49 protein-coding genes and 1 tRNA gene are annotated in these 56,807 nt (G+C 64.3%); 24 read left to right on the forward strand and 26 right to left on the reverse strand.

Annotated features, from left to right (window positions below; genetic code table 11):
- The 3 genes from ACK41V_RS03775 to ACK41V_RS03785 form a co-directional block, all read left to right on the forward strand.
- The coding region (locus tag ACK41V_RS03775; RefSeq protein ID WP_409778309.1) for a F0F1 ATP synthase subunit gamma at positions 1 to 133 on the forward strand (133 nt) is incomplete at its 5' end.
- Positions 134 to 168: 35 nt separating this feature from the next.
- Positions 169 to 1,599, forward strand: a complete 1,431-nt coding sequence (gene atpD / locus ACK41V_RS03780) for a F0F1 ATP synthase subunit beta (protein WP_409778028.1) — start codon at positions 169 to 171, stop codon at positions 1,597 to 1,599.
- A gap of 81 nt (positions 1,600 to 1,680) precedes the next feature.
- Positions 1,681 to 2,097, forward strand: coding sequence for a F0F1 ATP synthase subunit epsilon (locus ACK41V_RS03785; RefSeq protein ID WP_409778031.1), 417 nt, complete (start codon positions 1,681 to 1,683; stop codon positions 2,095 to 2,097).
- A 115-nt stretch (positions 2,098 to 2,212) separates the two neighbouring features.
- Here ACK41V_RS03785 and ACK41V_RS03790 read toward each other — a convergent pair whose 3' ends face one another.
- The 3 genes from ACK41V_RS03790 to ACK41V_RS03800 form a co-directional block, all read right to left on the reverse strand.
- Positions 2,213 to 2,989, reverse strand: a complete 777-nt coding sequence (locus ACK41V_RS03790) for a hypothetical protein (RefSeq protein WP_409778033.1) — start codon at positions 2,987 to 2,989, stop codon at positions 2,213 to 2,215.
- Positions 2,990 to 3,208: 219 nt separating this feature from the next.
- Positions 3,209 to 3,502, reverse strand: a complete 294-nt coding sequence (locus tag ACK41V_RS03795) for a DUF4148 domain-containing protein (RefSeq protein ID WP_409778036.1) — start codon at positions 3,500 to 3,502, stop codon at positions 3,209 to 3,211.
- 68 nt (positions 3,503 to 3,570) lie between these two features.
- Positions 3,571 to 3,864 (reverse strand): DUF4148 domain-containing protein, encoded by a 294-nt coding sequence (locus tag ACK41V_RS03800; RefSeq protein ID WP_409778039.1) that lies wholly within the window; start codon positions 3,862 to 3,864, stop codon positions 3,571 to 3,573.
- Between the two features lie 559 nt (positions 3,865 to 4,423).
- Between ACK41V_RS03800 and ACK41V_RS03805 the strand changes: the two genes are divergently transcribed.
- The 4 genes from ACK41V_RS03805 (at position 4,424) to ACK41V_RS03820 (ending at position 11,862) form a co-directional block, all read left to right on the forward strand.
- Positions 4,424 to 5,734: an HD-GYP domain-containing protein gene (locus ACK41V_RS03805; RefSeq protein ID WP_409778042.1), complete on the forward strand. Its 1,311-nt coding sequence runs from the start codon at positions 4,424 to 4,426 to the stop codon at positions 5,732 to 5,734.
- A 294-nt stretch (positions 5,735 to 6,028) separates the two neighbouring features.
- Entirely contained in the window at positions 6,029 to 6,919 is an 891-nt protein-coding gene (gene imuA / locus ACK41V_RS03810; RefSeq protein ID WP_409778045.1) for a translesion DNA synthesis-associated protein ImuA, read from the forward strand.
- Complete coding sequence (locus ACK41V_RS03815; protein WP_409778048.1) at positions 6,882 to 8,492, forward strand: DNA polymerase Y family protein; 1,611 nt, start codon at positions 6,882 to 6,884, stop codon at positions 8,490 to 8,492. The genes imuA and ACK41V_RS03815 overlap by 38 nt, the downstream gene beginning before the upstream one ends.
- 58 nt (positions 8,493 to 8,550) lie before the next feature.
- Complete coding sequence (locus tag ACK41V_RS03820; RefSeq protein WP_409778312.1) at positions 8,551 to 11,862, forward strand: error-prone DNA polymerase; 3,312 nt, start codon at positions 8,551 to 8,553, stop codon at positions 11,860 to 11,862.
- Between the two features lie 202 nt (positions 11,863 to 12,064).
- On the opposite strand, the gene ACK41V_RS03825 is transcribed toward ACK41V_RS03820, so the two are convergent.
- Positions 12,065 to 12,580, reverse strand: coding sequence for a M23 family metallopeptidase (locus ACK41V_RS03825; RefSeq protein ID WP_409778050.1), 516 nt, complete (start codon positions 12,578 to 12,580; stop codon positions 12,065 to 12,067).
- Positions 12,581 to 12,752: 172 nt separating this feature from the next.
- A complete protein-coding gene (locus ACK41V_RS03830; RefSeq protein WP_409778315.1) occupies positions 12,753 to 15,008 on the reverse strand; it encodes an AsmA family protein in 2,256 nt (751 codons plus the stop codon).
- 573 nt (positions 15,009 to 15,581) lie between these two features.
- Here ACK41V_RS03830 and ACK41V_RS03835 point away from each other — a divergent pair.
- From ACK41V_RS03835 to ACK41V_RS03850, 4 genes are all read left to right on the forward strand, one after another.
- Positions 15,582 to 16,493 (forward strand): pseudouridine synthase, encoded by a 912-nt coding sequence (locus tag ACK41V_RS03835; protein ID WP_409778053.1) that lies wholly within the window; start codon positions 15,582 to 15,584, stop codon positions 16,491 to 16,493.
- A gap of 151 nt (positions 16,494 to 16,644) precedes the next feature.
- Positions 16,645 to 18,687 (forward strand): Cache 3/Cache 2 fusion domain-containing protein, encoded by a 2,043-nt coding sequence (locus ACK41V_RS03840; RefSeq protein WP_409778055.1) that lies wholly within the window; start codon positions 16,645 to 16,647, stop codon positions 18,685 to 18,687.
- Positions 18,688 to 18,755: 68 nt separating this feature from the next.
- Positions 18,756 to 18,829 (forward strand) — tRNA-Gly (locus ACK41V_RS03845).
- 202 nt (positions 18,830 to 19,031) lie between these two features.
- Positions 19,032 to 20,186, forward strand: coding sequence for an ROK family protein (locus ACK41V_RS03850; RefSeq protein ID WP_409778058.1), 1,155 nt, complete (start codon positions 19,032 to 19,034; stop codon positions 20,184 to 20,186).
- Between the two features lie 10 nt (positions 20,187 to 20,196).
- On the opposite strand, the gene ACK41V_RS03855 is transcribed toward ACK41V_RS03850, so the two are convergent.
- From ACK41V_RS03855 to ACK41V_RS03905, 11 genes are all read right to left on the reverse strand, one after another.
- Positions 20,197 to 20,556 carry a hypothetical protein gene (locus ACK41V_RS03855; RefSeq protein WP_409778061.1) on the reverse strand — a complete coding sequence of 120 codons (360 nt, stop codon included), beginning with the start codon at positions 20,554 to 20,556 and terminating at the stop codon, positions 20,197 to 20,199.
- Positions 20,557 to 20,576: 20 nt separating this feature from the next.
- Complete coding sequence (locus ACK41V_RS03860; protein ID WP_409778064.1) at positions 20,577 to 22,067, reverse strand: NAD-dependent succinate-semialdehyde dehydrogenase; 1,491 nt, start codon at positions 22,065 to 22,067, stop codon at positions 20,577 to 20,579.
- Positions 22,068 to 22,407: 340 nt separating this feature from the next.
- Positions 22,408 to 23,082 (reverse strand): GntR family transcriptional regulator, encoded by a 675-nt coding sequence (locus ACK41V_RS03865; protein ID WP_409778067.1) that lies wholly within the window; start codon positions 23,080 to 23,082, stop codon positions 22,408 to 22,410.
- Positions 23,083 to 23,264: 182 nt separating this feature from the next.
- A complete protein-coding gene (locus tag ACK41V_RS03870) occupies positions 23,265 to 24,266 on the reverse strand; it encodes a TRAP transporter substrate-binding protein (RefSeq protein WP_409778070.1) in 1,002 nt (333 codons plus the stop codon).
- Positions 24,267 to 24,359: 93 nt separating this feature from the next.
- The gene (locus ACK41V_RS03875) at positions 24,360 to 25,625 is read right to left on the reverse strand and encodes a TRAP transporter large permease (protein ID WP_409778072.1); all 1,266 of its coding nucleotides are present in this window, start codon (positions 25,623 to 25,625) and stop codon (positions 24,360 to 24,362) included.
- A 40-nt stretch (positions 25,626 to 25,665) separates the two neighbouring features.
- The gene (locus tag ACK41V_RS03880; protein ID WP_409778075.1) at positions 25,666 to 26,301 is read right to left on the reverse strand and encodes a TRAP transporter small permease; all 636 of its coding nucleotides are present in this window, start codon (positions 26,299 to 26,301) and stop codon (positions 25,666 to 25,668) included.
- Positions 26,302 to 26,442: 141 nt separating this feature from the next.
- Complete coding sequence (locus tag ACK41V_RS03885) at positions 26,443 to 27,774, reverse strand: FAD-dependent oxidoreductase (RefSeq protein ID WP_409778078.1); 1,332 nt, start codon at positions 27,772 to 27,774, stop codon at positions 26,443 to 26,445.
- Positions 27,771 to 28,031 carry a 2Fe-2S iron-sulfur cluster-binding protein gene (locus ACK41V_RS03890; protein WP_409778318.1) on the reverse strand — a complete coding sequence of 87 codons (261 nt, stop codon included), beginning with the start codon at positions 28,029 to 28,031 and terminating at the stop codon, positions 27,771 to 27,773. The genes ACK41V_RS03885 and ACK41V_RS03890 overlap by 4 nt, the downstream gene beginning before the upstream one ends.
- Before the next feature lie 20 nt (positions 28,032 to 28,051).
- A complete protein-coding gene (locus ACK41V_RS03895; protein WP_409778081.1) occupies positions 28,052 to 29,167 on the reverse strand; it encodes an NAD(P)/FAD-dependent oxidoreductase in 1,116 nt (371 codons plus the stop codon).
- Positions 29,168 to 29,198: 31 nt separating this feature from the next.
- A complete protein-coding gene (locus ACK41V_RS03900) occupies positions 29,199 to 30,146 on the reverse strand; it encodes a 4-hydroxyproline epimerase (protein WP_409778083.1) in 948 nt (315 codons plus the stop codon).
- A gap of 37 nt (positions 30,147 to 30,183) precedes the next feature.
- Positions 30,184 to 31,101, reverse strand: coding sequence for a dihydrodipicolinate synthase family protein (locus tag ACK41V_RS03905; RefSeq protein WP_409778086.1), 918 nt, complete (start codon positions 31,099 to 31,101; stop codon positions 30,184 to 30,186).
- 274 nt (positions 31,102 to 31,375) lie between these two features.
- Between ACK41V_RS03905 and alaS the strand changes: the two genes are divergently transcribed.
- Positions 31,376 to 34,003, forward strand: a complete 2,628-nt coding sequence (alaS, locus tag ACK41V_RS03910; protein ID WP_409778089.1) for an alanine--tRNA ligase — start codon at positions 31,376 to 31,378, stop codon at positions 34,001 to 34,003.
- A gap of 98 nt (positions 34,004 to 34,101) precedes the next feature.
- On the forward strand, positions 34,102 to 37,071 hold the full coding sequence (locus ACK41V_RS03915) for an HD domain-containing phosphohydrolase (RefSeq protein ID WP_409778092.1): 2,970 nt from the start codon (positions 34,102 to 34,104) through the stop codon (positions 37,069 to 37,071).
- Positions 37,072 to 37,146: 75 nt separating this feature from the next.
- Here ACK41V_RS03915 and ACK41V_RS03920 read toward each other — a convergent pair whose 3' ends face one another.
- From ACK41V_RS03920 to ACK41V_RS03940, 5 genes are all read right to left on the reverse strand, one after another.
- The gene (locus tag ACK41V_RS03920) at positions 37,147 to 38,196 is read right to left on the reverse strand and encodes a GGDEF domain-containing protein (RefSeq protein ID WP_409778094.1); all 1,050 of its coding nucleotides are present in this window, start codon (positions 38,194 to 38,196) and stop codon (positions 37,147 to 37,149) included.
- 39 nt (positions 38,197 to 38,235) lie between these two features.
- Positions 38,236 to 39,033, reverse strand: a complete 798-nt coding sequence (gene trmB, locus ACK41V_RS03925) for a tRNA (guanosine(46)-N7)-methyltransferase TrmB (protein WP_409778097.1) — start codon at positions 39,031 to 39,033, stop codon at positions 38,236 to 38,238.
- A complete protein-coding gene (gene gluQRS, locus ACK41V_RS03930; RefSeq protein WP_409778099.1) occupies positions 38,991 to 39,968 on the reverse strand; it encodes a tRNA glutamyl-Q(34) synthetase GluQRS in 978 nt (325 codons plus the stop codon). Before gluQRS ends, trmB begins: the two co-directional genes overlap by 43 nt.
- Entirely contained in the window at positions 39,965 to 40,969 is a 1,005-nt protein-coding gene (locus tag ACK41V_RS03935) for an NAD(P)/FAD-dependent oxidoreductase (RefSeq protein ID WP_409778321.1), read from the reverse strand. The genes gluQRS and ACK41V_RS03935 overlap by 4 nt, the downstream gene beginning before the upstream one ends.
- A gap of 229 nt (positions 40,970 to 41,198) precedes the next feature.
- Positions 41,199 to 42,137: a LysR family transcriptional regulator gene (locus ACK41V_RS03940; RefSeq protein WP_409778101.1), complete on the reverse strand. Its 939-nt coding sequence runs from the start codon at positions 42,135 to 42,137 to the stop codon at positions 41,199 to 41,201.
- Positions 42,138 to 42,242: 105 nt separating this feature from the next.
- On the opposite strand from ACK41V_RS03940, the gene ACK41V_RS03945 reads away from it, so the two are divergent.
- The 4 genes from ACK41V_RS03945 (at position 42,243) to ACK41V_RS03960 (ending at position 45,085) form a co-directional block, all read left to right on the forward strand.
- A complete protein-coding gene (locus tag ACK41V_RS03945) occupies positions 42,243 to 42,944 on the forward strand; it encodes a pirin family protein (protein ID WP_409778103.1) in 702 nt (233 codons plus the stop codon).
- A gap of 48 nt (positions 42,945 to 42,992) precedes the next feature.
- Complete coding sequence (locus ACK41V_RS03950; protein ID WP_409778105.1) at positions 42,993 to 43,406, forward strand: DoxX family protein; 414 nt, start codon at positions 42,993 to 42,995, stop codon at positions 43,404 to 43,406.
- A 116-nt stretch (positions 43,407 to 43,522) separates the two neighbouring features.
- On the forward strand, positions 43,523 to 44,077 hold the full coding sequence (locus ACK41V_RS03955; protein WP_409778108.1) for a flavodoxin family protein: 555 nt from the start codon (positions 43,523 to 43,525) through the stop codon (positions 44,075 to 44,077).
- 123 nt (positions 44,078 to 44,200) lie between these two features.
- A complete protein-coding gene (locus tag ACK41V_RS03960) occupies positions 44,201 to 45,085 on the forward strand; it encodes a pirin family protein (protein ID WP_409778111.1) in 885 nt (294 codons plus the stop codon).
- Between the two features lie 93 nt (positions 45,086 to 45,178).
- Here ACK41V_RS03960 and ACK41V_RS03965 read toward each other — a convergent pair whose 3' ends face one another.
- The 4 genes from ACK41V_RS03965 to ACK41V_RS03980 form a co-directional block, all read right to left on the reverse strand.
- Entirely contained in the window at positions 45,179 to 45,952 is a 774-nt protein-coding gene (locus ACK41V_RS03965; RefSeq protein WP_409778114.1) for a sulfurtransferase, read from the reverse strand.
- 91 nt (positions 45,953 to 46,043) lie between these two features.
- A complete protein-coding gene (locus ACK41V_RS03970; RefSeq protein WP_409778117.1) occupies positions 46,044 to 46,895 on the reverse strand; it encodes a MinD/ParA family protein in 852 nt (283 codons plus the stop codon).
- A gap of 10 nt (positions 46,896 to 46,905) precedes the next feature.
- Entirely contained in the window at positions 46,906 to 47,679 is a 774-nt protein-coding gene (locus tag ACK41V_RS03975) for a GGDEF domain-containing protein (protein WP_409778120.1), read from the reverse strand.
- A gap of 117 nt (positions 47,680 to 47,796) precedes the next feature.
- A complete protein-coding gene (locus tag ACK41V_RS03980; RefSeq protein WP_409778123.1) occupies positions 47,797 to 49,485 on the reverse strand; it encodes a SulP family inorganic anion transporter in 1,689 nt (562 codons plus the stop codon).
- A 186-nt stretch (positions 49,486 to 49,671) separates the two neighbouring features.
- Here ACK41V_RS03980 and ACK41V_RS03985 point away from each other — a divergent pair, with 186 nt between their 5' ends.
- The 4 genes from ACK41V_RS03985 (at position 49,672) to ACK41V_RS04000 (ending at position 52,719) form a co-directional block, all read left to right on the forward strand.
- On the forward strand, positions 49,672 to 50,163 hold the full coding sequence (locus tag ACK41V_RS03985; protein ID WP_409778126.1) for a BON domain-containing protein: 492 nt from the start codon (positions 49,672 to 49,674) through the stop codon (positions 50,161 to 50,163).
- Between the two features lie 72 nt (positions 50,164 to 50,235).
- Positions 50,236 to 51,474, forward strand: coding sequence for an aminotransferase class I/II-fold pyridoxal phosphate-dependent enzyme (locus tag ACK41V_RS03990; RefSeq protein ID WP_409778129.1), 1,239 nt, complete (start codon positions 50,236 to 50,238; stop codon positions 51,472 to 51,474).
- A gap of 151 nt (positions 51,475 to 51,625) precedes the next feature.
- The gene (locus ACK41V_RS03995) at positions 51,626 to 52,465 is read left to right on the forward strand and encodes a DUF2189 domain-containing protein (RefSeq protein WP_409778132.1); all 840 of its coding nucleotides are present in this window, start codon (positions 51,626 to 51,628) and stop codon (positions 52,463 to 52,465) included.
- Positions 52,466 to 52,530: 65 nt separating this feature from the next.
- Positions 52,531 to 52,719 carry a hypothetical protein gene (locus ACK41V_RS04000; RefSeq protein ID WP_409778134.1) on the forward strand — a complete coding sequence of 63 codons (189 nt, stop codon included), beginning with the start codon at positions 52,531 to 52,533 and terminating at the stop codon, positions 52,717 to 52,719.
- Positions 52,720 to 52,734: 15 nt separating this feature from the next.
- Here ACK41V_RS04000 and ACK41V_RS04005 read toward each other — a convergent pair whose 3' ends face one another.
- Complete coding sequence (locus tag ACK41V_RS04005) at positions 52,735 to 53,424, reverse strand: arylesterase (RefSeq protein ID WP_409778136.1); 690 nt, start codon at positions 53,422 to 53,424, stop codon at positions 52,735 to 52,737.
- A gap of 15 nt (positions 53,425 to 53,439) precedes the next feature.
- Here ACK41V_RS04005 and ACK41V_RS04010 point away from each other — a divergent pair, with 15 nt between their 5' ends.
- From ACK41V_RS04010 to ACK41V_RS04020, 3 genes are all read left to right on the forward strand, one after another.
- The gene (locus ACK41V_RS04010; RefSeq protein WP_409778139.1) at positions 53,440 to 54,141 is read left to right on the forward strand and encodes an ABC transporter ATP-binding protein; all 702 of its coding nucleotides are present in this window, start codon (positions 53,440 to 53,442) and stop codon (positions 54,139 to 54,141) included.
- 141 nt (positions 54,142 to 54,282) lie between these two features.
- Entirely contained in the window at positions 54,283 to 55,029 is a 747-nt protein-coding gene (gene rlmB / locus ACK41V_RS04015; RefSeq protein ID WP_409778141.1) for a 23S rRNA (guanosine(2251)-2'-O)-methyltransferase RlmB, read from the forward strand.
- Positions 55,030 to 55,439: 410 nt separating this feature from the next.
- On the forward strand, positions 55,440 to 56,606 hold the full coding sequence (locus ACK41V_RS04020) for an ABC transporter substrate-binding protein (RefSeq protein WP_409778144.1): 1,167 nt from the start codon (positions 55,440 to 55,442) through the stop codon (positions 56,604 to 56,606).
- Positions 56,607 to 56,807: the final 201 nt, after the last annotated feature.

Here is a 56,807-nt window from a genome sequence, read left to right on the forward strand (position 1 = left end):
GGTGGCCATGAAGGCCGCCACCGACAACGCCGGCAGCGTCATTGGCGAGTTGAAGCTGGTCTACAACAAGACGCGCCAGGCAGCGATCACGAAAGAACTTTCGGAAATCGTGGCTGGCGCCGCTGCTGTGTAAGCAGCTCAACCAACATCTAAATTGGAGCGAGAAAAATGGCTCAAGAGAATTCCCAAGTGAACGCAGGCGTTCAGGGCAAGATTGTTCAATGTATCGGCGCGGTGGTGGACGTTGAGTTCCCACGCGACCAGATGCCCAAGATTTACGACGCTCTGAAGCTCGAAGGTTCGACCCTGACCCTGGAAGTGCAACAGCAGCTGGGCGACGGCGTGGTGCGTACCATCGCGCTGGGTTCGTCCGACGGCCTGCGCCGCGGCATCATGGTGACCAACACCGGCAACGCCATCACCGTGCCCGTGGGCAAGGCGACGCTGGGCCGCATCATGGACGTGCTGGGCGCGCCCATCGACGAGCGTGGTCCCGTGAGCCAGGAACTGACGGCATCGATTCACCGCAAGGCCCCTGCGTACGACGAACTGTCGCCATCGCAAGAGTTGCTGGAAACCGGCATCAAGGTGATCGACTTGGTCTGCCCGTTCGCCAAGGGCGGCAAGGTGGGTCTGTTCGGTGGCGCCGGTGTTGGCAAGACCGTGAACATGATGGAACTCATCAACAACATCGCCAAGGCCCACTCGGGTCTGTCGGTGTTCGCAGGGGTGGGCGAGCGTACCCGCGAAGGGAACGACTTTTACCATGAAATGGCCGATTCCGGCGTGGTGAACCTGGAGAAGCTCGAAGAGTCGAAGGTCGCCATGGTCTACGGCCAGATGAATGAGCCCCCAGGCAACCGTCTGCGCGTCGCGCTGACCGGTCTGACCATCGCGGAATCCTTCCGTGACGAAGGCCGTGATGTGCTGTTCTTCGTGGACAACATCTACCGCTACACGCTGGCCGGTACCGAAGTGTCCGCTCTGCTGGGCCGTATGCCTTCCGCCGTGGGCTACCAGCCTACGCTGGCCGAAGAAATGGGCCGTCTGCAAGAGCGCATCACCTCGACCAAGGTCGGTTCGATCACTTCCATCCAGGCCGTTTACGTGCCTGCCGATGACTTGACCGACCCATCGCCTGCCACGACCTTCGCTCACTTGGATTCCACCGTGGTGCTGTCCCGTGACATCGCTTCGCTGGGTATCTACCCTGCCGTGGATCCTCTGGACTCCACCAGCCGCCAGCTGGACCCGAACGTCGTGGGCGAAGACCACTACGCCACGGCACGCGCGGTGCAAGGCACGCTGCAGCGCTACAAGGAACTGCGCGACATCATCGCCATTCTGGGCATGGACGAACTGGCTCCTGACGACAAGCTGGCCGTGGCCCGCGCGCGCAAGATCCAGCGTTTCCTGTCGCAGCCTTTCCACGTGGCCGAAGTGTTCACGGGTTCGCCAGGCAAGTACGTTCCTCTGTCGGAAACCATCCGTGGTTTCAAGATGATCGTGGCCGGCGAGTGCGATCACCTGCCAGAACAGGCGTTCTACATGGTCGGTACCATCGACGAAGCCTTCGAAAAGGCCAAGAAGGTGGCCTGATTGCCCGATGGCTGAGTCGCCCTTAAAAGCGGCCCGGCCTTCATGCGCAATCAAGCAAACCCTCTTTCCCTAGGAGCAATGATGAACACCATCCACGTTGATGTGGTCAGTGCCGAAGAGTCCATCTTCTCCGGTGAAGCACGCTTTGTCGCGTTGCCGGGCGAGTCTGGCGAACTGGGCATCTTTCCCCGCCACACCCCGCTGATCACCCGCATCAAGCCGGGCTCGGTGCGCATCGAAATGGCCGACGGCAGCGAAGAGTTCGTGTTCGTGGCCGGTGGCATTCTGGAAGTGCAACCCAACTGCGTGACCGTGCTGTCCGACACCGCCATCCGCGGCAAGGACCTGGACGACGAGAAGGCCAACGCCGCCAAGGCATCGGCCGAAGAAGCGCTCAAGAACGCCAAGAGCGAGATTGATTTGGCCCGCGCCCAGTCTGAGCTGACAGTGATGGCTGCCCAGATTGCCGCGCTGCGCAAGTTCCGTCAAAAGAAGTGATCCGATGTCCGCGTGTGCGCGGACCCGGTATCAGCGAAAAACCCGGCAATGCCGGGTTTTTTTATGCCTGCCTGACCTGCGGTGCGGTCGTTGCAGTCCACGGCGATTGCACCTTTCAGTCGACGCTTGAGCGGACCCTGGGCGTTGGTTCTGTAAAACGCAGTTGCACTCCGCCCCATGATACGGTGACCGCCGTGCCCGTGTCCATTTCCAGCAGTTGACGGCTGTTCAGAAAGCTCCGAGCAACGTCCAGCGAGCGCACCGCCAACGTCAGCGATTCGATTCGCAAATGCTGAGCAGGAGAAAGCGACAGGGTGATCTCAGGAGTTAGCTGTATCGGATGACCCGTTGAACCAGTGAGGGCCTGCGATTGGCGCAGGTGTTCTTTCAGGCTGGGCGTCCCCATGTGGATGGTTTGTAACCCCAACAGTCCGAGTGGCCCGCCGCCATGAGCCTGCAACTCGGTGCCAAGCTGCGAACGGCGCTGCACCGGTGTGACGGGCTCCTTCCATGGGTAGATGGTCGCAAAGGGGCTCCACTCGCACAAGAACACACAACAGCTCGGCGCGGACAGGTCGAGCAGAACGGAATTGGTGAAGTTGGTGACTTGTACGCCACTGGGGTTGGTGCTTTCGAAAGCGCGGGCGGGTTTGCAGGTGATGCCGGATGCGGTGATGTGCTCTATGGCGTGGGCCAGTGGCAGTGCGGGTTCCAGCGCGAAGCCGTGGAAAAGCGGAGGCCGCGCGTGATTCGGCAGATCCGCGTTGGAGGCCGCCGCCCACAGTTCTAGGTCCGTGTTGCCCACGTGGACCCAGCCGTAGGTCGCGAACTCTGTGCGCTGCAGCGGCCACGCCACGGGCAGCGCCAAGGTGCGGGTGAACAGCTCGAACAAGGGCTCTACCGCGTGTGCGTGTAAGCGCAACATCACGTGGTCGATGGATCGATAGGCTCGCATTGCGTACTGGGTGGTGTGTTCGGGTCCATTGTGCTTTGCTTGTGTGCGCTTGCCGGCGATTGCTGCAGGCGTTAAAAAAGGCCGAGGCCCCTCGCGGGGCCTCGGCCTTTATGCATTTGCAATCCAGAGTCTGCGCCGCAGCACAGACCAGGCGAATTACAGCGAGCCGATTTCGCCCGAAGAGATTTTGCCAGTGCGCAGCGCGTCAACCGCCTGGGCATTCACAGCACCGCGGTCAGCCGTGGAGGTGTAGACCAGGGCACGCGAACCCACCGGGATGGCACCACTGGTTTGCGACACGGTGGAGGCTTCCGCCATCACTTCAGCGCGGGTGCGGCTGGTTTCGAACTTGGTGGCGAACTGCGAAGCGTCGGCTTCGTCAGCTTGGGCGCCGAAGGCAGTGAAAGCAGCTACAGCGGCGAGGGAGATGAAACGTGCGGTCTTGTTCATGGTGAAACTCCTGAAGGGTTCAAAAAATGGGGGGCAGTGAAACGGGGCGACTCAAACGGAGCGGCCACTTACATGGAGCCGATTTCGCCAGAAGGAATCTGGCCGGTGCGCAGCGCTTCAGCCGCCTGGGCACGCACCGCAGCACGGACGGCCGTCGACTTGTAAGTCACCACACGCGAACCTGCGGGCTCAATGGAGCGGGTCTGAGCGACGGTGGCGGCTTCGGCTTGCACTTCGGCGCGGGTGCGGTTGGTTTCAAACTTGGTGGCAAATTGCGAAGCATCGGCTTCGTCAGCCTGGGCGCCAAAAGAAGCGAAAGCGGCAACAGCGGCGATGGAGAGGAAACGTGCGGTGGTGTTCATGGTGTTCATCCTAAAAAAGTAGACAAGCAAAACGGCTCAAATCAACTGGGGAGGAGCGAGATCAAAACCTGCTGCTCCAACCCGGGTTCGGTGAGTCGCCTTAGCGGGTTCGGCTCATCGATGGGTTGAACTGTACGCCGTTGATGGTCAAAGAAAAACCACCGGGTCGCAAACTAACTGTTCCAGTTTTGGAAATAATGGCGCGGGAACTTTTCAGGGTTTACCCGTGACTGACTTCTGGTGCGAAGAAAAACGCAGGGAAAATAGCCGGTTCTCCACATAAACCCTTGCGGGTTTTCAGGACAATGACAGGCTGATGAAAAGAGCAAAAGCCACGTTCTAAGCCTTCGCAATGCGTCCTTGCGGGCTGGATCTTGTCAGTGCACTGGATCGCATTCGGAGAATTTTCAGCACTATTTTCTGGATCGCCATCCAAGATGCAGACGGGGTGCAACGTCCCCTTGATCAGTGTCAAATCAATGCACACCGATAAATACGTTGTGTCAGTGGGCCGCAAGCTCAAGCTCTATAGTTCAAGGTAACTTTTTGTGTTCCTTGCATGACAGATTCCTCTGCCCCAGACGGCATCGACACTGCCGATAGCCCCCATTACCTGCGCGCTCTGACCGACATGGCAGACCAGCGGGCCGTCGTGGCTGGGGCCGCCATCTACACCGACAACGGCATCAAGCTGGTAGAGAAGGGCGCCCGCATCGACAGCCGCCTGTACGACCGACTGGTGCAGCACAAGCTGCGCGAGCCCATTGACCGCCATCTGTCCATCGAAAACCCGGTGGATGTGCCCGCCTTGTTGTCTGCCGCGCAGACACTGACCGAGCAGGATGCGCTCCTCAGCATGCTGGCAGAGGCCCTGGGGTCGGCCGCGCGCCTGTTGGCGCCTCTGCGCTCGCTGCCGTTGCCCGCCTCCATGGCGTGCAAGCTCACGGTGATGCGCGATCAGCGGCCCCAACTCTTTCAGCACAGCCTGCAGATGATGACCGTGGCCGTGTTTCTGGGCATCAAAAGTGGGCTGTCTGAGCGCGACTGCGGCACCCTGGCTGCAGCGGCCTTGCTGCACGATCTGGGCGTGCTGCACATGGACCCTGCCTGGGACGATCCGGAGAACAAAGTGGTGGGCGTGCAGCGCAAACACCTGGTGGCCCATCCCATCTCGGCCATGTTGATGATCCGCGATACCCAGGCGTACCCGCGGTCGGCCGAAGTGGCCGTGCTGGAACACCACGAGCGCATGGACGGCAGTGGTTACCCGCGTGCCCTGGCTGGTGCCGACATCACCCCCATGGGACGCATCTTGCTGTTGGCGGAGGTCGTGGCTGCGTTCTATGAAAAGTACGACGACATGCCCGCGCAGCGCCTGTCGCTGGTGCTGCGGCTCAACCACCGCAAATTCCCATCGACCCTGGTGGCCTTCATCCTGCCTCTGCTGCAGGAAGAAGTGGCCCGCGAATCCGCGCTGATGCCCCTGGGCAACGATGCCACGCGCCAGATCGATTTGCTGGCTGAAGCGTTTAGCTACTGGGAGCAACTCAAGGCGGCCCTGCCTGACGGAGTGGCTGCCAAAGCCCCGACAGGCAGCGCTTTTGCGTTTGCGGATGCGCGCTTGCTGGCATTGCAAAAAGCCCTGGTGGAAGCCGGATCACACCCCCAGCAACAGAGTGAGCTGATGGCGCAACTGCAGGGCGACGCCATTGGCATGGCTGAAGTCGCGCTGGTGGGGCGCGAGGCTTTATGGCAACTGCAAACCATCCTGAACGCCAGCCATCGCCGCTGGCCCCAGCTGGCAGAGCGTGCAACGCCGGACGATGCGGCAGTGGCCGATTGGTGCGACTGGGCTGTGCGCAGGTTGTAGAACGCGTTTTCCAATGATCGACCACACCGGCTTCATGTCACCCGCGTTGCGCTGAGCAGGCGGTTTTATGTGGCCGTGTTGTCCACGCTGGGTTATGGGTTGCGCCTGAACCTCGAAACCGCGGTGGGTTTTGGCGCGCCTCACTGTCAACCGACAGTTGCTTTGTGCGCTTCGCCAGCGACGCTGGTTCCAAAACCTCCACCATAAAAAAAGTCTTGCCCGGCAGGCGCCATTATGCGTCAAAATACTGGTTATATTAACAGTGTTTGTGTTTTCTAGCCACCCCTCACCACCATGCCCGCGCTACGCCCCTCTCTGCGGGTTGCGTTCGACCTGCCGTCCGCCGTACCCGGTGTCTGGCATGCGGACGCCCTGGGTGCGGGCCAGCAACAGGTGCTGCCCACGGGGTCTGCGGCGCTAGATACCCAACTGCCTGGCGGGGGCTGGCCGGTGGGGGCGCTGAGCGAGGTCCTTCAACCCACAGCGGGTCTGCACGAATGGCAATTGGTACTGCCCGCGCTGGCGCAGGCCACAGCCCGCCGTACGGGTGCCGTGGTGGTGGTGGCTCCGCCGTGCGAGCCCTTTGGCCCGGCGCTGCAGGCGCAGGGCCTGTTGGCCGGGCGGATGTGCCTGGTGCGGGCCGATTCCGCTACTGCTGCGTTGTGGGCGGCCGAGCAGGCGCTGCGCTGTCGCGATGTACTGGCCGTGATGGCCTGGCTGCCGCAGGCGCAGCCCGCGGCCTTGCGCAGGCTGCAACTGGCGGCGGCGCAGCAAGAGCAGTTGCTTTGGGTGTTTCGCCCTGCCCATGTGGCGCCGCAGGCGTCGCCCGCCTTGTTGCGGCTGCTAGTGCAGGGGCTGGCCTTGCCGGGGGATGCCACCGCATCGCCCGGCATGCAGGTGCAGATCCTCAAGCGCCGGGGGCCGCCCTTGGCGCAGGGGCTGGATCTGCCGGGCTGCCATCCGCTGCTGGCTCAGGTGCTGACCGCACAGGCCAAACGCCGACGTGCCGCGCAGGAGGTGGCCAGCGTTGGGGTGGCAGGCCGCGCTGCGGTGGCGGGTCAGCGATTGGAGGCGCTGCCTATGCGCTCGTCATTAGGGGCTCTGGCGTCGTTGGTGTTGCAGAGCGCAGGGCCAGAGGGGAGGGGGCATGCACTGGATCGCGCTGCCATTGCCCTGGTGCGATGAGGCGGCATCGGCGCCATCTGCAGGGGCGGTGCCCACCGCTGTGGCTGGCTGGTGGGCGCTGCGCTTTACCCCGCGCGTGGCGCTGGTGGATGGCGAGGCCGTGCTGCTGGAGGTGTCCACCACCGAGCGGCTGTGGGGCGGGCGCGAAGCGCTGATGGCGCAGGTACTGCAGGCCTGGGCCGAGGCCTCTGCCCAGTGTGTGGCCGCCCCAGCCATAACGACAACAACAGCGACAACGGCGACTGGACGCGTTGGGCAGAGTGCCCACGCAGGGCCTGCTTTGTATGAACCACCGCTTTGCGCACCACCCGTCTGGGGCTGCGGCCCCACGGCACTGGTGGCCCAGGCCGGGTTGCGCATGGCGCTGGCAGGGCGCAAGCCCGCAGTGCAGAAGCTGGATAACTGGCCCTTGCACACGCTGACCGCCTTGCGCCCGCATGTGCCCAGCCTGGAGCGCATGGGCTGCCGCACCTGGGGCGCGCTGCGGGCGTTGCCGCGTGCCGGGGTGGCGCGGCGTTTGGGGGCCGGAGTGCTGCGGGTGCTGGACCAGGCCTATGGCGATGCCCCCGAGGCCCATGCCTGGCTGGAGCTGCCCGAACAGTTTGAGTTGACCGCCGAGCTGCCCGCCCTGGCCGAGTCGGCCGATGCCCTGCTGTGGAGCGCCAGCCGCTGCCTGATAGCCCTGCAAAGCTGGCTGCAGGCGCGCCAGCAAGGCGTGCTGGCGATGGAGCTGTCCTGGCGCCACGACCTGCGGCGCATCGACGGGGTGGCCATTGCGCCCACGCGGGCCCTGCCGGTGCGCACTGCCCAGGCCACCCACGACATGGCACACCTGCGGCGGCTGTTGGCTGAAAACCTGGCGCGCACCACGCTGGCCGCACCAGCCAACCAGATCACGCTGCGCCTGCTCGAATCGGCCCCGCTGCCGCACCGCAGTGCCAGCCTGCTGCCGCCAGGAGATTGGGGTGATAGGCGCAGTGACGCCGCTGGCGCGCCGGGCGAAGCCCTGCACCAGTTGCTGGAGCGCCTGTCGGCCCGCCTGGGCGCCGACCATGTGCTGGCGCCCGTGCTGCAGGCTGACCACCGCCCTGAACGCATGCAGCAGTGGCGCCCGGCGGCCGAGGTGCTGGGGCGCGCCTGTACTGCCCCCAGCAGTTCAACCCCTGCCACCGCATCCGGCCCGAACGCCCCCGATGCCACGCTGTGGCCCACCTGGCTGTTGCGCCCGCCCCGGCGGCTGGCGGTGCAGGGCAACCGCCCTTGTCACCATGGTTTGCTGCGCCTGCTGGCGGGGCCGCACCGGTTTGAGGCAGGCTGGTGGTCAGCCGCCGACGAGGGTGGCGATGGCGCCAACCCCCTATCCCATCCCTCCCATCCCTCCACGGCCTGCACCGGCCTGGCCCTGCGCGACTACTTTGTGGCGCACAACGATGTGGTGGGCTTGGTGTGGGTGTTTCGCGAACGGCTGGCGCCGCATGCGGGTGGACAGAGTCATGACCCCCTTCATGGCCAGACTCATGGCCAGACGGCGGCACCGTCCCAGCGCTGGTTCCTGCACGGTATTTTTGGGTGATGTGATGGCGCCTGTATCCCGCATACCCCATCCACCCCGCAACACCCTGGCACCTGCCATGCAGCCAGCGCTGCCCTCGTCGCCTTCGTCTCCTTCGCCGCCGCCTTTACCGGGGTATGCCGAGCTGCATTGCCTGTCCAACTTCAGCTTTCAGCGCGGCGCATCACACCCGCAAGAACTGGTGGCGCGCGCTGCAGAACTGGGCTACCAGGCCCTGGCGCTCACCGATGAATGTTCGGTGGCGGGCGTGGTGCGCGCCTGGGAGGCCGCCAAGGAATGTGGCCTGCACCTCATCGTGGGCAGTGAGTTTTTGTGGGGTGACGACTTGCGGCTGGTGGCCCTGGCGCGCGATGCCGAGGGCTGGGGCAACCTGTGCGAGTTCATCACCACTGCCCGCGCGGCCGCACCCAAGGGGCAGTACCACGTGGGCCCGCGCAGCCCCTGGGGATTGCTGCAAGGGTGCGAGCTGCTGCTGGCCCCGATCCGGCAACAGTTTGATGATTCTAATTTGATAGCTATAAGCGCTTGTATATCAAGCGCTAGAGGCCAATTTGACTCAAATTTTGATGGCCACATCTGGTTGGCGGTCGAACTGCACCTGGCCCCGGACGACAGCCTGTGGCTGGCGACTTTGCAACGTGTGGGGGCTGAACTGGGCTTGCCGCTGGTGGCAGCCGGTGATGTGCACATGCACGCTCGCTCACGCAAGCCGCTGCAGGACGTGATCACCGCCGTGCAGCTGGGGCGCAACGTGGCCGAGTGCGGCTTTGCGCTGCAGCCCAATGCCGAACGCCACCTGCGCCAGCGTGTGCGGCTGGCCGGCATCTACCCGCCCGATCTGCTGGCCGCCACGATCACGGTGGCGGGGCGCTGCACTTTCAACCTGAAGGAGATCACGTACCAATACCCGCTGGAGACGGTGCCCGAAGGCATGACGCCTGCGCAAGCGCTGGCCTGGCTGGTGCAGGTGGGCGTGCAGGGCGCATACCCACTGGGCGCGCCCGAGAAGGTGCAGGCGCAGATCCGCAAAGAGCTGGACCTGATTGCGCACTGCCAGTACGAGATGTACTTCCTCACGGTGCATGACATCGTGCGCTACGCACGCAGCGAGGGCATCCTGTGCCAGGGCCGCGGGTCAGCTGCCAATTCGGTGGTCTGCTACATGCTGGGCATCACCGCCGTTCCGCCTGAAAACTCACACCTGCTGTTCGAGCGTTTCATCAGCAAAGAGCGCAAGGAGCCACCCGACATCGACGTGGACTTTGAGCACGACCGGCGCGAAGAGGTCATCCAGTACATCTACGACAAATACGGCCGCGACCGCGCCGCCATTGCCGCCGTGGTCACCACCTACCGCACCCGCAGTGCCCTGCGCGATGTGGGCAAGGCCCTGGGCGTGGCGCCCGTGCTGGTCGATGCGTTTGCCAAAGACCACCACTGGTTTGACGAGGAGATCGCGACCGACCGGCTGCAGGAGCTGGCCCACACCGTGGGCGCGCCGCTGCACCGCCACACCGCCCAACTGTGGCTGGAGCTGGCGGCGGACTTGAAAGGTTTTCCGCGCCACCTGAGCCAGCATGTGGGCGGCTTTGTGCTCACGCAGGGCAAGCTCACACGGCTGGTGCCGGTGGAGCCCGCCAGCATGGACAAGCGCTCCATCATCCAGTGGGACAAAGACGACCTGGATGCCATGGGCCTGCTCAAGGTCGATGTGCTGGCGCTGGGCATGCTCAGCGCGCTGCGCCGCTGCCTGAACCTGCGTGCGGTCTTGCGCGGCGAGCGCTGGGGACTCAAGGAGATTCCCCATGAAGACCCAGCCACCTACGACATGATCTGCGCGGCCGACACGGTGGGCGTGTTCCAGATCGAGAGCCGCGCGCAGATGAGCATGCTGCCGCGCCTGCAGCCGCGCGAGTTCTATGACCTGGTGGTGGAGGTGGCCATCGTGAGGCCCGGGCCGATTCAGGGCGGCATGGTGCACCCGTATCTGAAGGCGCGCGAACTCAGGCGGCAACTGAAGCTTGCAGGCAACAACCATCCGTTTCCCCTGGAGCACCCGCGGTTGCGTGAGGCGCTTGAACGCACGCTGGGCGTGCCGATTTTTCAGGAACAGGTGATGCAGATCGCCATGGTGGCAGCCGGGTTCTCGGCGGGCATGGCGGACGACCTGCGCCGGTCGATGGCGGCCTGGAAGCGCAAGGGCGGCGTGCACCGGTTTGAAGAACCCCTCAAGCAGGGCATGGAACTCAATGGCTATCCGGCAGAGTTTGCCGACCGCATCTTTCAGCAGATGCTTGGTTTCGGTGAATACGGCTTTCCGGAAAGCCACGCCCACAGCTTTGCCTTGCTGGCCTATGCCAGCAGCTGGCTCAAATGCCACGAGCCCGCGTGTTTCCTGGCCGCGCTGCTCAACTCGCTGCCCATGGGCTTTTACACCGCCTCGCAACTGGTGCAGGACGCGCGCCGCCACGGTGTGCGCGTGCTGCCCATCGACGTGACCGAGAGCGACATCGACTGCACGCTGGAGGGCACGCCAGAGCCGCTGCGCCCTGCGCGTGGACTGGGCACGCCGCCACTGCCGCAGCCCGCCGTGCGCCTGGGCCTGAGGCTGGTGGGCAGTCTGCACAAAGATGCTGCCGAACGCCTGATCGCAGCCCGCGCCACAGGCCCCGCCTTTGCCAACACCGAAGACCTGGCCCTGCGCGCACAGCTGAGCCAGCAAGACCTGCAGGCCCTGGCCGCAGCCGATGCACTGGCCGGCCTGTCTGGCCACCGGCGCCAGCAGATGTGGGATGCGGCCGCGCAGCACAGCGCGCCGCCCTTGTTGCGCGACGTGCCCGTGCACGAAGCGCCCCTGCAGTTGCCGGAGGCGCCCGAGGGCGAAGAGATCCTGTTTGATTACGCCGCCACCGGCCTCACGCTGCGCCGCCACCCGCTGGCCCTGCTGCGCCCCCGCCTGGACCGCTGGCGCCTGCAGACCGCGCTGCAACTTAACAACATACCCAACGGCCGCAAGGTGCGGGCCTGCGGCATCGTCACCGTGCGCCAGCGCCCCGGCACGGCCAAAGGGACGATGTTTGTCACGCTGGAAGACGAGACCGGCCCCGTCAACGTGATCGTGTGGCCTGCACTGGTCGACACCTGGCGCAATGCGCTGCTGCGCTCGCAACTGTTGGCGGTGGAAGGCCTGTGGCAGTGCAGCGTGCCGGAAGGGGGAGGAGGTGCGCCGTTGTCCGGTGCTGCATCATCACAGACGGGGTCCGCCGCTCCCATGGTCGTGCGCCATCTGGTGGCCCAGCGGTTCAAGGACCTGACCCCGCTGCTGGGGCGCATGGCCCAGGCGCTGCAGGGGAGCCGGGATTTTCATTGATACCGGTTTGCATTCAAAAACAAAAATCCGTTCACGCTGAGCCCTTCGACAGGCTCAGGAAAGGCTTTGGAAGCGCTGCGCGAGGCTTCGACAAGCTCAGCCCGAACGGTTTTGATGGATCGAACGCGAATCCATCTTCCATCCGTATGAAGGGTGCTGGATGGCGTGAGGTTGGCCTAGAAGGGGCTGCGCCCAGCCCGCTTCATTCCCGCAGATAAACGTTCGGGTCGATGAAAAACGCCTTCTTGTAGCCCTGTGTGGCGCCATCCATCTTCCACGGTGCAGGCAGCAACCGCACGATGGAATAGTGCAGGTGTGGCGGCTTGCCCTGCGCATTGCCGCTGGCGCCCAGCGTGCCGATGCGGCCGCCTGAGGCCACGGGGGCCAGGGCGTGGGTGTCAATGGCATCAAGGTGCGCAAAGTAGTGCAGCCGCCAGCGGGGCCCCAACACCAGCACCACCTTGCCGCCCTTGGCCAGCTCGCCCGCAAAGAGCACGATGCCGTCCGTGGTGCTGAGCACCGCCGTTCCCGCCTTGCCAAAGATGTCGATGCCCTTGTGCACCCCCGAGCTGCCCCAGGGCTCAAACCAGAACGACCGCGCGTTCCAGTCCGTGGTCGACGCCCCGGCTACCGGAATCTTCACCCGCTCAGGCACCACCAAGCCCGCGGCAAGCACCAGCAGCAGGCCAAGGCACAGGGTTTTCAACGGTTTTTTCATGGCGAGCGGAGGCAGATACGGGCGCGGCACAGCGGTGCGCAATCAGAGACGGTGGGCGGCCATGATATTCATCGGCGCACGTACACCCCAGTCACCTGCGGCACCTTTGGAAGCGGTGGTCTGCACCACCGCTTGCCTTGCTACTCCGCTAGCGGCCGGGCACCCGCACAGGTCAGCGCGGCGTGCCCGGTTGGCTGGCGGCGCGCCGCGCGGGTTGAGAGTCCGTACCCGCCGCACCCTTGGCGCCGGATTGCACGGGTTGCCTGCCCAGGTCCAGCAGGGGTTTGCAGTAGGTGTCATCGTCGGCCGCAGGCACCGTGACGGGCAGCAGCGCCAGCGCGGCAGGCGCTACGACGGCGGCCACCACCGCTGCACCCGCGCGCAGCAGCAGCGGACCTGCTTCGACCCCGATGTCTGGGTTGCCAAATGTGCCCTTTACATACAGGGGCGAGCGCAGAGAGAAGAACTTCCACTCCAGCGACTCGGGCTTGATGCGCATGTTCATCTCCTCTGTGCCCAGGTCGATGGTGCCGGTGGCCTCCACGATGGCGTCATCGGTGCTCATCTTGACCACGCGCGCTGTCGCCAGCCCGTTCAGCACCGTGAAGTCCGCCACCGCGCAGCGCAGGTGCACTTCCTTGTCGTCGCCAAACAGGCGGCCCACGATGATGCTGCCCACGTTCAACGCGGCAAGGTCCAGCATCTGCTTGCTCAGCGTGCCTTCGCGCACATACAGCCGCATTTCGCCGGTGCCGTTGCCCAGCAGCCCGCCCAGGCTGTCGCCGGTGCTCTCCAGGGCTACGGCGCCGTCCATGCGGCCCATGCTCTTTTTCATGAGTTCCACCTTGGGGAACAGGGCCGACAGCTGCAGCCCTTGAACGGTGCCGCGTATCTGCGCCTTGAGCGGTGCGGTGCGTCCGTCAATGTGGACCTGGGATTCAATCTGCCCTTGCGCAACGCCAAACGTGAGGGGCGCGAGCTTGAGTTGCGCGTTTTCCATCACGGCGCGCAGGCTCAGGTTCTCCAGCGGCAGGCTCTCGGGGCGAATGATTTGGCGGCCTTTGAACACGATGTCCATGTCCATCGCGTTCCAGCGCTCGGCGGCAAATTTGGCGTCGGGCAGCACTCTGCCCTGGGGATTGCGGCCACGGTTGGTGTTGGAGGGCTTGCTGGTCCCGATAGAAGGGCCCAGGTCAGCCAGGCGCAACTGGTTGGATGTCATGGTGCCCGTCAGCCGCGGGCGCGGTTTGCCCGACGTGTATTTGAGCGAGCCTTGCAGGTCGCTCTCGCCCACCTTGCCGCGGAAATCGGTGTACTCCCACACGGCGCGTTCGGGCTCCAGGCTGCCGGTCAAACGTCCGCGTGTTTTAAAAGCCGGGGTGCTGGGCAGCACCAGCCCCGTCACGTCGTAAAGGTCCGCCATGCTGTCGCCGCGCAGTGCCACGTCAAAGTCCAGCCCAGACAGTGCGCCTGGATTGGCCAGGATGCCCTCGGCCGACAAGGCCACGTTGCCTGCAGACAGTTCAATCTGCAGTGGATAGTCCACCACCTTGTCGCGCAAACTGATCACATGGCCCGCTTGTCCGCTGCCCTGTACCTGGGCTTTGGCGAAACGGCCTTCCAGCTGAAAGCGCAATCCGTAGCGCCCAGGTGCTGCGCGTTCCGCGCCTGCGTTGGGGGCGGACGAGGGGGCGATGGGAGCTGAAGCAGTTTCAGACGCCGAAGCTGCCACCATGGCGGTCGCTGGCGACGCGGCGCGTGCTGCCGCCCCTGTAGCGGCCTGGTCCACGGTGGGTTCGGTGGTTTGCAAGCGCGCCTGCAGATCCAGGTCCTTCACGCCATCGGCATAGGCCAGCAGGCCTTCGCTGATCACTACGCGGTCCACATCAAACGTCCAGCGGCCGCGGGGCGCTTCTTCATCCTTGCGCTTGAAAGTCCAGTTGTTGCTGCCGTCCGCGGTGCGCGCCAGCGCGATCTCGGGGTGCTGCAGTGTCACGGTGTCCACCGCCAGGTGGCGCGCCAACAGCGGCCACAGCTGTATGCTGGCCGTGGCGCGGTCGATGCTCGCCATGGTGGGGCTGTCTGCTTGTGTGGCCGTGGTGGGTGTTCTTGTGTTGTTGTCGGCAGGGTTGCCCGGTTGGTTGGCGTCGTTGCCAGCGTCCTTGTTTTCCTTTGGGGCCGTTTTGCGGCTGGCCTTGTTGCCCTTGCGGTCATCGCCCGCAAAGGGCGGGCTGAAGCCAGCAGGGTTGTCCATCACCAAGCGCTCGGCTTGGACGGTCACACCGGGTATCCAGCGCCTCCAGCCGTCTTCGAGCGGCTGTGGCCATTGCCACGATGCCGAGAGAGACCCCTGCACTTCAAAGCGACGCCCCGTGGCTTCGCTGACTTGGTCATTCACCCAGGGCCGCATGCGGTCCAGCTGCGACATCGCAAGGGTGGCAACCACCAGAAACCCCAGCACCAGCCCCCCCACTGCCAGCAGTGCGATGGACAGAACCTTGCGGACGGTGGCGCTGCGCGATGACTTGTTCTTCAACGGGGACGCGTGCGCGGGTTGTGGGGCCACAGGAGGGGTGGAGGGGGGGGGATGTGTGGGTCTCGGGCATGGCAAACCATGCTAAGCCCGGTCGCGCAGATTCGACGCCAGACAAAGGCGCGCTCGCGACGAGTAACGCGCTTGTCCTACAAAGCGGGGCTGAACCAACGCGGCTCAGCTGGGGCGCCGCGCCGGTCAGTGTGTCAGAGCGCGGAGAACAGTTTTTCGCGCAGCTCGGGCAGGCGGACAAAGCGGTGAAACCCCAGTGTTACCAGATTACCTTTGCGGCATGGGTGGTTGTACCAAGCAGCGCACGGCGGCGGGCCGGACGTCCTATCTGTCACAGGTTTTTGATGGCTTTGGTGCTTGATTTTGAGTTTTTTTGGCCTCTAGCGCTTATCCAATAAGCGCTAGCAGCTATTGTTTTGATAGTCCGCATGTGGCAGCTCCTACAATCTGCACGCCATGCACCATCCCCGTCCTTCTCCGGTTTTGCCCGTGCGCGATGGCGTAAGCGCCAGCTGTGTGGCCCTGCCCGTCCATGGGCAGGGCCACATGCTGGATTTTTTGGTGCAGCGACTGCCGGGGGTGGCGCGCGAAGAATGGGTACGGCGCATGTTGGCGGGTGACGTGGTGGACGAGCGCGGCGACCCCGTGGTGCCTGAGCGGCCGTTTGAAGGCAGTTTGCGCCTGTATTACTACCGCACGCTGCCCACAGAGCCTGTTTTGCCTGGTTCCGAAACGGTGCTGTACCAGGACGATCACCTGGTGGTGGCCGACAAGCCGCACTTCATGCCCGTCACGCCCTCAGGCCGCTATCTGCACAACACGCTGCTGGTGCGCCTCAAGCGCCAGCTGGGCTTGCCAGAGCTTGCGCCTTTGCATCGCATCGACCGCGACACCGCCGGGCTGGTACTGCTGTCGGTGCAGCCACACACGCGGGGCGCCTACCATGCGCTGTTTCGCGACCGCCAGATCACCAAACACTACGACGCCATTGCGCCGTGGCGCGCGGATGTGGCGTTTCCGCGCGACCACATCAGTCGACTGGAAGAAAGCGCACAGTTTTTTCGCATGCACGAAGTTCCCGGCGAGCCCAACAGCCATACGCACATGCACGTGCTGGAGGTGGCGGGGGACTGGGCCCTTTACCGCCTGTCGCCCGTCACCGGCAAACGGCACCAGTTGCGCGTGCACATGGCGGCGCTGGGTCTTGCGCTGCGCAACGATCCGCTTTATCCGGTGGTCAACGACCCCGCCGAGGGCGACTATTCGCGTCCGCTGCAGCTGCTGGCACGGTCATTGGCGTTTGTGGACCCCCTCACGGGCGAACAGCGGGTGTTCGAAAGCAGGCAGCGGCTTCGCGCAGGACATTAGGGTTTTCCACTACTAGCACAAGGCCGACTGCCACAAACGGGGTGTCCCTTGCGCGGCCATGGCCTTGGTGTGGATTTTGTTTTTGCACACAGTTAAGGTAACTTGGTTACCTGATCCGGGCGGAGGGCTCGGAATTGCATAAGAAAACAATATGAACCCCACCACCCCACACCGCTCCGTCGCCTTCAAACTGTCGCTCACGGCGCTGCTCAGCCTGCTGCTTGTGTTGCTCATCACCATGGGCATTGTCAGTGCACTGCTTTGGCAAAACTTTGGACGGCTATCGCGCAGCGATGCCCAACAACACGCGGCCCAGTTGCGCACGCTGGTGCAAACATTTGACGAAACTGCCCAAGACCAGGCCAAGCGCGATTTCACCCTGTTCAAGGCCAATTTCCCGGGCGAATTTTCGCTCAGCGAAGTGCCGGGGGCTGACGGAAAACCCGAGGCCACGCTGGCGTTTCAGGGCGCGGCGCTGAACGGCGATTTTGAAGTGGTGGACCGCTTTTCCAAAGACAGCATGGGTGCTGTGGCCACCATCTTTGCACGCACGGGCGACGACTTCATCCGCGTGACGACCTCACTCAAAAAGCAAGATGGCGACCGCGCCTACAAAACCCTGCTGGACCGCAAACACCCCGCGTACGAGCTGATGAACGAAGGCAAAACCTTCATCGGCCGCGCGAACCTGTTTGGCCGTGAATACATGACGGTGTACGAACCCATCCGCGAAGGCAACCGCACCATCGGCATCCTGTTCATCGGTTCGGACATTAGCCCGATTCTGGGCAAGCTCAACACCGTGATGGCGGGGCAAAAACTGTTTGCGACGGGCGCTGTCTACGCGGTCAATATCTCGGCAGGCCCGGCACGGGGCAGTGTGTTGGGGTTGCCAGGCGCTAACGCGGCACTCAAGGTCGATGAGAAAGTGGACGACGCCAAGGCATGGCTGGCGTCGCTGTCGGGCGTTGAGCAAACCGGTGATTTTGAAACGTCCTGGTCGCCACGCCGCAGCGGCGACGGTGACAACGCCACGCGTTTTGTGGCCGTGGAGCGCTACAAGCCCTGGAGCTGGGCCATCGTGGCCGAGGCACCAGTGTCTGAAATGATGGGCGAAGCGCGTGGCGTGCTCACCTGGCTGTGGCTGGGTGTGTTGGTCGCGCTGGTTTTGCTGACGGTGGTGCTGGTGGTTGCCACGCGCCGCCTGGTGGGCGCGCCCGTGCAGCAACTGAGCACCGCGCTGGGCTACCTGGCGCAAGGCGACCTCACACACGCGGTCACCCTGAAATCCCGCGACGAAATCGGCAGCCTGGCCCAGGCCATGGAAGGCTTTCGCGTCCGGTTGGTCGAAAGCCTGAGCACGGTGCGCACCAGCGCCGACAGTGTGTCGTCGGCCAGCACCGAAATCGCCCAAGGCAACCAAGACCTGTCCGGCCGCACCGAAAGCCAGGCCAGTTCGCTGGAGCAAACGGCTGCCAGCATGGAGCAACTGGGCGCCACCATTCGCCACAACGCCGACAGCGCCAGCCAAGCCAACCAGCTGGCTGTGGGCGCCAGCCGCGTGGCCGCGCAAGGTGGCGAAGTGGTGTCCAAAGTGGTTAGCACCATGCAGGACATCAACAACAGCAGCCAGAAGATTGCCGACATCATCGGTGTGATCGACGGCATTGCGTTTCAGACCAACATCCTCGCGCTCAACGCAGCGGTCGAAGCAGCCCGTGCGGGCGAACAAGGCCGCGGCTTTGCCGTGGTGGCCGCTGAGGTGCGCAACCTGGCTCAGCGAACCGCCGCCGAAGCCAAGGCCATCAAAGAGTTGATCGGCGTCAGCAGCGCGATGGTGCAGCAGGGCACTGTGCTGGCCGATCAGGCGGGCAGCACCATGCAGGAAGTGGTCAGCTCCATCCAGCGCGTGGCCGACATGGTCTCGGAGATCAGCGCCGCCAGCAATGAGCAGACCGCAGGCGTCGGCCAAGTGGGCGAAGCGGTGACGCAACTGGACCAGACCACCCAGCAGAACGCCGCACTGGTCGAAGAAATGGCCGCCGCCGCCAGCAGCCTGCGCGTGCAGGCCGAGCAGATGGTGACCGCCGTGGCGCAGTTCAATTTGGGCCACGCGGCTGACCACGGCCGCGCCCCCAGCGCATCGCCTGCGGTGGCGGCTCGAAAGCTGGGTCAAGCACGGCTTGGCGCGTAGGCGGGCCTTTTTTGACGCTGCGGCAGGCTGCCGGGAACGCTTTGGGGCATGCCTATAATGCGGCCTGTGCGGGTGTAGTTCAATGGTAGAACGGCAGCTTCCCAAGCTTCATACGAGGGTTCGATTCCCTTCACCCGCTCCAGCCATCGCCTCTGGCTGACTGTCTTCTCCCTTTCCCCATATCTGTTTCATCGCTGGTACCGCGTGTCATGCGCGGTAATCGCCTTGCTGCGCGCCATTTTGGCTGCGCCATGTCAAGACATTGACTGACGTTCCTTCGCCGCCGTCTGCAGCACCATGCTCGGATGGCCCTGCATCGGGGTCCTCTTCGTATGAGGAAATGAATGGCTTCCAAGGACAAGGACACAGCAAACAAACGGTCTGGTGGCACGACCAAGCCCAGTGCAACCAGCCAAGCAAAGGACGCCAAGGCCCAGCGCGAGCTGGGCATCGTCGGGCCGCATGGCGACATGCGGCTGGCGTCGGTGGTCATCGAGGGCTATAGCCTGGAGCTGCGGGATGGTGATGGCTTTGTGGGCGATGTGGCCAGTCGCACGGCGTTTCGTCACATGCTGGATGCCTGGCGCCAGCTCTTCACCTCCATGGATGGCAAAGACCCGATGGGCGACAAGCCCACGCGTGAACTCAGCAAACACCGGCTCGACGCCTTGCTCGAAAAAGATGGCATTGCTGCGCAAGCCATCGAGGCTGCGTCAGAAGACTATGCGCTGCAGCTAGCGCATGTGGTTCAGCGCTTTCTCAAGCAGAAGACCTGGCGCGGCGTGGAGCGCATCATCATCGGTGGCGGCTTTCACCAAAGTGAGGTGGGTAGCGGCGCCATCGCGCGCGCCGACAAAATCCTGAAGGCCGAGAAGGTGCCGGTTGAACTGCGCACGCTGCGCCACCATTCAGACGAGGGCGGGCTGATTGGCTGGGTGCATCTGGCGCCACCGGCGTTACTGCAAAGCTACGACGCCATTTTGGCCGTGGACATTGGCGGCACCAATGTGCGCTGCGGCATTGTGCAAACGCACTTGCACCGCGCGCCCGACATGTCTTTGGCCGAGGTCGTGCGCCGAGAAAAATGGGTCCATGCCGATGACGAGCCTAAGCGCGACGAACTGGTGGACGGCATTGCCACCATGCTGGAAGGCCTGATCGCCTATGCCGACAAAAAGAAGATCCGCCTGGCGCCCTACATTGGCGTGGCCTGCCCGGGCCTGATCGTGGAAGACGGCTCTTTGGCCGGTGGCACCCAGAACCTGCCGGGCAACTGGGAGAGCACGCGTTTTCACCTGCCGCGCGATTTGTGCGAGCGGCTGCCGCACATCGGTGATGGCCGCACCCAGGTGTGCCTGCACAACGACGCGGTGGTGCAGGGCTTGTCTGAAATGCCCTTCATGCAGGATGTGGAACGCTGGGCTGTGTTGACGGTGGGCACCGGCCTGGGCAATGCCAGCTTCACGAACCGGCGCGATACGCCGGATGCGCAGGGATAGGGTGGAGCGTTCAGCGCTGGTAGCAGAGGCTGGCGCTCTTGACGATCTTGCAGTTAAAGAGCGTCCCGGCGGCGCCGCGATGCCCGTGGGTGTAGTCGGCGAGCTGGTTGTCGTTGTAGCGGGGGTGGTGGGGCTGCCCCCTGGGCTTGTCCAGGCTATCGGACCAGATCTTGATGTGGCAGGTGCCCTTGTTCTGGTCTGCGCAGAACTTGTAGGCCGCCCGTCCGATGGCGTCGGTATCCTGCGCCTTGTCGGTCGGCACCATGGCGTAGTAGGTGTTGCCGTGGTTCTCGAAGACGTCGAGCTGGAATGTTTGCGCATGCGCAACGGCAGTCGCTGCGGTCAGCAGCGTAAGGAGCAAGGCTTTCATGACGGTGGGTTCCCTTGGGGTCATTTCAAGATATCCCCCAGGCACAGGTACTTGATCTCCACATAGTCGTCCATGCCGTAATGCGATCCTTCGCGGCCCAGGCCCGATTGCTTGACGCCGCCAAACGGCACATGCTCGGTGGCCAGGATGCCCACGTTGGCGCCGACCATGCCGTACTCCAGCGCCTCGGTCACGCGGAAGATGCGGCCCACATCGCGGCTGTAGAAGTAGCTGGCCAGGCCGAACTCGGTGTTGTTGGCCGCGTCGATGGCTTCCTGTTCGGTCTTGAACTTGAAGACCGGGGCGAAGGGGCCAAAGGTTTCCTCGCGCGCGCACAGCATGTCGGCCGTGGCGTTGGCCACTACGGTGGGCTCAAAGAACTGGCCTGATCCCAGACTGGTGAGGCGCTGGCCGCCTGCCACCACCTGGCCACCCTTGGCAATGGCGTCGTCCACATGGCGCTGCACCTTGGTCAACGCGGCTTCCTCGATCAGCGGGCCCTGGTTCACACCGTCTTCAAAGCCGTTGCCCACCTTGGCTGTTTTGACTTTGGCGGCGAACTTGGCCACAAACTCGTCGTACACGCCTTCCTGCACATAAAAGCGGTTGGTGCACACGCAGGTCTGGCCCGCGTTGCGGTATTTGCTGGCAAACGCGCCTTCCACAGCGCTGTCGATGTCCGCGTCGTCAAACACGATGAAGGGCGCGTTGCCGCCCAGTTCCAGCGACATCTTCTTGACAGTAGGGGCCGACTGCGCCATCAGGATGCGGCCCACCTCGGTGGAGCCCGTAAAGCTGATGTGGCGCACCACGTTGCTCGCGCACAGCACCTTGCCGATGGCAATGGAGTTGTCGCTGTCGGCCGGCAGGATGTTGAACACGCCCGCCGGGATGCCTGCGCGCAGGGCCAGCTCGGCGGCGGCCAGGGCGGTGAGCGGGGTCAACTCGGCAGGCTTGATGACCACGGGGCAACCTGCGGCCAACGCGGGCGCGACCTTGCGCGTGATCATCGCCAGCGGGAAGTTCCATGGCGTGATAGCAGCGCACACGCCGATGGGTTGCTTGAGCACCAGCAAGCGGCGGCTGTTGTCGAACTGGGGCAGGGTCTCGCCGTTGATGCGCTTGGCCTCTTCGGCAAACCACTCTACAAAACTCGCACCATAGGCCACTTCGCCCTTGGCTTCGGCCAGGGGCTTGCCTTGTTCGGCGGTCATGATGCGGCCCAGGTCGTCCTGATTGGCCATGAGCAGGTCGAACCACTTGCGCAGGATGATGCTGCGCTCCTTGGCGGTCTTGGTTTTCCAGGCGGGCCAGGCGGCGTTGGCGGCGGCAATGGCGGCTTCTGCGTCTTTCGGGCCCAGGTTGGCCACGTCCGCCAGCTTCAGGCCCGTGGCCGGGTCGTTCACATCAAAACGGCTGCTTCCTGCCACCCACTGGCCGTTGATCAGGCCATCGGTCTTGAGCAAGCTGGGGTCGTTGAGCTGGGCGAGGGGGGATGTCTTCATGTCCATGGGAGTGTTTCCGGGAGAGGTGACGAAGGAGAGAAAGAACAGAAAAAATGGAGCGATCAAGGCACGCCGTAGGGGGCTGCAGGCATTTAGCCAAAGGCTAGCATGGGCAGTGCCGCAACACGGGTCGCCAATGTGGCAACGGCATCAGGGGCATCGTGCGGTGCGCATGCCGGGAGGGATGTGACCTGGGCCGTCATGGCTGCAGCGCCAATACTGGCACTGCGTCCGAATTTTTAGGTCTTTTTGGCCTCTAGCGCTTGATGAATAAGCGCTAACAGCTATCAAAATAATAGTGTTTGCGGTGCGGTGATGCAAGGTCGCACCCACCTCGAACACCCCACTACCGGTCGATGATGCGCCGCGCAAACCGCTCCAGGTACTCCATCAGTTGCTCGGCGCCTGCCATGGCGTGGGCTTCGTCGCCGCTGGCAATGCCCTGGGCCAACTGCATGTGGGCGCGGGCGCCTTCCGACACCTCGCCTTCGTGTTGGTAGGCATACCAAAAGCGCCGACATTGCACGATGAGCGGCGCCACACATTTGACGGCCGAGTGGTTCTGGCTGGCCTGGTGCACCACCACGTCCAGCGCATGGTCGGCCAGCATGTAGTCGTCCAGATGGCCGCGCTCTGCCGCCTCCACCATTTTTTCGGCGCAGCGCACGATGGCCTGGCGCTGCGGCGCGGTGGCGCGTCGTGCGGCGCAGGATGCGATCAGACGCTCCAGCACGCGGCGGGTCTGGATGACATCCAGGTGGTCGGCCAGGTCGATGTTGGACACCTGCAACCCCCGGCGCGGTTGCTGCACGATGAGGCCTATCGACACCATGCGCAGCAGCGCCTCGCGCACCGGTGTGCGGCCCAGGCCCGTACTTTCGGCGATTTCGGCCTCCACCACGGGGCTTCCGGGTTGCAGCTGCAGGGTGGAGATCATGGTCTCGATGGCGTCATAGGCCACGTCCGCCGCACGCCGCTTGGGCGCGGGGTCTTGCTGGGGGGCGGGGCTGGGGAGTGTCATGGCGGGGGTGTTTGATTGTCAGGGCAGGGGCTTGCGCAAGGCATCTTAATGGCCCCCACCCTGCGAAACTGGCGCGGCATAGGCCAGTGCGCCCGTGGAACCGGCTTTGCCGGGCCACCGGGTGCGTCCCCCTCCCACGCAGCGAGAGAGGGGTGAGGGCGCCGAAGGCGACTCAGGGGGAGTCACGCCAATCCGGCGCCCGCCTTCCGCAGTTCGGCAATCTGCGGCGCCTTGGGCAGCCACAGCTTGTCGAACTCCTGGATGATGCCGTCGGGGTTGAACGTCCCTGCTGTCTTGAAGGCAATGGACGTTCCCTTGAACTTCTCGATCAGGCCCGCCTCGGTGGTCACGATGTCGTTGATCTGCGCATCAAGCGACTGGGCCACCAGCTTGCGGATGATGTCCTTGTCCTTGGCATCCAGCCCTTGCCAGATGCGGCCCGAGACCAGCGGCGCGAAGGGCATGAACAGGGCGTTCATCTGCAGCAGGGTCTTGGCGACCTTGTCAAAACGCTGGTTCCATGAGAACTCGATGTCCGCCTCCAGCCCATCGACCTGGCCGTTGCTCATCGCGTCAAACACCTGGGGTGTGGGGATGGGCGTGGGCGCGGCGCCCAGCATTTGGTAGAAGTCGCGGTATACGGGCGTGGGGTTGATGCGCAGCTTCATGCCCTTGATGTCAGTGGGCACGGTGATGTCCTTGGTGGAGAACACGGCGCGCATGCCGGTGATGCCCCAGCCCAGGCCGATGGTGCCCGTCTCGCGCGGCAGCACCTCCAGCAGCTTGGTGGCGGCCGGGTGCTTGACCAGCTTGGCCACAGCGGGCGTCGAGCGCACTAGGTAGGGCGCGTTGATGGCCGCGATGCTGGAGACGCGCGAGCCCAGCTCGGCCGCCTGGATCCAGCCCATGTCAAGCGCGCCCGACTGCAGCTGCTGCATCATCGCGGCCTCGTTGCCCAGCTGGCCTGAGTGGAAGACCGTGACGCTCAGGCGGCCGTCGGTTTCCTTCTTCAAGGCCTCGCCAAACTGCAGTGCGGCGCGGTTCCACGAATGCCCGGCGGGCGTGATGAGGCCCAGGCGGAACTCCTTGGCGCCTGCACCCTGTGCGAACACGAGCGGGGCGGCGAGGGTGGCGGCAGCGGCCACGGCGTGGCGCTGTACGAACTGGCGGCGGGTAGTGGTCATGGTGGACTCTCCTGGGTCGGGGAAGGGAACGGACGGGAACGGGATGGGGAAACGATGGGGAACCGTTTGGAAAAGGATGGGCGAGGGGCGGGCCTACTCCAGCAGGGCCAGCGACAGGCTGGGGAACAGCGAAAGCACCACCAGCGCCACGCAACTGATGATGAAAAACGGCAGCGTGACGATGAACATCTTTCCGGGCTTGGCCCCGGTCACCGCAGACGCGACAAAGAAGCTCAGGCCCACCGGGGGCGTCATCAGCCCCAGCACCAGGTTGATCACCACCACCACGCCGAAGTGGCGCGGGTCGATGTGGTAGACCTCGGTGGCAATGGGCAGCAGGATCGGCACGGTCATGATGAGCCCGGGGATGCCGTCGATCACGGTGCCGATGACCAGCAGGATCACATTGGCCAGCAGCAGAAAAGTGACGGGGTCGTGCGCCACGGTCTGTACCCAGGCGGCCACCATCTGCGGCACCTTGCCGTAGATCAGCAGCCACGAGAACACGGCCGCGGCCGCCACCAGAAACAGCACCACCGCTGAGTAAATGGCCGAGCGCAGCAGGATGCGCGGCAGTGCGTTGAAGTGAAACTCTTTGGTGACAAAGCGCCCCACCAGCACCGAGGCGACCGCGCCCACGGCAGCAGACTCGGTGGGGTTGGCCAGCCCAGTCAGGATGGAGCCCACGATGACGATGGGGATCAGCAGCGTGGGGCTGGCCTGTGCGGCGGTGCGCGCCCGCTGGGCCAGCGTGCGCTTTTCGCTGCGGGGGTAGTCGTAGACGAGCCCCATCAGGGCGATCACGATGAAGAACAGCACCGTGAGCAGCACGCCAGGGATGATGCCGGCGATCAGCATGTCGCCCACAGCTACCTGCGCCAACACGCTGTACACCACAAACATCACCGACGGCGGAATGATGGGCCCGAGCATGCCGCCATACACCGTGAGGCCCGCTGCAAAGGTCTTGTCGTAGCCCTGTTTTTCCATCTGCGGCACCATCACCTGCGACATGATGGCCACTTGAGCGGTTGCCGAGCCAATGATGGACGACACCAGCATGTTGGCCAGGATGTTCACGTACGCCAGCCCGCCTTTGACCGAGCCGACAAAGGCCATCGCCAGGTCCACCAGTCGGCGTGTGATGCCGCCGCTGTTCATGATCTCGCCGATCAGGATGAACAGCGGAATCGCGATGAGCCCGTAGCTATCCACCCCGCCAAACATCTGCATGGGGTAGGACTGGAACAGCACCGGGCTGCCAATGCTGAAGATGTACACCATGCCCGCCAGGCACAGGCACACCCCGATGGGCACACCCACCAGCAGCACGGCGAGGAAAAACAGGGTGGTGATCATGGGGGGCTCCGGCGGCAGATAGGCGTTGTGCAAAAAGGGATCAGTTCACGGCGTCTGCGTTGACCACGTCGAACCCAGCGTGCTTCACGCGGTCGGCAGCGCCCAGGTCTTCCAGCAGATTGGCCAGTGCATGCACGCTGAAGGTGGCAGAAAAAATGGGCAGGATCAGTTGCAGCACCCAGGTGGGCCAGTTCAGTGTCTGGGTGCGTTCGGTGTAGAGAAAGTTGAAGCTTTCGGCGGCAAATTCCTTGGCGTCAAAGCCGTAGCGCGCAATACCGACCGGGTCCATCCACACCCAGCACATCACCAGCATGGCAAGGCCAAACAACAGCACACCCGACGTGGCGATGACCTTGGCCACCTTGGCGCTGCGGGGGCCAAACTGGTCGGTGAGCAGGCTGACGGCAAAGTCCATGCGCAGCCGCGTCATGACCGAGGCGCCCACAAAAGTCAGCCACACCACGGTGTACACCGCCGCTTCGTCGATCCAGTAGATCGGCATGCCCGAGTAGCGCGTCGCCACGTTGAGCAGGATCAGCACAACCAGCAAGCTCATGAGTGCGGTCAACAACAGCCTTTCGGTGCGCAGCACCTGGGTGGACAACGCGAGCACCCAGCGAACGGGGGCGCGGGGCGTGGGCGCTGGCGAAGCAGAGGGGCTGGTGATCAAGGGCATGGTGTGAATCGGGTAAAGGGCCTGCTGAGGGAAGATGACGGAATGCTGTTCGTTTAATATTTAATTAATATATTTATAAGCAAGATGAATGCCCGGTGATGGTCAGGTGGCGCAATGAATGGGTGCGGAGCTGCGGGCCCGTCAGCCCGTCGGCGTTTCGGACGCCTGCGCCGACAACGGGGCGCAACGGGCCAGCGTGCTGATGCGCGCGGGCGCCAGCATATGCCGGGGGGGCGAGGTTTGCCAGCCAAACAGATGCTGGGTGGCTGCACCGCAGATGCGCCCCTGGCAGGCGCCCATGCCACAGCGGGTGTGGAGCTTGGCGTCGACCCAGCCTTGGCGGGCGGCAAGTGCGCTGTACGGCACGTCTTCGCAGCGGCACACCAGGGTGTCGGGCGCGGCCAGCGTTTTGAGTGTTTCGTTGAGCGGGAACGCGGCGTGCAGCGTTTGCGCAAAGCCCTCCCAGCGCGCCAGCTGCGGGCGCAGCGCTTCGGCCTGTGGTACCTGCCCGGCCGCCGCATGGCCCGCCATAGCGCCCTGAACCAGTGCGCGCTCGCTGCCGCCAAAGCCAGTGCATTCACCGGCGGCATACACGCCCGGCACGCTGCTGCGCATCTGGGCATCCACAGCCAGGCCCTGGCCACCACTCAAGGGGCCCCCTTGCGCGCAGCCCAGCATCTGTCCTAACTGGGTGTTGGGGATCAAGCCGAACCCGCAAGCCAGGCGTTCGCAGTCCACCGTTTCTTCTGCGTGTTGACCTTTACACAGCCGCACAGACTGCACCTGCCCAGTGCCGTGGGCTGCCAGCACATGGGTGCTTGCCCGCAGCGATGGGTTCAGCAGCGTGACGGCCTGCGCTGCCTTGCCAGGCCAGCGTGGCAGTTGTGCTGCAAAGCCTGCGAGAGCGCGCCACGGTGCCTGCTCGGCCACGCGCACCACCGTGGCGCCCGATTTGGAGGCGGTGGCAGCGGCGGCCAGCAGCAGCGGGCCGGTGCCAGCGATGACGATGCGCTGGCCGCGCACGTTGAGCCCAGCCTTGATGAGAGCCTGCAGAGCACCTGCACCCGTCACACCGGGCAGCGTCCAACCCGGGAACGGCAGCAGCAACTCGCGCGCCCCGGTGCACAGCACGATGCGGTGGCTGTGTTGTGTCCAGCCCCGGTCGGCGTCTTCCAGCAGCAGGGCGGGCGCCTTGTCTTGCGGGTGCGCGTCTCCCAGGCCCACCACCCGGGTGCCGGTCAGCAGGCGGATGTTGGCGTGTTGTGCCAGGGCCTTGCGGTAATGCTGTGCAAGAACGGGCAATGCCACGGCCGGGCCGTCCCGCCAAATCTGACCGCCTGCCTGCGGGTTGTCGTCCACGATGCGGATCGATGCACCGCTGGGTGCAGCCGCAAGCGCCGCGGCCATGCCGGCGGGGCCTGCGCCAATGATGAGGATGTCGCAGTGTTCGTGCGCTGTGGTTTTCTGGGTCATGGCGTTGCACTCCCGTGTGCGGCGCCGACATCGGTGTGTATCTGCAGTCCCTCGGCGCAGACCGTCTGGCACGCCAGGCGGGTACGGCCGTGGATGCGGACCCGGCATTCGTGGCACACGCCCATGCCACACAGCGGCGCCCGAGGCGCGCCCGTGACCGAAGTGCGCGTGGTGCCCGGCGTCTGCTGCCCCAGTGCGGCGGCGACGCTGGTCCCTGTGGGCACCTGCAGGGGCGTGCCATTCACGACGATCTGCACAAGGGTGGCGGCGGAGGGGGTCATGGGTGGCTCAGGCCTGCAAAGCGTGCAGGTGCATAGGGCGTGGGGTCGATCGTTGGCGTGCCACCCGCGATTTGCGCCGCCAGCAACTGCGCGGTGGCCGGGGCGGTGGTTACGCCCAGCCCTTCGTGGCCCACGGCCAGCCACAGGTGCGGGTGTTCGGGGTGCGCGCCAATCAAAGGCAGGCTGTCGGGCGTGGCGGCGCGAAAGCCGGTCCAGGTGCGGATGGCGTTGAGGTCGGCCAGGCCGGGCAGGTAGTCGAGCGCACGTTGCAGCATGCGCGCCATCACAGCGTTGTTGACGGCAGGGTCGGTGGTATCGAACTCGCGCGACGAGCCAATCAGCAACTGCCCCGTGGGCCGGGGTTGCACATTGAAAGCCACCGAGGTGCCATCGCTGTGGTGCGCGCTGGTGATGTAGCCCAACTCCACCAGCTGGTGGTGCACGGTGCCCGGATAGCGGTCGGTGATGACAAGGTGGCCCTTCTTGGGGCGCAGCGGCAGGCCGGGGCACAGCCGTGGGGCGTGGATGCCACTGGCCAGCACGATGGCGCCCGCGCTGCGCTGGCTGCCATCGCGCAGGGTGACGGTATGGCCGTCGATGCGCGTGGCTTCGGCTTGCTCAAAGACAAGGCGCCCGTGGGCTGCGGCCTGGTCCAGCAGCCACTGGGCTGCGCGCGGGGCATAGACCACGCTGTCGCCCTGCACCTTGAGCGCGCCCGCCAAACCGGGGCGCAACGTGGGTTCCGCGCGGGCCAGTGCGGTGGCGTCGAGCATCTCACAGGCGATGCCATGTGCCTGCAGGGTGGTGCGCTTGTCATGCGCGGCCTGTAGTTCGGCATCGTTAGCCGCCAGCCAGAGCGTGCCGCAGGCGGTGAAGGCGCAGCCCGCATCCATGTGGGGCGCCCAGGCGTGCCAGACGTCTAACGATGTCTGGCTCAGCGCCAGTTCGGCCGGGTTGTCGTCCATCACCACCAGATGGCCCATGCCCGCTGCGGTAGCGCCACCGAGGCGCGCATCGATGACACGCACCGACAGCCCAGCCAACACCAGCGCATGGGCGCAGGCGGCGCCCACGATGCCAGCGCCTATGACGAGAACGTCGGTGTGTTGCATGGCGCGCGTGTGTTTCTGAACGGGCTGCGGTTTACAGCCGGATTCCCCAGCCAAAGGGGTCGCTGTCTTCGATGAGCAGTGTGGCCTCGGCGCTCATGTGGGCGCGGCCCCGCAAGGTGGGGATGACCTTGCCATCGTCCTGCAGCGTGTAGCTGGCCTCGAACTGGCTGCCGATGATGCTGGCCTGGCGCCAGAGGGCGCCCGGTGCCAGCTTGCCGTCGGCCGCCAAGCAGGCCACCTTGGCGCTGGTGCCCGTGCCGCAGGGTGATCGGTCGTACGCCTTGCCGGGGCACAGCACATAGTTGCGGCTGTCGGCGGGGTCATCGGCCTGGTCGTCTTCGGCAAACAGTTCGATGTGGTCAATCTCGCCGCCGTTGTCGCCGCGAATGCCCTGGTCCTTGAGGGCCTGCTGCACGGCGCAGCTGTAGTCCATCAACGCCTCCAGGTTGTCGCTGGCTACACGCTGGCCGTGGTCGGAAATCAAGAAAAACCAGTTGCCGCCCCAGGCCACATCGCCCACCACGCGGCCATAGCCGGGCACCTCGATGGCCAATGCGTGGTGCAGCCGGTAGGCCTGCACATTGCGTACGCTGACCGATCCATCGACGTGCAGGGTGGTGGTGACGGTGCCCACGGGTGTCTCGATGCGGTGCTCACCGGGAGTGATGCGGCCCAGGTAGGCGAGCGATGCAATCAGCCCGATGGTGCCGTGGCCACACATGCCCAGGTAGCCGCTGTTGTTGAAGAAGATCACACCCGCTGCGTTGGCAGGGTCCTGCGGTGCACACAGCAGGGCGCCCACCACCACGTCGCTGCCACGCGGTTCCAGCACGGTGGCGGCCCGCCAGGCATCGTGGTGCTCGGCCAGCAGCGCACGCCGCTCGGCTATGGTGCCGGTGCCAAGGTCAGGGAAACCGTCGATGACAAGCCGGGTGGGCTCGCCGCCCGTGTGGGAGTCGATCACGTGGATGCGTTGCATGGTGTGCTGGTGGTGGTGAAGTAGGGCGCTCAGTGTCTTAGGCGACAGACTGGTATTTTGTAGGGCGCGTAGACAGGGCCTTGCGTACCACGCTCTCCACAAACGCGCGCTCTTCGCCCACCAGCGGCAGGCGCGGGCGGCGCATGTGTTCGGTGCCCACGCCCACCAGTGCGTCGATGAGCTTGAGGTTCTGCACCAGCTTGTTCGATACATCCAGGTGCAGCATCGGTGTCATCCACTGGTACAGCGGCAGCGCCTCGGCAAATTTTCCGGCCTTCATGAGGTCGTACAGCGCCACGGTTTCGCGCGGGAAGGCGCAGCCCACGCCGGCCAGCAGGCCGTCGCAGCCCAGGGCCAGGCCTTCGTAAGCCAGGTCGTCCACGCCCAGGAAGAGCTGGTAACGGTCGCCCAGAGTGTTGCGCAGGTCGGTGATGCGGCGAATGTCGCCGGTGCTTTCCTTGATGGCGGCGATCCACTCGCAGTCGGCCAGCTCGACCATGTGTTCGGGTTTCAGGTCCACGCGGTAGGCCACGGGGTTGTTGTAGACCATCAGGGGGCGCTGGGCGGCGCCCGCCATGGCGCGCACGTTGGTCATCGCCTCGCGGGCGTCAGCCACGTAGATCACCGAGGGCATGACCATGTAGCCCGCCACGCCCAGTTGGTTGCCGCCGTCGATGTAGCGCAGGGCGTCGCGGGTGCTGGTTTCGGACACGTTGGCCAGCACGGGCACGCGGCCGTCGGCGGCATCAAGCGCGATCTTGGCAACCTGCAGTTTCTCTTCCAACGACAGCGTGCTGGCTTCACCCAGTGAGCCGCAGGTCACCAGGCCATGGATGCCATTGCGGATCTGGAAGTCGATGTGCCGGGCCGTGCCTTCGGCGTCGATGGACTCATCGGCGTGGAACTTGGTGGTGATGGCGGGGAAGATGCCTTGCCAGCGGGGTTGGTGGTTCACAGGGGCTCCTTGGGGGCGGGTGAAGCAGTTCGCTTCGGTTGAGTTATTAATATATTAACAAGATATTTGTACGGAGCAAGCGATTTTTTGAGTCCTAGTAAAGACACTCACTTGTCGGGTGTCGGCCGGGTCTACGTCACCTGTCGCCATCCCGCCACGGGCCCGAGGGCTGCAAACCTATAATGAAAGGTTGGTCCCCATAGGGGCAGCGACAGGCCACGCACAGGCGCGGGTCCTGCGGCCTGCCTGCTCCGTGCAACCACTCCACAACACCATGAGCACTCCCACTTTTTCTGTCGCTGACATCCGCAAGTCCTTCCTGGACTTCTTCGTCTCCAAGGGCCACACCGTGGTGCCGTCGAGTCCCCTGGTGCCCGGCAACGACCCCACGCTGATGTTCACCAACTCGGGCATGGTGCAGTTCAAGGACGTGTTCCTGGGCACCGACAAGCGCTCGTACAACCGGGCGGTGTCGGTGCAGGCCTGCCTGCGTGCGGGCGGCAAGCACAACGACCTGGAGAACGTGGGCTACACCGCGCGCCACCACACTTTCTTTGAGATGCTGGGCAACTGGTCGTTTGGCGACTACTTCAAGCGCGAATCGCTCAAGTGGGCCTGGGAGCTGCTCACCGAGGTCTACAAGCTGCCACCCGAGCGCCTGCTGGCCACGGTCTACCAGGAGGACGACGAGGCCTACGACATCTGGACCAAGGAAATCGGCCTGCCGCCTGAGCGTGTAATCCGCATCGGCGACAACAAGGGCGGCCGCTACAAGTCCGACAACTTCTGGATGATGGCCGACACCGGCCCCTGCGGCCCCTGCAGCGAAATCTTCTACGACCATGGCGATCACATTGCGGGCGGCCCTCCCGGCAGCCCCGATGAAGACGGCGACCGCTTCATCGAGATCTGGAACAACGTGTTCATGCAGTTCAACATGGATGAAACCGGCGCCGTGACCCCGCTGCCCGCGCCCTGCGTGGACACCGGCATGGGCCTGGAGCGCCTGGCCGCCATCCTGCAGCACGTGCACAGCAACTACGAGATCGACCTGTTCGATGCGCTCATCAAGGCCGCTGGCCGTGAGACCGGTGTGACGGACCTCAACAACAAGAGCCTGCGCGTGATTGCCGACCACATCCGCGCCACCGCGTTTTTGGTGAGCGACGGCGTGATCCCGAGCAACGAAGGCCGCGGCTACGTGCAGCGTCGCATCGTGCGCCGCGCCATCCGCCACGGCTACAAGCTGGGCAAGAAGACGCCGTTCTTCCACAAGCTGGTGGCCGACCTGGTGCGTGTGATGGGCGATGCCTACCCGTCCCTGCGCGAGCAGGAACAGCGCATCACCGAAGTGCTGAAGGTGGAAGAAGAGCGCTTCTTTGAAACGCTGGCCAATGGCATGGAAATCCTGGACACCACTCTGGACGGCGGCGCCAAAGTGCTGCCCGGTGACGTCGCCTTCAAGCTGCACGACACCTACGGCTTCCCGCTCGACCTGACCAACGACGTGTGCCGCGAACGCGACGTGGAAGTGGACGAAGCCGGTTTCAAGGTCGCCATGGAAAAGCAGAAGGCCCAGGCCCGCGCTGCTGGCAAGTTCAAGATGGACAAGGCGCTGGATTACACCGGTGACGTCAACCGCTTCACCGGTTACGAAAACCTGGTAGAGACTGCAAAAATAGTAGCTATCTATGTAGACGGGACAAGCGCTGCAGCCCTAAAACATGGTCAATCTGGCGTGGTGGTGCTCGATACGACACCCTTCTACGCCGAAAGCGGCGGCCAGGTGGGTGACGAAGGCGTCATCACCAGCGGCTCGGCCCGTTTTGCGGTGGGCGACACGCTCAAGATCAAGGCCGATGTGTTTGGCCACCACGGCACGCTCGAAGAGGGCACGCTGAACGTGGGCGACACGGTGCAAGCCGAAGTCAACACGGCCGTGCGCGCCGCCACCGTGCGCAACCACTCGGTCACGCACATCATGCACAAGGCGCTGCGCGAAGTGCTGGGCAGCCATGTGCAGCAAAAGGGCAGTCTGGTGAATGCCGACCGCACGCGGTTTGACTTCACGCACAACGGCGCTGTGACCGCAGCGGAGATCCGCGAGATCGAACGCCGCGTGAACGAAGAAATCCTGGCCAATCACCCCACGCAGGCCCGCGTGATGGACATCGAATCGGCCCAGAAAACCGGCGCCATGATGCTGTTTGGCGAGAAGTACGGCGAAACCGTGCGTGTGCTCGACATCGGCACCAGCCGCGAACTGTGCGGTGGCACGCACGTGCAGCGCACGGGCGACATCGGCCTGTTCAAGGTGGTGGGCGAAGGCGGCGTGGCTGCGGGCATCCGCCGCATTGAGGCGGTGACGGGCGCCAACGCGCTGGCCTATCTGCAGAACCTGGAAGACACCGTGAATCAGGCCGCGAGCACCCTCAAGGCGCCGGTGGCCGAACTCAATGGTCGGATCAGCCAGGCGCTAGACAACGTGCGCGTGCTCGAGAAGGAAGTGGCGGCGCTCAAGGGCAAGCTGGCTTCTAATCAAGGCGATGAGCTGGTGAACCAGGCGGTGGAGATCAAGGGCATCAAGGTATTGGCTGCCGCTCTGCCGGGTGCCGATGCCAAGACCCTGCGCGACACCATGGACAAGCTCAAGGACAAGCTCAAGACAGCCGCCATCGTGCTGGCCGCTGTCGATGGCGACAAGGTGCAGATCGCTGCAGGCGTTACCGCCGACAGCGTGGGCCGTATCAAGGCGGGTGAGCTGGTTAACTTTGTGGCCCAGCAGGTGGGTGGCAAGGGCGGAGGCAAGCCCGACATGGCCATGGCGGGTGGTACAGATGCGTCCAAGTTGGCAGCTGCCTTGGCGTCGGTCAATGGTTGGGTGACCCAGCAACTCGGTTGATGAAGCGGGCAGCAGCAGCAGCGGCCTGGATGGCTGCCGCTGCTTGTTTGCCAAAAAGAGGGTGACGGCAAACCGCCTTCGCCCCTACATTCAGGCGCATGGACACCCAGCGCCAAAGCCATCCTGAACCAGAGCCGGACCCGCGACCCAGCCCTTCGGCGCAGGCGGTGGATGATTTGCCCTGGTGGCGGCGCATCACGGTGCCGTTCGAGGTGGTCATCGCCTCAGTGGTGGTGTCGGCCATGCTGCTGCTCACGGTGCTGCTGGTCTATCAGGTCAGCACCAGCGCCCAGCAGGCCATCATCGCTGCGTCCGACGAAAACGCGCAGCACATCAGCCAGTTGATCAGCGAGCGGGTGCACCGCATCGTGGACCCGGCGGATGCCACGATCCGCCTGCTGGCTTTTGACCCCATTGCCTCGGCCCAGAACCTGCCAGCTCGCCTGCGCCGGTTGCCTGTGCTGGCCCGTCTGCTGGAGCAGAACCCGTTGTTGTCGGCCGTTTTCATCGGCTACCCCGACGGGCAGTTTTTACTGGTGCGCCCACTGCGCGACGCGGCTTTGCGTACGCGGCTGGATGCCCCGCGCGATGCCGCGTTTCTGGTGCAGTCCATGTCGCGAGACCGTGGCGCAGCGGGTGTGGTGGGGCGCTGGAGTTATTACGACCCGCAACTGCGCTTGATCGACTCCGCTGTGCGCCCCGAGTACCGTTACGACCCGCGCACCCGCCCGTGGTACGCCGAGGCGGCCGAGAAGAACACGCAGGTTCTGACAACGCCCTATGTTTTCTTCACCACGCAGGAAGTGGGCGTGACGCTGAGCCAGCCCAGCGAAGACGGTCGTGCCGTGATCGGCATGGATGTGGCCCTGACCGACCTGGGGCGCGAGATTGGTAGCCTGCGCCTGATGCCGCGCACCGAGATCGCCGTGGTGGACCCGGACCACCGCGTGCTGGCTTACCCAGACATGTCCCGGGTGCTGGTGCGTGAGGGCGATCAAGGCAGCCTGAAGCTGCGCACATTGGGCGACCTGGGCGTGCCCAGCCTGCAGGCCATGCAGCAACAGGGTTTAAAGGAGGGCCGGGCGCACCGGTTCACGGCGGGTGGCGAAGAATGGCTGGCCAAGGTGCTGCCCCTGGAGTCGATGCGGTGGCGGGGCCTGCACGTCCTCATGGCCATACCCACGCAGGAACTGCTGCGGGACGTGAATGAAAACCTGCGCCGCCAGGTGTGGCTGTCGGTGGCGTTGATTGGGCTGATGCTGCCCTTTGGATGGCTGGCGGGGCGGCGTGTGGGGCGCAGCCTGTTTGGCCTGGCAAGTCAGGCGCAGGCGCTGGCCGGGTTCGACTTTCGGCGGCCAGCCCGCCGCGTCTCCCCCATTCGAGAGGTGCGCGAACTGGGGCAGGTGATGGACCGCATGTCCGACACCATCCAGGAGTTTTTGCACATCACCCACCACATCAGCGCCGAATCGCGCCTGGACCTGATGCTGTCGAGTGTGTTGTACGAGTTGGTACGGGCCACCAGCTGCACGGGCGGGGCGGTGTACCTGGTGGAGCAGCAGCGCACCGGCTTGCTGCGCTCGGCCCGCTACTGCGAAGACCCCGAACACCAGCCGCGCTACCCCGACCACCTGGGCATGATTCATTTCATCAACCCTACGGAGCCCCAGGAAGGCGACAGCCATGACGACCCTGCAGACGCGCAGCCCCAGCGCGTGCTGCGCGTGCAATTGCGCACCCGCGACGGCCAGCCGCTGGGGTTGCTGGTGCTGCGCTATGTGGCAGATCACCTGCAGGACGACGTGCACTTCCGGGCTTTTGTCGAAAAACTCTCGGGCACCTTGTCCGTCGCCATTGAAACGCGCAGCCTGATTGAGGGGCAAAAGAAGCTGTTCGACGCCGTTATCCGCCTGCTGGCCGATGCCATTGACGCCAAAAGCCCGTACACCGGCGGCCATTGCGAGCGGGTGCCCCAGCTGGCCGAATCGCTGATGCAGCGCATGTGTGCTGCCACGGAGGGCCCGTTTGCGCAAGTGGCGATGACCGATGCAGAGCAGTACGAGTTCCGCCTGGGCGCGTGGCTGCACGACTGCGGCAAGGTCACCAGCCCCGAGCACATCATCGACAAGGCCACCAAGCTCGAGACGCTCTACAACCGCATTCACGAGGTGCGCATGCGGTTTGAAGTGCTGTGGCGCGACGCCGAGCTGGACTACTGGAAGCAGCAGGTAACGGGGGTGGACCCGGTACGCCTGCAGCGCGAGCTGCTGCAGCGCCGCGAGCGCCTGCTGGACGACTTTGCCTTTGTCGCGCGCAGCAATGTGGGGGGCGAGTTCATGGCCGATGCCGATGTGCAGCGGCTGGCCACCATTGGACGGCAGGTGTGGCAGCGGCACTTTGATGACCGTTTGGGCCTGTCGCAAGCCGAGATGATGCGATTGGCCAAGGTGCCGACGCGCCCCACACCCGCCAATGAACCCTTGTTGGCAGACCGGCCTGAGCACATCGTTCCCTGGGGCTTGCGCAAGCCACCGGTCGAGGCGGGCAATCCGGCCAATCGCTGGGGTTTTGACATGGTGCTGCCGCCGCAAGAGGCGCACCTGGGCGAGTTGCACAACCTGTCCATACGCCGGGGCACGCTGACGGCCGAAGACCGCTTCAAGATCAACGACCACATCGTGCAGACCATCGTCATGCTCAGCGGCCTGCCGTTTCCGCCGCATCTGGCACGTGTTCCGTCCATAGCCGGGTCGCACCACGAAAAACTGGACGGCACGGGCTACCCCCGGCGCCTGAAGGCCACAGAGCTGACGCTGGCGGACCGTGTGATGACCCTGGCAGACATTTTTGAGGCGCTGACGGCCTCTGACCGGCCCTACAAACCACCCAAGACCTTGTCCGAGTCACTAAAGATCATGGCCCACATGGTGCGAGACCGGCACATCGATGCCGAGGTGTTCCGGTTCTTCCTTGTCAGCGGGGTGTGGCGCGACTATGCAGACAAGTTTTTGCCAGCATCGCAGCAGGATGCGGTGGATGTGGAGGCAATTCTGGAGACGCTGACCTGACGCGTTCAGCCTGACGGGGCTCTTCTGGGTCGGGCAGACCAAGCCAAGCGGTTTGCTGTGCCGGGCAGAAGCGGTTTAAAACAGCTCGACGTCGTCGTTGGCCACTTTGGCCACCAGATGGCCGCCAGCAATCAGGTCGTCGTAAAAGCAGACCTGGTTGCGACCATGTTCTTTGGCGTAGTACAGCGCCTGATCGGCCTGGCCCAGGATTTCCACCGGCGCGCCTTTGGAGGTGCACACAAAACCGAGGCTCACAGTGACCTGGCCCACCTGCGGAAAGTGGTACTCCTGCACGGCCTGGCGGAAGCGGTTGAACACCTTGTGCGCCGTGCTCAGCGTGGTCGAGCGCAGCAGCACCACAAATTCTTCACCGCCAAAGCGGAAGATGCGGTCGTGGCTGCGGAACGATGTGCGCAGGATGTTGGCAATCAGGATCAGCACCTCGTCGCCATACAAATGCCCAAAGCGGTCGTTGACCTGTTTGAAATGGTCGATGTCGACCACCGCCAGCCACTGCAGCACCGGTTCGGACGGCGCGGCGCCATCGTCGCTGACAAATGAGTCGGTGATCGCACTGGGGCGCCCGCCCACGGCGTGCATCGTGTGGCGCGAGAACTGCTCGTCAAAGGTCTTGCGATTGAACAGGCCGGTGAGTGCGTCGCGTTCGCTGTAGTCCAGCAGGCTCTGGTAGTTCTGGTAGACCTGAAACACGCCCATCAGCACATCCAGCTTGTGCGCCGAGAAAGGGCGAGACTGCGTGATCTCCAGGCAGGTGCTCACCTTGTCGTGCATCCACACGGGCAGCCACAACACGTAGCGGCCCTTGCGAGGGGACGCCAGCGCGCTGTCGGTGTGGTCTTCGACGCACACGCGCAGAGCGGGATATTGGTCGAGCGTTTCGCGGCGCGGGTCGGCAGCGGCTTCAGAGTCTGTGGACACCAGTTGTCCGTCTTCTACCCAGGTGCGGGGGCGCACATAGGGCACACCGGCATCGGTGAACAGCTCCAGCGCCCGCACTTCGATGATGCTGCTGAGTTTTTGCAGCGTAGACAGCACCGACACCTCCAACCGCAGGTGATCGCGGTGGCCCGTCATCTCCACCAAATTTTGCAGGATGGGTTTCATGGGCGGTGTACGGGAGGCCTGTCGGGGCATGTTGTCGGGTTAAGTGCGGCGTACAAACACGACATCCCACACCCCATGTCCAAGCCGCAAGCCGCGGTTTTCGAACTTGGTCAGGGGGCGGTAGTCGGGCTGGGGGGCAAAGCCGGAGGCGGTGTTCTGAAGCAGAGGCTCGGTGCTCAGCACCTGCAGGATCTGCTCTGCGTAGGGTTGCCAGTCGGTGGCGCAGTGCAGGTAGCCGCCGGGTTTGAGCCGGGCGGCCAGCTTGGCCACCAGCGGCGACTGAATCAGGCGGCGCTTGTTGTGTTTGGTCTTGTGCCAGGGGTCCGGGAAGAAGATGTGGACGCCATCCAGGCTGCCTTCGGGCAGCATGTGGTCGATCACCTCGACGGCATCGTGCTGCAGGATGCGGATGTTGGTCAGTTCCTGCTCGCCAATGCGCTTGAGCAGCGCACCCACACCGGGTTCATGGACTTCACAGCACAGAAAGTTGTCGCCCTGCCGCACCCGGGCGATGTGGGCCGTGGCCTCGCCCATGCCAAAACCGATTTCCAGCACCAGGGGCGCGCTGCGGCCAAAGGCGACATTTGCGTCCAGCGGGGCTGCGGTGTAGGGCAATACAAAGCGGGGGCCCAGGTCTTCAAACGCCTTGGCCTGGCCGGTGGTGGTGCGGCCTGCGCGGCGCACAAAGCTCTTGATGGTTTTGGGGTGGGTAACACCCGCGGGGGCTTCGCCGGGCGCGCGGGGGGCTGCGATGGGCGCAGCGCTGAGGGGTACGGGTGCAGTGGTCAGTTCGGTCACGATGGGCCATTGTAGTTTCGTCGCCACGCCGCAACCCATAGTGCCAATGCGTCAGAGATGCAATTGTTGTTTGGATGTGCCAATGGGGGCAGTCCCAGCACCCGTGCTGCGTTGGACAAGGCATGCAGCGGCTGGGTCAGATCAAGGGCTTGCGCACCGTTTTGTTTGGACAGCTTCTCGCCGTTGTCGCCACACACGAGCGGCGTGTGCAGATACCGGGGCGTGGGCACGCCCAGGGATTGTTGCAGCAGGATCTGGCGTGGGGTGTTGTCCGCCAGGTCTGCACCGCGCACCACGTCGGTGATGCCTTGGTCGGCATCGTCCACCACCACAGCCAACTGGTAGGCCCACAGCCCATCGGCGCGGCGCAGCACAAAGTCGCCCACGGTGCTGGCCACGTCCTGCTGCTGCAAGCCCAGGCGCCTGTCCTGCCATTGCAAAAGATGGTTTGCTACTGAATTAATAGCTACTAACGATTTACCATCAAGCGCTAGAGCCCATTTTTGCTTGAAATCTGTCACATTGAACCGCCAGGACCTCCCCACCCGACCGTGCAAGCCGTGGCGGCAAGTGCCGGGGTAGGGCAGCGCCGCATGGCGCTCGCGGGCATGGCCCAAGGCGGCCTGGGCGTCTTCAATGTCTTTGCGCGAGCAGGCACAGGGGTAGGCATGGCCCTGGCTTACCAGCTGGTCCAGCGCCCGCTGGTACAGGGCGCCCCGGGCAGACTGCCACTGAGGAGGCGCGTCGGGCACCAAACCACAGGTCGCCAGTTGCTGCAGGATGAACTCTGCGGCGCCCGGCACGGAGCGCGGGGCGTCCACGTCTTCAATGCGCACCAGCCACTGGCCACCATGCGCCCGTGCATCCAACCAACTGGCAAGAGCCGCAACCAAAGAGCCCGCATGCAGCGGGCCCGTGGGAGAGGGCGCAAACCGCCCGATGTAGCGCGACGCTGCGCTCTCGCCAGTCGTCATGCCACCTTGAGCGCCAGCTCCAGCCCCGACACAAACGCGTCTTCCAGCCGGTGACCCAGGCACCAGTCGCCACAGGCGCCCAGGCCCGTGCTGGCGTCCCACAGGTGGCTTTTGCCCAGGGGGTGGGTGGTCTGCGCATAGCGCCAGCGGCGGGTGTCGGCGTGTGACGGCTGGGCGCGGATGCCGGTGACCTCGGCAAATGCCTTGATCAGCTTGGCCTGCACGCGGGCCTCGTCGTCTTCGAGGTGCTCGGCGGACCAGGCGGGGCTGGCCTGGATGGTCCAGCGTTCGACCACACTGCGGCCGGGTTTAGAGGACTCGCGCGCCAGCCAGGCAATGCGGTGGTGGGTGCTGCGCGCCGCATTCCACTGCGGGCCCAGCGTGGTCAGCCCCGGGCGCACAGCGTGGGGGTAGGCCAGCATCAGCGTCCAGCAGGGGGCGATGGCGACGGTGGAGAGCGCATCGGTCAACGAGGTGTCCAGCCCGGAGCTGGAGATGAGCGCCTGCGCGGGCACAGAGGGCTGGGCCAGCAGCACCGCGTCAAAACCGGCGTAGACATGCTGGGTGCCTGCGGGGCCTTCGGTGCGCAGTTGCCAGCCGGGGGCGTTGACCGGGTCGCGTTCGATGCGCGTGACCTGCGTGTCGGTGATGAGTTGACCGACCTTGGCCAGCGGATCGGCCCAGGTGGTCACCAGCGACTGCATGCCCGGGCTGGCCACCCAGTGCGCTTCGCGGTGGGGCAGGCCGACTGCGGCGACACGGCCTGCCGCGTCGAGCACCTGGACGGAGTTGGCGCTCCAGCGTTTGCAAATGCCGGGCACGGTGTCGATGGCGCGGGCAAAACGCGGGTCGCGCACGGTGAAATACTGGGCACCGGCATCAAAGCTGCCAAAGGGACTGTCGATGGTGGCGGTACGGCCACCGGCCTGGGAGGATTTTTCGAACACCGTGACGCGGTGCCCGGCTTGCACCAGGGTGCGTGCGCAGGCAATGCCCGCCATGCCCGCACCGATGATCGCGAAATGGCGCTGGGGCTTGCCTGAAAGCGCCTTGGGCGCTGCCGGGGCCGCCGCTGGTGCCGGGGCGTTGGTGCGTCGGAGCCGTTTGGCGGGGAGGGGATCGGGTTTGCTCATGGAAGGCCTTTCGGTGACGGTCGGCAAGCGAGATGCAATACAAAACCAACAGGGACCACTCTACACGCGCCGCAGGGCTTGATGCGGTTGATCGGGGTCAGAAATGATGGTGGTTTTCCAGCAGAGCGCGGCGTGTGGTGGGGCTTTGCAGCTGGTTCAGCCACCATTGCAGCGCGCGGCCGGGTGCGGTAAAGCCCGGGCCGCCCCAGGCGTAGTGCACACGCACGTTGCGCTCGGGCCGGGCCACGCGGCGCTCTACCAGGCGACCTGCCTCCAGGTAAGGGCGCACCATGGGCTCCGGCAGAAAACCGCCGCCCAGGCCCCGAAGTTGCACGCGCACCTTGGCCTGCATGGTGTCCACGGTCAATACGTCCTGCCCGCCCAGCAGCCCCATCGTGGCGCCGCCGCGGGTGGCGGAGTCAGCCACGGCCACGGCGCGGTGTTCCAGCAGCATGGCGTCGGTGATGGGTTCGGGCACAGAGGCCAGCGGGTGGTGGGGTGCCACCACATAGATGAACAGCACATCGCCCAACGTGCCCTGCTGCACACCCGCCACGTTGTTGCCCGCGATCGAGACCCCAATGGCCAGGTCGGCGCGGCCTGATGTGAGCGCCTCCAGCGTGCCGGTCATGATGCCGTCGCGCAGTTTGAGGCGCGTGGGGGGCTGCATGGCATAAAACGCATCCACCAGCTCCAGCATGGTGTGGGGCGAGATGATGCCGTCGATGGACAGCGTGAGCTGCGGCTCCCAGCCCGTGGCCACGCGGCGCACGCGGTTTGCAACGGCGTCGATGTCCTGCAGCAGGCGGGCCCCTTCGCGCAGTAGCTCGGCGCCGGCTTCGGTGGGGCGGGCCTGGCGGGCGCTGCGGTCAAACAGCAGCACATCCAGCGCGTCTTCAATCTGGCGCACACGGTAGGTGAGGGCGCTGGGGACCAGGCCCAGTCGGCGCGCGGCGGCGGCAAAGCTGCCCGCCTCGGCAATCACCTGCAGCATGGTCAGCGCATCGGGGGTCAGAACATCGCGTGCGTTTTGCATGGTGGCGCCATGTTAATTCAGATTATTTGAACAATGCCATCAATTCATCTGGCCCTGTGCAGTGACCCACAGGCCTAAAGTCGAGTCTTCAAAGGAGCAATCCACATGCTGACTGTTCGTAAATCGCAAGACCGGGGCCACGCCGACCATGGCTGGCTCAATTCATTCCACAGCTTTTCGTTTGCGGGGTACTACGACCCGGCGCACATGGGCTTTGGCAACCTGCGCGTCATCAACGAAGACCGCATCGCGCCTGGCACGGGCTTTGGCACCCACGGCCACCGCGACATGGAAATCATCAGCTACGTCATGTCGGGCGAACTGGCCCACAAGGACAGCATGGGCAACATCAAAGGCATCCCGCCCGGCGACGTGCAGCGCATGAGCGCGGGCACCGGCGTGCAGCACAGCGAGTTCAATCACGCTGAAGGCCAGACCACCCACTTCCTGCAGATCTGGATCGAGCCCAACGTGCGGGGTATTCCACCCAGCTACGAGCAAAAAACCTTTGCCGACGCTGAAAAGCGCGGAGCCCTGCGCCTGGTGGCTTCGCCTGACGGCGCGCAGGGCTCCGTCAAGCTGCATGCCGATGCCGCGTTGTACGCGGGCTTGCTGGATGCGGACGAGTCCGTTACCTTGCCGTTAGACCCCGCCCGCAAGACCTATGTGCACCTGGTGCGCGGCGCACTGTCGGTCAATGGCAATGCACTGTCGACCGGCGATGCCGTGCTGATCGACAAAGAATCCACCTTGTCGTTGACCGATGGCCACGACGCCGAGGTGCTGGTGTTTGACCTGGCCGCGTGACCTTTGACCTTCCGTCTTCAACCCACTTTCGCCCCGGAGTTATTCACCATGCTCACATCCCTTCAAAACCCCCTGGCCCTGGCATCACGCTTGCTGCTGGCGGCCCTGTTCCTGCCCGCGGGCATCAGCAAAATCACCGGATTTGCTGGCACCGTGGGCTACATCACCTCGGTGGGCCTGCCCATGCCGACGGTGGCTGCTGCGTTGGCGGCTGCCGTTGAGGTGCTGGGCGGCCTGGCGCTGATCTTTGGCTTTGGTACGCGCTTTGCGGCCCTGGCGCTGGCGTTCTTCACGCTCGTGGCCAGCTTCTTCTTTCATGCGTTCTGGGATCTGCCTGCGGACAAACAAATGATGCAGCAGCTGATGTTCTTCAAGAACGTGGGCGTGACCGGTGGCCTGCTGGCCCTGGCGGCATTTGGCGCCGGTGGCTGGAGCGTGGACGGCCGCCAGTCTGGCCGCTGATCTAGGCATACAGCCTCCACCAATAACCTGCTGGCGGCAAGATGGCTGCTGCAGGCGCTTCATCCGGTTTCCCCTCGCTCCCTTTTGTCCTCTCTCTTTTCCACAGGAGTTTTCTCATGGCACACATCGCAGTTGTTTACCACTCGGGTTACGGTCACACACAGCGCCTGGCGCAAGCCGTGGCAGAGGGCGCAGGCGCCCAGTTGATCGCCATTGATGCAGACGGCAACCTGCCCGAAGGCGGTTGGGAGACCCTGGCGGGTGCCAGCGCCATCATCTTCGGCTCGCCCACCTACATGGCTGGCCCCAGCTGGCAGTTCAAGAAATTTGCCGATGCCTCGTCCAAGCCCTGGTTCAGCCAGGCCTGGAAGAACAAGCTGTTTGCAGGCTTTACCAACAGCGGCAGCATCAACGGCGACAAGCAGATCACGCTGGACTACTTGTTCCACCTGGCCATGCAGCACGGCGGCCTGTGGGTGGGCAACGGCATGATGCCGGCCAACTCCAAGGCGGCCACTCGCAACGACGTGAACTGGATGGGCTCGTTCAGCGGCGCCATGTCGCAGTCGCCGTCCGACGCATCGGCTGCAGAGATGTTTCCGGGCGATCTGGAAACCGGCAAGCAGTTTGGCCAGCGCGTGGCCGACATGGCCGCCAAGCTGGGCAACTGAAGCTGGTAGGCTGGCGCGATTGTTTCGTCAGCCTGTCCCACGTGTCCGTTCACCCAGGAGTCGTCCCATGAATCACCGTTTCCATCCTGTTGTTGGCCTTTCAACCCCCGTGGGAGCGTTGTCATGAGCGGCTCCTTGCGTTTGGCGGGGCATGCCAAAGACCTGGGCGGTGGCTTCAAGGTGCGGCGCCTGTTGCCCGCTGTGCAGCGTCAGGCCGTGGGCCCCTTCCTGTTTTTTGACCACTTCGGGCCCGTGACGGTGGAGCCCGGCGCCGGTCACGATGTGCGGCCCCATCCGCACATTGGCTTGGCCACCGTGACCTACCTTTTTTCGGGCGCCATCATGCACCGAGACAGCCTGGGCTGCGTGCAGCAGATCGAGCCCGGTGCCATCAACTGGATGACGGCCGGGCGCGGCATTGTTCACTCCGAGCGCCGCCCCGAGAGCCTGGCAAACCAGTCGTTTGTGAACCACGGCATTCAGCTGTGGGCAGCTCTGCCGCAGGCCCATGAGGAGGCCGAGCCGTCGTTTGTGCACACACCGTCTGCCGCCATTCCGCAGGTGCAGGTGGGCGATGCCACCGTGCGCGTGCTCATTGGCGAGGCGTTTGGCCACACATCGCCCGTGGCCACGTACTCGCCCACGCTTTATCTGGACGTGCTCCTCCCTGCAGGCGCCGCGCTGGAGATCCCCGCGCTGGTGCAAGAGATGGCCGTCTATGCGGTGGATGCGCCGGTGCAGCTCAACGCCGAGCTTCTGGACGCCCAACTGCTGGCGGTGATGGAGGCCGGGCAGCTCATGCGCCTTGTGGCTGGCGACAGTGCCGTGCGGCTGATGGTGATTGGTGGCGATGCCCTCGATGCGCCGCGCCACATGTGGTGGAACTTTGTGTCCAGCCGCAAGGATCGCATCGTGCAGGCCGCCAGCGACTGGGAGGCTCAAACTATGGGCCAGGTGCCCGGTGAAGTGGAGTGGATACCCCTGCCGGAGCATCGTTTCAAGGGTTGAGCTTCTGGCCGATCGGTCAGGTTGTCAGGGCTTGGATGGCGGAAAAATCAAGCCAAATTGGCCTCTAGCGCTTACTGGATAAGCGCTAGCAGCTCACTTATTGATAGTGTTTTCTTCAGTGGCGGGCTGCGGCTCGGTCGAGAGGTCCGCCGCCAGCACCCTGCGTTCATCGAACACAAAACAGCCGCCGTGGTAGTGCGCACCGTCGGTGAGTTCAAAGTATTTGAGGATGCCGCCCTCCAGCTGGTAGACGTTGGTCAAACCTTCCTCCCGCATCAGGATGGCCGCCTTTTCGCAGCGGATGCCACCGGTGCAAAAGCTCACCACCGTCTTGTCTTGCAGCGCGGCTTTGTGGGCGCGCAGGGCCGGGGGGAACTCGGTGAACTTGTCGATGCGCCAGTCAATGGCGTTGTCAAACGTGCCATGGTCCACCTCAAATGCATTGCGCGTATCGAGGGTGACCACCTCGCGCCCGTCATCGTCATGGCCCTGCGCCAGCCAGCGCTGCAGCGTGGCGGGGTCGACCGACGGCGCGCGGCCGTGGGCCGGTGCAATGGTGGGGTGGTCCATGCGGATGATTTCGCGCTTGACCTTGACCAGCATCTTGCGAAACGGCACGCTGGCTGACCAGCTTTCTTTCGGCGCAACGTCTGCAAACCGGGCATCGGTTCGGAGGGCATCGACAAAACCCCGCACGGCGTCGGCCGAGCCTGCCAAAAAGAAGTTGATGCCTTCCTCGGCCAGCAAGATGGTGCCTTTCAGATCGGCAGCCACAGCCCGGGCGCTCAGCAGGTCGCGCAGCGCTGCCGCATCGGGCAGGGGCACGAACTTGTAGCAGGAGATGTTGAGAACGGTAGGGTGGGTCACGGCGTTAAAAATGCACAAAGGCCCGCTGGCGGGCCTGTTGATCTGTCGGCCTTTGGGCCCCACTGCGGGCGCCCAGAGGCAGAGGGAACCGTCACGCAGCCGGTGTCAGCAGCGTGGTTTCGATCTTGTTGGCCAGCTGCGCAATCGCCAGAGCCGCGGGGCAGCCCGGGGTTTGCAGCAGCAGCAACTGACGGCGCATGACGGCATCGCGCACCGAAGGGTCGGCCGGAATGTCGCCCATGTGGATCAGGCGCATGGGGCGGCCCGACTCGGTGGTGACAAAACGGTCCAGCACCTGTTGCAGCTGGCTGGTGATGGCGCGCCCATCGCCCGCGCGTGCGGCCTGGTTGATGACCATGCGCACGTGCTGGCGTTTTTGCTGCATGGCCAGCACCTTGATGGCGGCGTAGGCATCGGTCAGCGAGGTGGGTTCGGGCGTGGCCACGATCAGGACCTCGGAGGCCAGCGAAATGGAAAACAGCACCACGTCCGAAATTCCAGCGCCCGTGTCGAGCAGCACCACGTCATAACGCGGGGTGAGCGCCTGGATCACGCTCAGAAACTGGTTGCGCACCTCGGGTGTCAGGCGCGAATACTCCACCATGCCGGAACCGGCCAGCAACACGTCAAAGCCGCCGGGCGCGGCAATGACAGCATCGTCGAGCGAAGCCTTGCCGGTGAACACGTCGTGCAGGGTGATCTTGGGGTGCAGGTTCAGCACCACGTCCAGGTTGGCCAGGCCCAGGTCGGCGTCGAGCACCAGCACGCGCTGGCCGCGACGGGTGAGGGCAGCGGCCAGGTTGGCCGATACAAAGGTTTTGCCCACACCGCCCTTGCCGCTAGTGACCGCAATGATGCGGGCGCCGGTTGCAGAAGCCGAGGGTGTGGCAGGGCCAGCAGGGGTTGCTGGCGAAGTGGGTGGGGGGGACAGCGCGTCGCTCATCATCTAACTTTCAGTAGGCGCTGCCTGTTGGACCAGGGTCCAGCGGAGGCAGGTCGCCCCAACCCGAGGGGGTGTAGAGCGGGCCAAACAACAGGCTTTTCTCTTCGGCACTGACGGTGCTGTCGGGCTGCTCCTCGATGCTGACACGGTTGCGGCCAGCCGCCTTGGCCTGGTAAAGCTGGTGGTCGGCACGATCGGTCCACAGCAGGGTGGTGGACCGGATCCACTGCATGGCAAAGGCGCCACCAATGCTGACCGACACATTCAGCTCGACCGAGGGGGAAATCCGAATGGGTGTATTGGCCACCGCGCGCCGAATGCGCTCGGCCACCACACGGCCAAAGGCGGCCTGGCACGCGGGCAGCACCACGGCAAACTCCTCGCCGCCGTAGCGCGCCAGGGTGTCCATGGGGCGAACGCAGGCCGAAAGCGTGCGCGCCACCGACTGCAGCACGACATCACCCGCCAGATGCCCGTGGGTGTCGTTCACCTTCTTGAAGAAGTCGATGTCCAGCATGAGCAGCAGGGCGGCCTCGCCCGAACGGGTCACGCGGTCGATTTCACGCTCCAGCACGGCGCGAAAGTGCCTGCGATTGGCCAAGCCAGTCAGGGGGTCTTTGAGGGAAAGCTCGCACAGGCCGTCGATTAGGCTCTGCAGGTAGTGCGAGGGCACCTCGCGGTGCAATGCTGCTTCGCTGCCGCCGGCCTGCGCCACCAGTGCGTGTGCAGTATCCAGGCGGAGGTCGCGCAGATCTACAAGATGGGAAGCCGCAGAATCAGACACAAATAGAGCAAAAAAAGTTGGTTGAGTGTACCAGTGCACTTGCAAGAACAGCGCCGGCAGAGGATATAGGTTAAACCCGGGCACCGCGAGTGCCAGACCCGGCCCTACACCTTTCTGCTACACCCGCGCGATAGGCTCGGGGAGCTGTTGCAACGCCAGCAGCGCATCGCTATCGGTGCGGTACATGGCCAGCCCCGAACTGGGCGCCAGAAGCCCGGCTTGGCGCAGCACCTGCTCCACCGGCAGTTTCAGGCCGCTCAGGTGCAAAGTGCCCCCCCGCGACTGCATGAGAGCCAGTAGCTGGGCAAAGGTTTCAACACCCGTCACGTCGATGCGGTTGATGGGCTGGGCCAGCAAGCACAGATGCACCACGTCCGGGTGGTCGGTGAGGTGCGCCGTCACGCGGCGCTCCAGAGCGCTGGCAGACGCAAAGTCCAGTTCGGCGTCCATGCGCAGCGCCAGCAGGCGGGGTGCTAGCGGGGGCAGGTGCCACAGATGGCGGTCGCGCATGCTGCCATCGGGGTGCAGCCCGACTTCGATGATGCGGGGGTGCAGCCGCTGGTACAAAAAGTGGCTGAGGTTCATCAGCAGACCCACCAGCACGCCCCAGTACATGCGGGGCGCGGTGGCCAGCGTCAGCGCAAAGGTGACGCCGCCGATGATGGCCTCCACCCTCGACACCTTCCACAGCCGCAGCAGCGTGCCGGGTTTGATGAGGCTGGTCACGGCAGTCACCACCACAGCGGCCAGCACCGATTGGGGTACGTGGTAAAGCGCTGGCGTCAGCCACAACAACACCACCAGCACCAGGCTGATCGCGAACAGGGTGGCCCAGCCACTTTTGGCGCCTGCATACAGGTTGATGGCGGAGCGCGAGAACGACGCGCTGGTGGCAAAGCTGCCCACCAGCCCGCTGCTGATTTTGGCCAAACCTTGGCCGATCAGGTCCTGGTTCTCGTTCCATTGCTCGCCCGACCGCTGGCTTTCTACTTTGGCGCTCGACGCCGTTTCAAGAAAACTCACCAGCGTGACCACCAGCACAGGCATCACCAGGGCAGAGAACCCGGACCACGGCAGCATCCCCGGCCAGTAGGGTGCTGGCAGGCCCGATGGCAGCGCGCCCACCACGGCGCCGCCTGCATCGGCGTAGCCCAGCGCCCAGCTCAAAGCACCCGCAGCGCCCACCACGATGATGGCCGCAGGGAAATTGGGGCGCCAGCGCCGAGCCAGCAGGAGCAATGCCAGGCTCCCCAGTCCGAACGCGGCCGCGGTGAGGTCGAAGAGTCCCGGGGAAGGCGTAGATAGCAGCGCACCCCAGTCGGACGCCCGAAGCCCCGTCAACGCGCCCAATTGCGAGCCCAGAATGAGCAGTGCCGCAGCCTGCGTAAAGCCGCTGAGCACGGGGGAGGTGACCAGGTTGAGTAGCCAGCCGAACCGCGCCAGGCCCATCACCAGCTGCAACACACCGGACATCAGCGCCATCCAGGCGGCCAATGCCACCCACTGGGCACTGCCGGGCTCGGCCAGGCCGGTGAGGGACGCCCCAATCAACAAACTGGTCAATGCCGTGGGCCCCACGCCCAGGCGGGTGGATGAACTGAACAGCACCGCCACCAATGCGGGGATCAACGAGGCATAAATGCCGGTGATCAGCGGCATGCCCGCCAGGGCGGCGTATGCCACACCTTGCGGCACCAGCATCAGCCCCACCGTCATGCCAGCCCAGAACTCCCCCTTGATCAGGGCACGGTCGGGGCGGGGCCAGGCAAGAAACGGAAGCCAGCGAGAGAGCGAGGACAGGGACATCCCGCAATTGTCGCGCGTCGCCCGCCCGCGGCTCGAATGCGGTGCGCACCCGGCTCGCATGTAGCCGGTGGGTAGGGACGGGCGCCGGGCGGCACCGTCCTACACCCACTTCGGCCACGTCCGACCCGGGCGACATGCAGCGCTGCCTAAAGTCACTCCATGTTTCAACCGCAAGGAGTTACCGCAATGAATACCCTGAAAATTTCCCAACGTCCCGCCCGCCGTGTTGTCAGCATCCTCGCCGTGAGTGCACTGGCCTTGGGCCTGGCAGCCTGCGGCAAAACCGAAGAGCCCACGGTGGGTCAGCGTCTGGACTCCGCGGTAGAGAAGACCGAGCAAGCCGCTGCTGATGCACGCGCCAGCACCGCAAGCGCCATGCAGAGCGCAGAAACCAAGATGGAGCAGGGCGCCGCAAGCGCAGAGTCCGCCACCAAGAACGCCGCGAACAGTGCCATGGGCGCCATTGATGACGCCACCATCACCGCCCAGGTGAACGCCAGCTTGGCCAAGGACCCGGACTTGAGCGCGCTCAAGATCAATGTGGATACCGTCGATGGCAAGGTAACCTTGAACGGTCCAGCCCCTACGACGGTGGCACGTGACCGCGCGGAAACCATCGCCAAGGCCGTGCAGGGCGTGACCTCGGTCAACAACCAGCTGGTTGTGACCGCCAGCTAAAACAGAACACAAAGTCTTTCGGGACTGGATGTAAATGCGCCGCCTAGGGTTTGCCTTGGGCGGCGCGCTAACATGCCCGGCATGAAAGATCACGACACTGACCTCGCCACCCGCATCGTCCACCACGACTATCTTCCCCCCGTTGGATTTGTCGCGCCTCAGCCCGGCGTTTACAAGGCTTCGACCGTCATCTTTCCGAATGTGGCCGCCATGCGCACACGGGAGTGGAAGGACAAGAGTGGCTACACCTATGGGCTGCACGGCACGCCTACCACGTTCATTCTCGAAGAGCGCCTCTGTACCCTGGAAGGTGGTTTGCAATGTGTGCTGGTCCCCAGTGGGCTGGCAGCCATCGCCAATGTGGCGCTCGCCCTGCTGAAACCCGGCGACGAAGTTCTCATCCCCGACAACGCCTATGGGCCCAGCAAAGACCTGGCGAACGGGGAGCTGGCGCGTTTTGGCATCACCCACGTGTTGTACGACCCGCTTGACCCCACCGATCTGGCAGCCCGCATCACACCCGCTACCAAGCTGGTGTGGCTGGAGGCACCAGGGTCTGTCACGATGGAGTTTCCAGATCTGTGTGAGCAGGTGCGCATCTGCCGTGCGCGTGGCATCACCACGGCGCTGGACAACACCTGGGGCGCAGGGCTGGCGTTTGCGCCCTTCGACCTCACGGGTGATGGCAGCCTGGGCGTGGACATTTCGGCCCACGCACTGACCAAATACCCCAGCGGCGGCGGTGATGTATTGATGGGCAGCGTCATCACGCGTGATCTGGCACTGCACATGAAGATCAAGCTCACCCACATGCGTTTGGGGCTGGGCGTTGGTGTGAACGACGCCGAAGCGGTGCTGCGCTCTTTGCCCAGCATCGGTTTGCGCTATCGCGCCCATGACGAAGCGGCGCGCACGCTGGCGCAGTGGATGCAGCAGCAGCCTGCCATCGCGCAGGTCCTGCATCCTGCGCTGGCGGGTTCGCCCGGCCATGACCACTGGAAGGCCTTGTGTGGGGCTGCGCAAGGTGGGCCCGGGGCTGCGGCGGGACTGTTCAGCGTGATGATTGACGCGCGTTTTACCCAGGACCAAGTGGATCTGTTCTGCGACAGCCTGCGCCTTTTCAAGCTGGGCTATAGCTGGGGTGGGCCCATGAGCCTGGTGGTGCCCTACCAACTGGCCAGCATGCGCGCCCGGTCTTCGGCACACCTCCAGCCGGGTACGCTGGTGCGGTTTTCTATTGGGCTGGAGTCCGTGGAAGACCTGCAACAGGATTTGCAGCAGGCCATGGAGCGCGCTTTCTCCCTGGCTTGACGCAGGTCAAGAAACGAGGCCCGCCAACGTGTGCGCGCCTCGTTATTTCCCCCAAAGTGGTAGTTTCCTTAGTGGTGCCCTGCGGGCGGGTGACTTAGTGTGAGGGGTTGCAGATTGCCTGCTGCCCAACCACTGTCCGCCCACTGCCTGCATGCCAGACACACCCAACCCCGCCCCCTTGGCGCCTGATCCGGTCGACGCGCTCCCGTCACACAACTTGCCGACAGAACCGGCTGCGCCTATCACTTTGCAGCCACTTCGATTGGCAGACCCGTTTCGCTGGCTGGCAAAAGGCGTGCAAGACCTGCGTGCGGCGCCAGGCATTGCAGTGTTTTACGGTGTGTGCTTTTGGTGCATGGCGCTGTTGCTGGGCTGGGTGTTTCGCACCAAACCCGAGTACACGATGTCGCTGGCCAGCGGTTGTCTGCTGGTGGGGCCGTTTCTGGCCATGGGCTTGTACGACACCAGTCGCAGGCGCGAGGCAGGCTTGAAACCTCAACTGAGCGCGTCGCTCACGTGCTGGGACAGTCACATGGGCAGCATGGGCATGCTGGTTTTGGTAATGGTGGTGCTGGAGCTGCTGTGGGGCCGGGCGTCACTGGTGGTGTTTGCGGTGTTCTTCAATACCGGCATGCCATCGACCACCGGCGTTCTGCAGGCCATATTCAACCCGCAGAACTGGAGCTTTGTGGCGGTGTATGCCCTGGTGGGCGGCGCGTTTGCGGCGCTGGTGTTTTCTACGTCGGTCGTCTCTATCCCGATGATTCTGGACCGCGACACCGACGCATTGACCGCAGGCATCACCAGCATGCGGGTGGTGCTGGAGAACCCCGCAGTCATGCTGCTGTGGGGCGCGCTGATCACCGGCACCGTGGCGCTGTCGCTCTGGTTCTGGGGTGTGGGGCTGCTTTTGGCTGGGCCGGTGCTGGGCTTCGCCAGCTGGCATGCGTACCGGGCCTCCGTAACCCCACTGCCACCCGCTGCAGCATGACCGCTTAGTCGGGTTCTAAAAGTCCATGCTGTTACAGTGAGCCTCTACTTCAGGAAGCAATTACCTTGGCAACACCCAACTACGGATACGAAAAACGCCAGCGCGAACTCGCCAAAAAGAAAAAAAAGGAAGAGAAGCTGAGATCTAAAACACAACACAGGTCGGACGATCCGCAGGGCGGCCCGCCCGCTGATGACCAGCCAGCGGGCGACGCCGGAGCCCCTGATCAGCCTGCCAGCGCTCCCGGCGGCTAACACATCGGCTGAGCTTCAGCGCAACAGCTTTTTCAGTTCCGGCCACACATTGGCCAGCATTTGCGGATGCGCTTCGGCGCGCGGGTGAATGCGGTCAGGCTGGAACAGACGGGTCGGGTCGGGCCCGTCGGCCACACCCTTCAGAAAGAAGGGCACCACAGCGGCCTTTTGGGCTTTTGCCACCGTGGCAAACAGACCCGCAAACCGGTTGGCGTAGTCCGTCCCATAGTTGGGCGGCACCTGCATCCCCACCAGCAAGACCTTGGCGCCGACCTTTTGCGCCGCTTGCGTCATGAAGGTCAAATTCTCTTCCGTATTTTTGAGCGGCAGTCCCCGCAAGGCGTCGTTGCCCCCCAGCTCGATCACCACATGGCTGGGTTTGTGCTGCGCCAGCAGTGCCGCCAGGCGCGAGCGGCCGCCCGAAGTGGTTTCTCCGCTCACACTGGCGTTGACCACGGTGGCGCTCATCTTGTCCTGCGCCAGCTGCTTCTCCAACAGGGCGACCCAGCCCGTGCCTCTGGCCAGACCATATTCAGCACTGAGTGAATCGCCCAGCACCAGAATCACGGGCTGGCGCGCCGGCGCAGTCGCCGCATTTGCCGCCTTGGCGGCTGTCTGGGCCATGGCGTGGGGCGCCGAAAGCCCCACCAGGAGCCCGATAGAAGCGCTCAGGATAAAGTGGCGCCGTTGCTGATATCGAATCAAAGTAAAGAGCCTTTCATGTCCGAATCCTCCCCATTGCCCAAGACACCCTCTGCCACATCCATCATCGCTGTGGAGCATGTCTTCAAGTCGGTGACGGATTCCACCGGAACACTCGACATTCTGCGGGATATCGATTTCCGCCTGGCACCAAGGGAAACCGCGGCGATTGTGGGTGCGTCAGGGTCTGGCAAAAGCACCTTGTTGTCCATCATTGCTGGGCTGGACACCCCCACGCGCGGCACGGTTCGGCTGGATGGCCATGACCTCTTTGCCATCGACGAAGATGCCCGCGCTGCACTGCGCGCGCAAAAAGTGGGTTTTGTGTTCCAGAGCTTTCAGCTCATGGGCAACCTCACCGCGCTGGAAAACGTGATGCTGCCGCTGGAATTGGCCGACCGCCGCGATGCACGCAAGGCGGCTGCCGACATGCTGGCCCGCGTGGGCCTGGGCCAGCGCCTGTCGCATTACCCCAAGGTGTTGTCCGGCGGCGAACAACAACGCGTGGCACTGGCGCGGGCTTTTGTGGTGCAACCCGCCGTACTGCTGGCCGACGAGCCCACCGGCAGCCTCGACTTTGCGACCGGCGAAACCATCATGAAGCTGATGTTCGACCTGAACCGCGAACAAGGCACAACGCTGGTGCTGGTCACCCATGACCGGGCCATCGCCGAGCAGTGCGAGCGGCGCATCACCATCGAAGCAGGCCGCGTGGTCTGAACGCCTGATAGATCCAGCGGACCGATGTGAAGCTGGAGTTTTGAGTGTTTTTGGCCTCTAGCGCTTATTCACTAAGCGCTAGTAGCTATGAAATTGATAGTCGCCTGAAGCGGGCGCTCCTTGCCAGCGGATAATCCCCCCATGTCCAGCCCCAAAGTTCTCTTCGGCTTTCACGCCGTGGGCGTGCGTCTGAAGACCGCGCCCAAATCCGTCATCGAGATTTACTACGAGGTCACGCGGCGCGACGCCCGCATGCGCCAGTTTCTCGACCGCGCCCGCGAGGCCGGTGCCCGTTTGATCGAAGCCGACAGTGAACGCATTGCCAAGCTGGCCGGCAGCCACGGCCACCAGGGCGTGGCCGCACGGGTCGAGGCGGTGGCGCAGATCACCTCGCTCGATGAGCTGCTGGAAAACCTGGAAGCCGACGGCATCGAAAACCCGCTGCTGCTGGTGCTCGACGGCGTGACCGATCCGCACAACCTGGGCGCCTGCCTGCGGGTGGCGGACGGTGCCGGGGCCCACGCGGTGATCGCCCCCAAAGACCACGCCGTGGGCATCAACGCCACCGTGGCCAAGGTGGCCAGCGGCGCGGCCGAGACCATGCCGTATTTCATGGTCACCAACCTCTCGCGCACCTTGAACGAACTCAAGGAACGCAACATCTGGTGCATCGGCACCAGCGACGATGCGCCCAAGACCGTTTACCAGGTGGACTTGAAGGGCCCCGTCGCCCTGGTGCTGGGCGCCGAGGGCGACGGCATGCGCCAGCTCACCCGCAAGACGTGTGACGAGCTGGTCAGCATCCCCATGAAGGGCGCGGTGGAAAGCCTGAACGTGTCCGTGGCCAGCGGCGTGTGCCTGTACGAAGCGTTGCGCCAGCGGTCCTGAGACTCCCCCTGCAGCGGATGGAAGCCGCTTCGGACACCGTGAAAACGGGGGGGCAGTAGGCGCACCCCTTTGCCGTGCTGACCGGTGCAGGCATCAGCGCTGAATCCGACGTGCCCACCTGTCGTAATGCGCATACCGGCGGCTGAGCGCAGTTCCCGCCTAGTACGAATTCGCGTTCGATGATGGAGAAAACCGTTCGGGCTGCGCTTGTGGAAGCCTCGCGCAGCGCTTCGACAAGCCTGTCCTGAGCTTGCCAAAGGGCTCAGCATGAACGGATTGATATTTTTGAGTGCGTGTGGGTCTGAGAGCGCGTGATGTGTTGTTTGGCAGTTTCCTGTCGCTGAGCTGACAGGCCGCCGCACGCACAGGCGGTAGCCTCCGCCTCCTTTGCACTCTTCCGTCAGAACCCCATGAGCCGTCGTCACTTTCTCTTGCGCGCCACCCAAGTGGCTGCCGTTACCGGCCTGCCCACGTGGGCCCACACCGCTGCCGCGGCGGAAGAGGCGCTGACGCCCAAATCCATCACCCTGGGTTGCTCCATCGCCCTGACCGGCCCGCTGGGCCAGGCGGGCATTGAGCAAGTGGCGGGCATGAAGGCCGCATTTGCCGAGGTGAACGCGGCGGGTGGCATCCATGGCCGCGAGATCCGCATGGACCCCAAAGACGACGGCTATGTGGCCGCGCGCACGTTGAAGAACGTGACCGAGATGGTGGATTCGCAATCGATTTTTGCCTTGATCTCGCCGCTGGGCACCGCCAACACCGCCGCGATCTTGCCGATGATCGAAGCCAAGGGCATCCCCACCGTGGGGCCTGTGACCGGCGCCACCTCACTGCGCAGCGCCGAGGCGCGCCACGTGTTCTTTTTGCGCCCCACGTACCGCGAAGAAACCCAACGCCTGGTCAAGCAGATCGTGGACATGGGCCTCAAGCGCATCGCCGTGGTGTACCTGGACAACCCCTTTGGCAAAGAAGTGCTCAAGGACATGTCCAAGGCGCTTGACGACATCAAGGTGGAACGCGCGGGCGAATACGCACTGGCCGTGGACGGAAAAAATGGCGCCGACCTGGCTGACAAGGTGGCCGCAGAGCGCCCCGGCGCCGTGCTGCTGGCCACCACGGGCACGGCCAACACCGCGTTTGTGCAGGCTTTCCGCGCCAAGGCGCAGGGCGTGCCCCTGGCAGGCATCTCCGTCACGGTGATCTCGTCCGAACTGCCCAAGCTGGCATCGGCTACGCGCGGCCTGGCGCTGGTGCAGGTGTTTCCGGACGCCAACTCGCAAAAATCGGTGGTGGTGCGCAAGTTCCAGAGCACCATGAAGGCCACGGGTGCCAACCCCGCGTTCATCAACAGTGGCAGCGCACTCGAAGGCTGGCTCAACGGCCAGATCATGATCGAAGGCCTCAAGAACGCCGGCAAGGACCTCACGCGCGAACGCCTGCGCGCAGGGCTGGCCAGCATCCGGTCCCTGTCGTTTGGCGACTTCAGCGTGGGCTTTGGCAACAAGGCGCCGTACATCGGGTCGGACGCGATTTACCTGGCCATCTACGCGGACAACGGTCGGCGTTTGAGCTGAGGGCGGTTGGGGCGAGGCAGACCGGCAGACTGTTCGGTCTGTTCGGTGTTGTCCGGCGCTGTTTCTGGCTACCGCTTCTACGGCTTCGCGTTCGATCCATCAGAGCCGTTCGGACTGAGCTTGTCGAAGCCTCGCGCGTCACTTCGACAAGCCTGTCCTAAGCCTGTCGAAGGGCTCAGCGTGAACGGTTTGTATTTGAAT

This window comes from Acidovorax sp. (assembly GCF_046291265.1).
In the GTDB taxonomy this organism is placed as follows: Bacteria; Pseudomonadota; Gammaproteobacteria; order Burkholderiales; family Burkholderiaceae_C; genus Acidovorax.

What these genes read in the sequence shown, in the direction of transcription:
- atpD (WP_409778028.1), top strand. Translation starts at nt 169, where the DNA reads ATGGCTCAAGAGAATTCCCAAGTGAACGCAGGCGTTCAGGGCAAGATT.
- ACK41V_RS03785 (WP_409778031.1), top strand. Translation starts at nt 1,681, where the DNA reads ATGAACACCATCCACGTTGATGTGGTCAGTGCCGAAGAGTCCATCTTC.
- ACK41V_RS03795 (WP_409778036.1), bottom strand. Translation starts at nt 3,502, where the DNA reads ATGAACAAGACCGCACGTTTCATCTCCCTCGCCGCTGTAGCTGCTTTC.
- ACK41V_RS03800 (WP_409778039.1), bottom strand. Translation starts at nt 3,864, where the DNA reads ATGAACACCACCGCACGTTTCCTCTCCATCGCCGCTGTTGCCGCTTTC.
- ACK41V_RS03805 (WP_409778042.1), top strand. Translation starts at nt 4,424, where the DNA reads ATGACAGATTCCTCTGCCCCAGACGGCATCGACACTGCCGATAGCCCC.
- imuA (WP_409778045.1), top strand. Translation starts at nt 6,029, where the DNA reads ATGCCCGCGCTACGCCCCTCTCTGCGGGTTGCGTTCGACCTGCCGTCC.
- ACK41V_RS03815 (WP_409778048.1), top strand. Translation starts at nt 6,882, where the DNA reads ATGCACTGGATCGCGCTGCCATTGCCCTGGTGCGATGAGGCGGCATCG.
- ACK41V_RS03820 (WP_409778312.1), top strand. Translation starts at nt 8,551, where the DNA reads ATGCAGCCAGCGCTGCCCTCGTCGCCTTCGTCTCCTTCGCCGCCGCCT.
- ACK41V_RS03825 (WP_409778050.1), bottom strand. Translation starts at nt 12,580, where the DNA reads ATGAAAAAACCGTTGAAAACCCTGTGCCTTGGCCTGCTGCTGGTGCTT.
- ACK41V_RS03830 (WP_409778315.1), bottom strand. Translation starts at nt 15,008, where the DNA reads ATGTCGCAGCTGGACCGCATGCGGCCCTGGGTGAATGACCAAGTCAGC.
- ACK41V_RS03835 (WP_409778053.1), top strand. Translation starts at nt 15,582, where the DNA reads ATGCACCATCCCCGTCCTTCTCCGGTTTTGCCCGTGCGCGATGGCGTA.
- ACK41V_RS03840 (WP_409778055.1), top strand. Translation starts at nt 16,645, where the DNA reads ATGAACCCCACCACCCCACACCGCTCCGTCGCCTTCAAACTGTCGCTC.
- ACK41V_RS03850 (WP_409778058.1), top strand. Translation starts at nt 19,032, where the DNA reads ATGGCTTCCAAGGACAAGGACACAGCAAACAAACGGTCTGGTGGCACG.
- ACK41V_RS03855 (WP_409778061.1), bottom strand. Translation starts at nt 20,556, where the DNA reads ATGAAAGCCTTGCTCCTTACGCTGCTGACCGCAGCGACTGCCGTTGCG.
- ACK41V_RS03860 (WP_409778064.1), bottom strand. Translation starts at nt 22,067, where the DNA reads ATGGACATGAAGACATCCCCCCTCGCCCAGCTCAACGACCCCAGCTTG.
- ACK41V_RS03865 (WP_409778067.1), bottom strand. Translation starts at nt 23,082, where the DNA reads ATGACACTCCCCAGCCCCGCCCCCCAGCAAGACCCCGCGCCCAAGCGG.
- ACK41V_RS03870 (WP_409778070.1), bottom strand. Translation starts at nt 24,266, where the DNA reads ATGACCACTACCCGCCGCCAGTTCGTACAGCGCCACGCCGTGGCCGCT.
- ACK41V_RS03875 (WP_409778072.1), bottom strand. Translation starts at nt 25,625, where the DNA reads ATGATCACCACCCTGTTTTTCCTCGCCGTGCTGCTGGTGGGTGTGCCC.
- ACK41V_RS03880 (WP_409778075.1), bottom strand. Translation starts at nt 26,301, where the DNA reads ATGCCCTTGATCACCAGCCCCTCTGCTTCGCCAGCGCCCACGCCCCGC.
- ACK41V_RS03885 (WP_409778078.1), bottom strand. Translation starts at nt 27,774, where the DNA reads ATGACCCAGAAAACCACAGCGCACGAACACTGCGACATCCTCATCATT.
- ACK41V_RS03895 (WP_409778081.1), bottom strand. Translation starts at nt 29,167, where the DNA reads ATGCAACACACCGACGTTCTCGTCATAGGCGCTGGCATCGTGGGCGCC.
- ACK41V_RS03900 (WP_409778083.1), bottom strand. Translation starts at nt 30,146, where the DNA reads ATGCAACGCATCCACGTGATCGACTCCCACACGGGCGGCGAGCCCACC.
- alaS (WP_409778089.1), top strand. Translation starts at nt 31,376, where the DNA reads ATGAGCACTCCCACTTTTTCTGTCGCTGACATCCGCAAGTCCTTCCTG.
- ACK41V_RS03915 (WP_409778092.1), top strand. Translation starts at nt 34,102, where the DNA reads ATGGACACCCAGCGCCAAAGCCATCCTGAACCAGAGCCGGACCCGCGA.
- ACK41V_RS03920 (WP_409778094.1), bottom strand. Translation starts at nt 38,196, where the DNA reads ATGAAACCCATCCTGCAAAATTTGGTGGAGATGACGGGCCACCGCGAT.
- trmB (WP_409778097.1), bottom strand. Translation starts at nt 39,033, where the DNA reads ATGGGTTGCGGCGTGGCGACGAAACTACAATGGCCCATCGTGACCGAA.
- gluQRS (WP_409778099.1), bottom strand. Translation starts at nt 39,968, where the DNA reads ATGACGACTGGCGAGAGCGCAGCGTCGCGCTACATCGGGCGGTTTGCG.
- ACK41V_RS03935 (WP_409778321.1), bottom strand. Translation starts at nt 40,969, where the DNA reads ATGGCGGGCATTGCCTGCGCACGCACCCTGGTGCAAGCCGGGCACCGC.
- ACK41V_RS03940 (WP_409778101.1), bottom strand. Translation starts at nt 42,137, where the DNA reads ATGCAAAACGCACGCGATGTTCTGACCCCCGATGCGCTGACCATGCTG.
- ACK41V_RS03945 (WP_409778103.1), top strand. Translation starts at nt 42,243, where the DNA reads ATGCTGACTGTTCGTAAATCGCAAGACCGGGGCCACGCCGACCATGGC.
- ACK41V_RS03950 (WP_409778105.1), top strand. Translation starts at nt 42,993, where the DNA reads ATGCTCACATCCCTTCAAAACCCCCTGGCCCTGGCATCACGCTTGCTG.
- ACK41V_RS03955 (WP_409778108.1), top strand. Translation starts at nt 43,523, where the DNA reads ATGGCACACATCGCAGTTGTTTACCACTCGGGTTACGGTCACACACAG.
- ACK41V_RS03960 (WP_409778111.1), top strand. Translation starts at nt 44,201, where the DNA reads ATGAGCGGCTCCTTGCGTTTGGCGGGGCATGCCAAAGACCTGGGCGGT.
- ACK41V_RS03970 (WP_409778117.1), bottom strand. Translation starts at nt 46,895, where the DNA reads ATGAGCGACGCGCTGTCCCCCCCACCCACTTCGCCAGCAACCCCTGCT.
- ACK41V_RS03980 (WP_409778123.1), bottom strand. Translation starts at nt 49,485, where the DNA reads ATGTCCCTGTCCTCGCTCTCTCGCTGGCTTCCGTTTCTTGCCTGGCCC.
- ACK41V_RS03985 (WP_409778126.1), top strand. Translation starts at nt 49,672, where the DNA reads ATGAATACCCTGAAAATTTCCCAACGTCCCGCCCGCCGTGTTGTCAGC.
- ACK41V_RS03990 (WP_409778129.1), top strand. Translation starts at nt 50,236, where the DNA reads ATGCCCGGCATGAAAGATCACGACACTGACCTCGCCACCCGCATCGTC.
- ACK41V_RS03995 (WP_409778132.1), top strand. Translation starts at nt 51,626, where the DNA reads ATGCCAGACACACCCAACCCCGCCCCCTTGGCGCCTGATCCGGTCGAC.
- ACK41V_RS04010 (WP_409778139.1), top strand. Translation starts at nt 53,440, where the DNA reads ATGTCCGAATCCTCCCCATTGCCCAAGACACCCTCTGCCACATCCATC.
- rlmB (WP_409778141.1), top strand. Translation starts at nt 54,283, where the DNA reads ATGTCCAGCCCCAAAGTTCTCTTCGGCTTTCACGCCGTGGGCGTGCGT.
- ACK41V_RS04020 (WP_409778144.1), top strand. Translation starts at nt 55,440, where the DNA reads ATGAGCCGTCGTCACTTTCTCTTGCGCGCCACCCAAGTGGCTGCCGTT.